This is a genomic window from Gemmatimonadota bacterium (assembly GCA_026702745.1).
GTDB lineage: Bacteria > JAAXHH01 > JAAXHH01 > JAAXHH01 > JAAXHH01 > JAAXHH01.
This window is the reverse complement of the sequence record JAPPBT010000102.1, coordinates 115,344-166,554: the sequence shown is the minus strand read 5'-3', so window position 1 is coordinate 166,554 and position 51,211 is coordinate 115,344. Positions and strand designations below refer to the sequence as shown.

Annotated in this window: 46 protein-coding genes (1 of these 46 running past the window's edge); 20 read left to right on the top strand and 26 right to left on the bottom strand. The window is 61.0% G+C overall.

Translation table 11 applies throughout. The annotated features are described in order from the left end of the window. From OXH56_17010 to OXH56_16985, 6 genes are all read left to right on the top strand, one after another. Nucleotides 1-390: molecular chaperone HtpG (locus tag OXH56_17010; protein ID MCY3557012.1), on the top strand; the 390-nt coding region annotated here is incomplete at its 5' end. A 66-nt stretch (nucleotides 391-456) separates the two neighbouring features. Beyond that, on the top strand, nucleotides 457-2,136 hold the full coding sequence (locus OXH56_17005; GenBank protein ID MCY3557011.1) for a peptide ABC transporter substrate-binding protein: 1,680 nt from the start codon (nucleotides 457-459) through the stop codon (nucleotides 2,134-2,136). Nucleotides 2,137-2,182: 46 nt separating this feature from the next. After that, complete coding sequence (locus tag OXH56_17000; protein MCY3557010.1) at nucleotides 2,183-3,034, top strand: esterase-like activity of phytase family protein; 852 nt, start codon at nucleotides 2,183-2,185, stop codon at nucleotides 3,032-3,034. Nucleotides 3,035-3,076: 42 nt separating this feature from the next. Next, nucleotides 3,077-4,513, top strand: a complete 1,437-nt coding sequence (locus tag OXH56_16995) for a phosphotransferase (GenBank protein MCY3557009.1) — start codon at nucleotides 3,077-3,079, stop codon at nucleotides 4,511-4,513. A 5-nt stretch (nucleotides 4,514-4,518) separates the two neighbouring features. Further along, nucleotides 4,519-5,253, top strand: coding sequence for a nucleotidyltransferase family protein (locus tag OXH56_16990; protein MCY3557008.1), 735 nt, complete (start codon nucleotides 4,519-4,521; stop codon nucleotides 5,251-5,253). Nucleotides 5,254-5,942: 689 nt separating this feature from the next. Continuing rightward, a complete protein-coding gene (locus OXH56_16985; protein MCY3557007.1) occupies nucleotides 5,943-7,337 on the top strand; it encodes a lysine 2,3-aminomutase in 1,395 nt (464 codons plus the stop codon). Between the two features lie 45 nt (nucleotides 7,338-7,382). Here OXH56_16985 and OXH56_16980 read toward each other — a convergent pair whose 3' ends face one another. Then, on the bottom strand, nucleotides 7,383-7,721 hold the full coding sequence (locus tag OXH56_16980) for a type II toxin-antitoxin system HicB family antitoxin (GenBank protein ID MCY3557006.1): 339 nt from the start codon (nucleotides 7,719-7,721) through the stop codon (nucleotides 7,383-7,385). A gap of 169 nt (nucleotides 7,722-7,890) precedes the next feature. Here OXH56_16980 and OXH56_16975 point away from each other — a divergent pair, with 169 nt between their 5' ends. Both OXH56_16975 and OXH56_16970 read left to right on the top strand, forming a co-directional pair. Next, complete coding sequence (locus tag OXH56_16975) at nucleotides 7,891-8,706, top strand: site-specific DNA-methyltransferase (protein ID MCY3557005.1); 816 nt, start codon at nucleotides 7,891-7,893, stop codon at nucleotides 8,704-8,706. Further along, nucleotides 8,640-9,224: a DNA methyltransferase gene (locus OXH56_16970; GenBank protein MCY3557004.1), complete on the top strand. Its 585-nt coding sequence runs from the start codon at nucleotides 8,640-8,642 to the stop codon at nucleotides 9,222-9,224. The genes OXH56_16975 and OXH56_16970 overlap by 67 nt, the downstream gene beginning before the upstream one ends. Here OXH56_16970 and OXH56_16965 read toward each other — a convergent pair. After that, the gene (locus tag OXH56_16965; GenBank protein MCY3557003.1) at nucleotides 9,221-10,099 is read right to left on the bottom strand and encodes an IS1595 family transposase; all 879 of its coding nucleotides are present in this window, start codon (nucleotides 10,097-10,099) and stop codon (nucleotides 9,221-9,223) included. The genes OXH56_16970 and OXH56_16965 overlap by 4 nt on opposite strands. A gap of 292 nt (nucleotides 10,100-10,391) precedes the next feature. On the opposite strand from OXH56_16965, the gene OXH56_16960 reads away from it, so the two are divergent. Further along, nucleotides 10,392-11,015 carry a hypothetical protein gene (locus OXH56_16960; protein MCY3557002.1) on the top strand — a complete coding sequence of 208 codons (624 nt, stop codon included), beginning with the start codon at nucleotides 10,392-10,394 and terminating at the stop codon, nucleotides 11,013-11,015. Between the two features lie 944 nt (nucleotides 11,016-11,959). On the opposite strand, the gene OXH56_16955 is transcribed toward OXH56_16960, so the two are convergent. The 5 genes from OXH56_16955 to OXH56_16935 all read right to left on the bottom strand — a co-directional run bounded on the left by OXH56_16955 (nucleotide 11,960) and on the right by OXH56_16935 (nucleotide 17,513). Further along, a complete protein-coding gene (locus tag OXH56_16955; GenBank protein ID MCY3557001.1) occupies nucleotides 11,960-12,175 on the bottom strand; it encodes a transposase in 216 nt (71 codons plus the stop codon). Nucleotides 12,176-12,609: 434 nt separating this feature from the next. Further along, nucleotides 12,610-14,070: a hypothetical protein gene (locus OXH56_16950; GenBank protein MCY3557000.1), complete on the bottom strand. Its 1,461-nt coding sequence runs from the start codon at nucleotides 14,068-14,070 to the stop codon at nucleotides 12,610-12,612. Nucleotides 14,071-14,171: 101 nt separating this feature from the next. Next, nucleotides 14,172-15,323 carry an aminotransferase class V-fold PLP-dependent enzyme gene (locus OXH56_16945; protein MCY3556999.1) on the bottom strand — a complete coding sequence of 384 codons (1,152 nt, stop codon included), beginning with the start codon at nucleotides 15,321-15,323 and terminating at the stop codon, nucleotides 14,172-14,174. A gap of 18 nt (nucleotides 15,324-15,341) precedes the next feature. Further along, on the bottom strand, nucleotides 15,342-16,520 hold the full coding sequence (locus OXH56_16940; protein ID MCY3556998.1) for an aminotransferase class I/II-fold pyridoxal phosphate-dependent enzyme: 1,179 nt from the start codon (nucleotides 16,518-16,520) through the stop codon (nucleotides 15,342-15,344). A 45-nt stretch (nucleotides 16,521-16,565) separates the two neighbouring features. Continuing rightward, a complete protein-coding gene (locus OXH56_16935; protein MCY3556997.1) occupies nucleotides 16,566-17,513 on the bottom strand; it encodes an ornithine cyclodeaminase family protein in 948 nt (315 codons plus the stop codon). Nucleotides 17,514-17,746: 233 nt separating this feature from the next. Here OXH56_16935 and ugpC point away from each other — a divergent pair, with 233 nt between their 5' ends. Continuing rightward, a complete protein-coding gene (gene ugpC / locus OXH56_16930) occupies nucleotides 17,747-18,847 on the top strand; it encodes a sn-glycerol-3-phosphate ABC transporter ATP-binding protein UgpC (protein ID MCY3556996.1) in 1,101 nt (366 codons plus the stop codon). A gap of 84 nt (nucleotides 18,848-18,931) precedes the next feature. Here the strand turns inward: ugpC and OXH56_16925 are convergent, their stop codons facing one another. The 9 genes from OXH56_16925 to OXH56_16885 form a co-directional block, all read right to left on the bottom strand. Continuing rightward, on the bottom strand, nucleotides 18,932-19,831 hold the full coding sequence (locus OXH56_16925; GenBank protein MCY3556995.1) for a DUF58 domain-containing protein: 900 nt from the start codon (nucleotides 19,829-19,831) through the stop codon (nucleotides 18,932-18,934). 70 nt (nucleotides 19,832-19,901) lie between these two features. Then, a complete protein-coding gene (locus OXH56_16920) occupies nucleotides 19,902-20,906 on the bottom strand; it encodes a MoxR family ATPase (protein ID MCY3556994.1) in 1,005 nt (334 codons plus the stop codon). A 226-nt stretch (nucleotides 20,907-21,132) separates the two neighbouring features. After that, nucleotides 21,133-21,297, bottom strand: coding sequence for a hypothetical protein (locus tag OXH56_16915; GenBank protein ID MCY3556993.1), 165 nt, complete (start codon nucleotides 21,295-21,297; stop codon nucleotides 21,133-21,135). A 336-nt stretch (nucleotides 21,298-21,633) separates the two neighbouring features. After that, a complete protein-coding gene (locus OXH56_16910) occupies nucleotides 21,634-22,779 on the bottom strand; it encodes a PmoA family protein (protein ID MCY3556992.1) in 1,146 nt (381 codons plus the stop codon). Between the two features lie 59 nt (nucleotides 22,780-22,838). Continuing rightward, on the bottom strand, nucleotides 22,839-24,209 hold the full coding sequence (locus tag OXH56_16905; GenBank protein ID MCY3556991.1) for an aminotransferase class III-fold pyridoxal phosphate-dependent enzyme: 1,371 nt from the start codon (nucleotides 24,207-24,209) through the stop codon (nucleotides 22,839-22,841). 13 nt (nucleotides 24,210-24,222) lie between these two features. Next, nucleotides 24,223-25,662 carry a hypothetical protein gene (locus OXH56_16900; GenBank protein ID MCY3556990.1) on the bottom strand — a complete coding sequence of 480 codons (1,440 nt, stop codon included), beginning with the start codon at nucleotides 25,660-25,662 and terminating at the stop codon, nucleotides 24,223-24,225. A gap of 6 nt (nucleotides 25,663-25,668) precedes the next feature. Next, nucleotides 25,669-26,511, bottom strand: a complete 843-nt coding sequence (locus OXH56_16895) for a sugar phosphate isomerase/epimerase (protein MCY3556989.1) — start codon at nucleotides 26,509-26,511, stop codon at nucleotides 25,669-25,671. Beyond that, entirely contained in the window at nucleotides 26,495-27,283 is a 789-nt protein-coding gene (locus tag OXH56_16890) for a phytanoyl-CoA dioxygenase family protein (protein MCY3556988.1), read from the bottom strand. Before OXH56_16890 ends, OXH56_16895 begins: the two co-directional genes overlap by 17 nt. Further along, complete coding sequence (locus OXH56_16885) at nucleotides 27,276-27,572, bottom strand: hypothetical protein (GenBank protein ID MCY3556987.1); 297 nt, start codon at nucleotides 27,570-27,572, stop codon at nucleotides 27,276-27,278. Before OXH56_16885 ends, OXH56_16890 begins: the two co-directional genes overlap by 8 nt. 260 nt (nucleotides 27,573-27,832) lie before the next feature. Here OXH56_16885 and OXH56_16880 point away from each other — a divergent pair, with 260 nt between their 5' ends. Next, nucleotides 27,833-28,546, top strand: coding sequence for a hypothetical protein (locus OXH56_16880; protein MCY3556986.1), 714 nt, complete (start codon nucleotides 27,833-27,835; stop codon nucleotides 28,544-28,546). Between the two features lie 3 nt (nucleotides 28,547-28,549). On the opposite strand, the gene OXH56_16875 is transcribed toward OXH56_16880, so the two are convergent. Then, nucleotides 28,550-29,308: a hypothetical protein gene (locus tag OXH56_16875; GenBank protein ID MCY3556985.1), complete on the bottom strand. Its 759-nt coding sequence runs from the start codon at nucleotides 29,306-29,308 to the stop codon at nucleotides 28,550-28,552. Nucleotides 29,309-29,578: 270 nt separating this feature from the next. Between OXH56_16875 and OXH56_16870 the strand changes: the two genes are divergently transcribed. From OXH56_16870 to OXH56_16855, 4 genes are read left to right on the top strand one after another with little or no spacing between them, the layout of a single operon-like run. After that, nucleotides 29,579-30,265, top strand: coding sequence for a hypothetical protein (locus OXH56_16870; GenBank protein MCY3556984.1), 687 nt, complete (start codon nucleotides 29,579-29,581; stop codon nucleotides 30,263-30,265). 42 nt (nucleotides 30,266-30,307) lie between these two features. Continuing rightward, the gene (locus tag OXH56_16865) at nucleotides 30,308-31,795 is read left to right on the top strand and encodes a hypothetical protein (protein MCY3556983.1); all 1,488 of its coding nucleotides are present in this window, start codon (nucleotides 30,308-30,310) and stop codon (nucleotides 31,793-31,795) included. A 14-nt stretch (nucleotides 31,796-31,809) separates the two neighbouring features. Further along, nucleotides 31,810-32,643, top strand: coding sequence for a tetratricopeptide repeat protein (locus OXH56_16860; GenBank protein MCY3556982.1), 834 nt, complete (start codon nucleotides 31,810-31,812; stop codon nucleotides 32,641-32,643). Nucleotides 32,644-32,678: 35 nt separating this feature from the next. After that, the gene (locus OXH56_16855) at nucleotides 32,679-34,379 is read left to right on the top strand and encodes a GWxTD domain-containing protein (GenBank protein MCY3556981.1); all 1,701 of its coding nucleotides are present in this window, start codon (nucleotides 32,679-32,681) and stop codon (nucleotides 34,377-34,379) included. Between the two features lie 86 nt (nucleotides 34,380-34,465). Here OXH56_16855 and OXH56_16850 read toward each other — a convergent pair whose 3' ends face one another. The 8 genes from OXH56_16850 to nifS are packed head-to-tail and all read right to left on the bottom strand — an operon-like array spanning nucleotide 34,466 to nucleotide 42,082. Continuing rightward, nucleotides 34,466-35,497 (bottom strand): carbohydrate kinase family protein, encoded by a 1,032-nt coding sequence (locus OXH56_16850; protein MCY3556980.1) that lies wholly within the window; start codon nucleotides 35,495-35,497, stop codon nucleotides 34,466-34,468. Between the two features lie 12 nt (nucleotides 35,498-35,509). Continuing rightward, nucleotides 35,510-36,547, bottom strand: a complete 1,038-nt coding sequence (gene waaF, locus OXH56_16845; GenBank protein MCY3556979.1) for a lipopolysaccharide heptosyltransferase II — start codon at nucleotides 36,545-36,547, stop codon at nucleotides 35,510-35,512. A gap of 53 nt (nucleotides 36,548-36,600) precedes the next feature. After that, on the bottom strand, nucleotides 36,601-37,269 hold the full coding sequence (locus OXH56_16840) for a hypothetical protein (GenBank protein ID MCY3556978.1): 669 nt from the start codon (nucleotides 37,267-37,269) through the stop codon (nucleotides 36,601-36,603). Between the two features lie 15 nt (nucleotides 37,270-37,284). After that, nucleotides 37,285-38,190 carry a lysophospholipid acyltransferase family protein gene (locus OXH56_16835; GenBank protein MCY3556977.1) on the bottom strand — a complete coding sequence of 302 codons (906 nt, stop codon included), beginning with the start codon at nucleotides 38,188-38,190 and terminating at the stop codon, nucleotides 37,285-37,287. Between the two features lie 55 nt (nucleotides 38,191-38,245). After that, the gene (locus tag OXH56_16830) at nucleotides 38,246-39,259 is read right to left on the bottom strand and encodes a peptidase MA family metallohydrolase (protein ID MCY3556976.1); all 1,014 of its coding nucleotides are present in this window, start codon (nucleotides 39,257-39,259) and stop codon (nucleotides 38,246-38,248) included. Nucleotides 39,260-39,266: 7 nt separating this feature from the next. Next, nucleotides 39,267-40,520, bottom strand: a complete 1,254-nt coding sequence (gene mnmA / locus OXH56_16825; protein ID MCY3556975.1) for a tRNA 2-thiouridine(34) synthase MnmA — start codon at nucleotides 40,518-40,520, stop codon at nucleotides 39,267-39,269. Nucleotides 40,521-40,524: 4 nt separating this feature from the next. Then, nucleotides 40,525-40,908 carry an iron-sulfur cluster assembly scaffold protein gene (locus tag OXH56_16820; protein MCY3556974.1) on the bottom strand — a complete coding sequence of 128 codons (384 nt, stop codon included), beginning with the start codon at nucleotides 40,906-40,908 and terminating at the stop codon, nucleotides 40,525-40,527. Between the two features lie 10 nt (nucleotides 40,909-40,918). After that, entirely contained in the window at nucleotides 40,919-42,082 is a 1,164-nt protein-coding gene (gene nifS, locus OXH56_16815) for a cysteine desulfurase NifS (GenBank protein MCY3556973.1), read from the bottom strand. 319 nt (nucleotides 42,083-42,401) lie between these two features. On the opposite strand from nifS, the gene OXH56_16810 reads away from it, so the two are divergent. The 5 genes from OXH56_16810 to OXH56_16790 all read left to right on the top strand — a co-directional run bounded on the left by OXH56_16810 (nucleotide 42,402) and on the right by OXH56_16790 (nucleotide 50,115). Further along, a complete protein-coding gene (locus tag OXH56_16810; GenBank protein MCY3556972.1) occupies nucleotides 42,402-43,031 on the top strand; it encodes a hypothetical protein in 630 nt (209 codons plus the stop codon). A gap of 11 nt (nucleotides 43,032-43,042) precedes the next feature. Continuing rightward, entirely contained in the window at nucleotides 43,043-43,687 is a 645-nt protein-coding gene (locus OXH56_16805) for a hypothetical protein (protein MCY3556971.1), read from the top strand. A 78-nt stretch (nucleotides 43,688-43,765) separates the two neighbouring features. Further along, on the top strand, nucleotides 43,766-46,393 hold the full coding sequence (locus OXH56_16800; GenBank protein ID MCY3556970.1) for a tetratricopeptide repeat protein: 2,628 nt from the start codon (nucleotides 43,766-43,768) through the stop codon (nucleotides 46,391-46,393). A gap of 36 nt (nucleotides 46,394-46,429) precedes the next feature. Continuing rightward, nucleotides 46,430-48,823: a GWxTD domain-containing protein gene (locus tag OXH56_16795; GenBank protein ID MCY3556969.1), complete on the top strand. Its 2,394-nt coding sequence runs from the start codon at nucleotides 46,430-46,432 to the stop codon at nucleotides 48,821-48,823. Nucleotides 48,824-48,921: 98 nt separating this feature from the next. Further along, nucleotides 48,922-50,115, top strand: a complete 1,194-nt coding sequence (locus OXH56_16790; GenBank protein ID MCY3556968.1) for an ATP-binding protein — start codon at nucleotides 48,922-48,924, stop codon at nucleotides 50,113-50,115. On the opposite strand, the gene OXH56_16785 is transcribed toward OXH56_16790, so the two are convergent. Next, on the bottom strand, nucleotides 50,066-51,211 hold the 3' portion of the coding sequence (locus OXH56_16785; protein MCY3556967.1) for a sulfatase-like hydrolase/transferase. Its footprint extends 423 nt past the window's final position; 1,146 of the gene's 1,569 nt are visible here — the last part of the coding sequence; its start codon lies beyond the right edge, outside the window; it ends in the stop codon at nucleotides 50,066-50,068. The genes OXH56_16790 and OXH56_16785 overlap by 50 nt on opposite strands.

The following is a 51,211-nucleotide window of genomic DNA, read 5'->3' as shown; positions in this document are numbered from 1 at the left end:
AACAAGACCATCAAGGCCCAGATCGATTCCTTGAAGGGCAAGATCCCGGAGGTACAGGACATCCGGCTGTCCACGCGCCTCAAGGACAGCGCCTCCTGCCTGGTGGCCGACGAGGGCGCCATGAGCGCCCACATGGAACGGCTCATGCAACGCATGGGCGAGGGCGGCGGCCAGAGCTCCAAACGCATCCTGGAACTCAACGCCGGACATCCCGTGGTCCAGGGCCTGCAGAAGCTCCACGACAGCGACGGCGAAGACGCACGCGTCGAATCCATCGGCCGCCTGCTGTACGAGCAGGCCGTGGTGGCCGAGGGATCCAAGCTCGACGATCCCGTGGGGTTCGCGAGCCGGATCAACGACCTGCTGGTCAAGGAACTGATCCGGATCTAGGGCGCACCAGGAACCTGAATTCAGGCCGTCTCACAATCAGCCACATCGACCGGTTAGCACACCACTATGCGATATTTGGTTCTCCTGGCATCGATGCTCGCGATGGTCTCCTGCGGCGAAAGTGAACGCGGCGGGGAACAGCCGGGGACCGCCACGGAAGGTGGCCGCGTCAACTCGATCGGCGTGGTCCTCCCGGACGACGCCGTGGACGCCTCCCGCCAGGTGCTGCGGTCCATGAGTCCGGAGCCCAAGAGCCTGGACCCCAGCATCGAACCTTACGACACCGAGCAGACGATCCTGCCCTTCGAAGCCTTGCTGTTCAAGGACGAGCACTGGAACCCGATCCCGGGCGCCGCGCACAGCTGGGGCTCGGATGACGGGATAGTCTGGACCTTCAATCTCAGGTCCGGGATGCGCTGGAGCGACGGTTCACCGCTGACGGCCCACGACTTCGTGTATTCCTACCGCCGGATGCTCGATCCCGAATCCACCAACATCTACGCCTTCTTCTATTACGACATCAAAAACGCCGAAGCGATCGTCAAGGGGGAGAACAAGGATCTTGAGTCCCTGGGCATCCGGGCCGTGGACGATACGACCCTGGTCATCGAGACGGAGAAGCGGGCCCCCTACCTGCCCCATATCGTTTCTTTCGGCGACGCCATGCCGGTGCCGAAGCGGCTCGTGGACAAATACGGCCGCAAGTGGACCGAACCGCAGAACATCATCACGAATTCCGGCTTCATGGTCACGGAGTGGGTCAACGGCAGCCACATGACGCTTGTTCCCAATCCTTACTACAACGGCCCTCACAAGCCCTTCCTTGAGAAGGTGATACACCCTTTTCGCAACGCGGCCGCAGCCACCATCCTTCCCTACGAGAGCGACGAGGTCGACATGGAGAATGTTGATGTGAACGACCTTGAACGCATCGAGCGTGATCCCGATCTGAAGCAGGATCTCGTGCGCTTTCACGGACTGAATACCTGGTATCTCTTCTTCAGGACGCAGTTGCCGCCCTTCGACGACATTCGCGTCCGGGAAGCCTTTACGCGGGTGATGGACCGCGACAATATCTGCAACATCATCCTACGGGGAGGGGCCGTGCCGGCCTATTCCATGATCCCGCCCGGCTTCAGGGAATTCGAGGGCGATACGCACGCCGCGGTGCAGGGCTTCGATCCCGAACGGGCACGGCAACTGATGCGCGAGGCCGGATATCCGGGTGGACAGGGATTCCCCCGCCAGGAGCTGTGGCTCAGGGCCCCCACGCCCTCCGACCGCCTGATCGGCGTGGCGATACAGAGCATGCTGAAAGAGCATCTCGGCGTCGACGTGGACATCCGGACGGCCGACCTGCACACCTACATGGACCATCTGTACGAGTGGAACATGAACCTCGGGCTGATCGCCTTCGGCGCCGATTTCCTCGACCCCCGCAACATACTGGACATGATCTGGCACTCCCAGCCCCGGGGCCACGGCCGGCAGGATTGGCACAATCCCGACTTCGACCGCCTCGTGGATGCGGCCGCGGCCGAACTGAATCCGGAGATCCGGCAAGGCCTGTACCGTGAAGCCTCGGCCGTCCACGTGGCGGACTATCCCGGCGCTTTCCTCTATCACAAGATGGGCCTGCAGCTCCGGAAACCCTGGCTGAAGGGCTATGCCGTAAACGACGACGGCACCGTGGGTTCATTCCGCTGGCACAAGTTATACATCGCCGAGGTGGAAGATGGGGAGTAGGGGTTTTCGCCTCCTGCTCGCGCCACTCGCCCTATGCGCTTCGGCCTTGTTTTGGACTCCCGGGCCGGCCGCAGCCCAGGAAAACCCGATTATCCTGGAAGCCATCAGCGTCCTCCCCGTGGAAGGACCCGAATCCAACCAGCCATCGGGGCTCTTCGTCCATAACGACACGCTGTACACCGTTTCCGACAAGCACGACGACACCATTTTCCGGATCGAGCTCCGGGAGGATGTCGCGGTATTCGTACCGCATATCCGGTTCGACGCGCCCAAACCCTTCGGAGTGTTCAGGCTGGACCTGGAGGGCATCACCCGCGATGACGACGGAACCTTCTATCTCGCCAGCGAAGGGGCGTTCGCCATTCTGAAGGTCGATGCGGACGGGAAGAAGGTGTCCTGGGTCACCACGAGTCTCAGGAAAGTGGGTGCTTCGGCGGGGCTCTTCCAGACGCGCGGCGGGTATCTCGAGGGCATTACGCTGATGGCCCGAGACCGGTTTCTGGTCACGGCGGAGCGGGAGCCCAGCGGCCTGATCGAAGTCGACATGGCCCCCGTGCAGCGGATCGTGGAGATCGCCAATCATGGATCGACGGAAAGTTACACGGGCCTGCACCGGGAACTCGAAAACGTATACATCCTGCAGCGAAGCACCGCGACCATTCGGAAGACCATCCGGTATCTGGACGTGGACAGTCCCTCGACGATTTGGTCCTTCGCCCATATCGTCAACGACCCGGAATACCTCTATCAGCACGAACAGTTCGGCGCAAAAACGGCGGAGGGGCTCGCCATGGACCGCGACCGGGTCTACGTCATCCTCGACAACAACAACGACGCGCGCCGGATGTATCCCACCGATCACAGACCCTTGCTCCTGATTATGAAGCGGCCCGGGTGAAATCCCGCCGGTTGCGCTTGCCCGGTAAAGGAAACGGCGGTCATGAATCGTGATGCCCAGGACAGACTGGCCAGTCTCTTCCGCCGCACGTTCGGCCGCGCGCCGGCGCGCATTGCCGCCCTGGGCGCGGACGGCTCGAGGCGGCGATACTACCGGCTGGCGGACGAAGGACGCACCGTCGTCGGCGCGGCAAATACCGACTGGCGCGAGAACGTCGCCTTCCTTGCGCTGTCCCGCCACTTCCGCCGCCACAGCCTGCCCGTGCCCGAGATCTACGCCGAGGACCTGGAACAGGGCGTTTACCTGCAGCAGGACCTTGGGGATGAAACCCTGTTCGACCGGGTGGCCGCCGCCCGCGCGGAGGAAGGCGCTTTCTCTGATCAAATGGTTGCGACGTACAGGCAGGTACTCGACGATCTGCCCCATTTCCAGGTCACCGCGGCGGCGGACCTGGACTTCTCGGTCTGCTACCCCAGGAGCCGGTTCGACGCCCAGTCCATCCGGTGGGACCTGAATTATTTCAAGTACCACTTCCTCAAACTCGTACCTGTCGATTTCGACGAGCAGGCTCTCGAAAATGATTTCGAGCGGTTCACGGCCTTCCTCCTGGAAGCGGATACCCGTTACTTCCTCTACCGCGACTTCCAGTCCCGCAACATCATGTGGCATGAGGGCCGCCCGCACTACATCGACTACCAGGGCGGGCGGCAGGGCGCGCTACAGTACGACGTGGCGTCTCTCCTGCAGGATGCAAAAGCCGACATCCCGTGGAAGATCCGGGACGAACTCCTGGATTACTATGTCACAGCGGCCGGCGAGTACGCCCCCCTTCGCCGGGATGCGTTCCTGGCGTACTATTACGGTTACGCCCTGGTCCGTCTCATGCAGGCGCTGGGCGCTTACGGGTACCGCGGCCTGTACGAAGGCAAGTCCCACTTCCTCACCAGCATCTCCCACGGCGTCCGTAACCTCGAGGGGCTGTTGGCGCGGGCCGACCTCCCGGTCAACCTGCCTGAACTGGACCGGGCCTGGTCGCGCATCGTCGACGATCCGGCGCTTCGGCTAATGGGCGAGGATTCCGAAAAAGGACTGACCGTCCACCTCTGGAGTTTTTCCTATCACCTCGGCCTGCCCCGGGATCCGAGCGGAAACGGCGGCGGGTTCGTCTTCGACTGCCGGATCGTGAAGAATCCCGGCCGCATTCCGGAATACGCGGACCTGACGGGAAAGGACGCGCCGGTGGCGGCCTTCCTGGACGAGCTCGAGGAGGCGCGGTCCTTCCTGGGGGATGCGCAGACCATGGTCGAGCGGGCGGTCGAACACCACCTTCGCCGCGGGTTCACGGACCTGACCGTCGCCTTCGGGTGCACGGGCGGCCAGCACCGCTCGGTATACTTCGCGGAGCGGCTGGCGGCCCACCTGGCGGACCGGCAGGGGGTCGTGGTCCGGCTGAGGCACCGGGAGCAGGAGGATTCGTGAAGGCCATGATCCTTGCGGCGGGCCTGGGCACCCGGCTGCGGCCTCTCACCGACACCCGGCCCAAAGCCCTGGTAGAGGTGGCCGGCAGACCCATGCTATACTGGGTGATCGCGCGGCTTGCCCGCCATGGTTTCACCGACATCATCATCAATGCCCACCATTTCGCGGAACAGATCGAGGCCTTCGCGGCCGCGTACGATGATCCCGGCGTTTCGCTGACCGTTTCCGTGGAGGAGGAGATCATGGACACGGGCGGCGGTGTGCGCAAGGCCGCGTGGTTCTTCGACCGCGAGGAGCCGTTTCTGGTGCACAACGTGGACGTGCTGACCGATCTGGATCTCAGGTGCCTGGCGGATGCCCATTCAGCGTCGGGCGCCCTGGTCACCCTGACCGTGAAGGGAAGGAAGAGTTCTCGTCACCTGCTTTTTGACGAGGCGGGACGGCTATGTGGTTGGCGTTCGGGAATCACGGGAGAGACGCGCAAGGTTCGAACGATGGCGGATCCCGTCACCCCCCTGCCCTTCATGGGCGTCTACGTCATGTCACCGGCAGCGCTGAGCAAGATGACCGATTCCGGCCCCTTTTCGATCATCGACTTCTTTCTGGATCTGGCGCGCACGGGCGAGACCGTTCAGGCCTTTCGGGCTGAAGAAGCCCGGTGGGCGGATCTCGGCAGCGTGGACCGCATCGCGTCGGCGGAGCGGCTGTTCGGGACGGACTGGTTCGCGGACTTCAGTTAGAACGTTCTCCAGGAAAGCACCGGTGCGCAACGTCCAGGCTTGCGCCATCGCTCGAAAAGACTTGAAGCGCGGTGCGCCTTCGGTTACCTTGAAACTGTACCTATCTTCCTCTAAACACGCCCTCACCCAAAGGAGGTTTTTTAGTGGACGTATCGTCCTCCCGCGGCGCGAGGCAGTGTCTGCGTAGCCTGCTCTATCGCGGTTGTTGCCCCCGCCGAAAATTGTCTCCCACATAACCGGCGACAGCGGGTAATTGCGCGACAAAGACTTATCCCTTGGGATTCGCGCTCATAGAACGTCTCTAGTTGAGCGTCTCTAGTTGAGCGTCTCCGATAGTTCTCGCGGAACGGCTTTCTCTCTATTCACGGTCCGGACGGCCTTCTTGTTCGTACCACCCGGGGCGATGGCGGTTCGTGGATGCACGGGCATCCCTGCTTGAAGCCGCCTGGATTCCAATCCAGTCGCAGCCTTTCTCTCCGCCCCGCGCGGATCGAACTTCAGGGGCCGAGCCGCCCTTCGTGGGTCCGACGCCCTATGTGAGTCCGCGACGTCACACATGGGTCCGCGCCGCAATGAACGGATCCGACGCCCGACCCGTCGCTACCAGAGAGCGAGTCGAGTTGCGAGGAGCATGCGGGGTGGTTCCGATTTCCAGGCGCCGGATCTCAGTTATCAGTAAGGAAGGTACAATGATCAGAAGCATGAACGGCAAGACCCCCAGGTTTCGGATATACGATCTCAGGAACTACAGGAAAATACCGCAGATCGACAGACTCCCGGACGACCTGAAGTTCGAAATGGAAGTCGTGGCGCGGGTTCTGCCGTTCCGGACCAATTCCCACGTGGTGGAGCACCTGATCCAATGGGAGAATATCCCCGACGATCCCATGTACCAGCTCACTTTCCCGCAGCGGGAAATGCTGTCGCCGGACCACTTCGACGAGGTGGCGGCCCTGGTGAAAAAAGAGGCGAGTGAAGCGGAAATGGAGCGGACCGTGAACCGGATCCGATGGAATCTGAATCCACAGCCCGCGGGTCAACTCGAGCACAACGTCCCCAGGGAGGACAACGAGAAACTGGACGGCATGCAGCACAAGTACCGGGAAACGGTCCTGTTCTTCCCGTCCCAGGGCCAGACCTGCCACGCCTACTGTACCTTCTGCTTCCGCTGGCCCCAGTTCGTGGGCATCGATGAACTGAAGTTCGCCAGCCGCGAGGTCGAAAGCCTCATCAGGTACCTCGAAGACAATCCCCAGGTCACCGACGTGCTTTTCACGGGCGGCGATCCCATGGTCATGCGGGCAAAGAACCTTAGCGTGTATATCGATGCGTTGCTGAAGGCTGATCTCCCCAATCTGCACACGATCCGGATCGGGACGAAATCGCTGGCCTACTGGCCCCACAAGTACCTCACGGACCCGGATGCGGACGACGTCATGGCGCTGTTCGAACGGGTCACCCGCGCCGGCAAGCACCTGGCGGTCATGGCCCACAGCAGCCATCCCGCCGAACTCCAGCCCGACGTGGTGTCAAAGGCGGTCAGCCGGATTCGCGGTACAGGAGCGAAAGTGTACACGCAGTCGCCCATCCTGAGGAATATCAACGACGACCCGGACACGTGGGCGGCCATGTGGCGCAGGCAGGTGGACCTGGGGATGGTGCCGTACTACATGTTCATGGTGCGGGACACCGGCGTGCAGCATTTCTTCGCCGTGCCGATGGTACGGTCCTGGGAGATCTTCCAGAACGCCTATCAGCAGGTAAGCGGAATCTGCCGGACCGTGCGCGGACCCAGCATGTCGGCCCATCCCGGCAAGGTCCACGTACTGGGCATCAGCGAGGTCCACGGGGAGAAGATCATCGCCCTCCGGTTCCTGCAGGGACGCAATCCCGACTGGGTCCTGCGGCCGTTTTTCGCCAGGTACGACGAAGAAGCCATCTGGCTGGACGACCTCGAGCCGGCCTTCGGCGAAGAGACGTTCTTTTTCGAGAAGGAGCTGGCGCAGTTGTGCGAGGAGGACCAGCCCTCCGGCCAGTGGGATGAAATGGAATCGCTGGTGCTGGAAGGCGTGGGGTGGGAATGACGTGCGGTACAGGTTATGGTGCGGTACCCGACGAACTTTCAGGAATCAGTGTTTTCGAACAACAGCCTCTGACAGCTTTTCACCAGCCCACTGATTAATACTCACGCCGTCGACATCGGCCGCCTCGGCTACCGCTGCGTGGATTTCAGGATCAATACGCAATAAGAGTTTCCCGGAATAAGGTTTGTTCGGAGTCTCGCCCCGTTCGTCACAGCTTTCCAGGTAGAACTCAACCGCCTTTTCAAAAGCCTCGCGAACTTCACCGACGCTTTCTCCGTGAAACGTGATGATATCTCGAATACCAGCCACGCGGCCTACGAAACACCCATCCTCGTCGCTGTATTCGATACGTGCTGGATATCCCCTGTAGCGCATCGGTTTCATGGTCGACTTCCGCCTTTGGGAGAGGATTTTTCGCTGACGTCTGTTCATGCTAAACGATATCACATTTTAATATCATTAGCGAGAACTTTCGACAGCAATAACCGTTCCACGCACTAATAAGATTTCGCAATTATAAGTTTTGTACTTATTCCTTGACGACACTACACGCATGTTGCTACTTGACACCCAGCAGGCGATCCGTACATTCCCACGTATCAACAAACACGCGGGAAATGGGGCTTGTCTGGTTCGCTACCCGACAGGCCCCTGTCTATCGAAAGGGGACGATATGGGAACGCCCAACTGGGTCAATCAGACCATGTGGACCGGGGATAATTTGCCTATCATGCGCGGCATGAATTCCGAGTCGGTCGATCTTATCTACCTCGATCCGCCGTTCAATTCCAAACACGATTATTCTGCTCCCATCGGCAGTAAGGCGGCCGGCGCGGCTTTCAAGGACACGTGGAGTTTGAACGACATAGACGTGGCATGGCTTAACCTGCTTGAGACTAAGCATTCTCAACTAAATCGTGTTATTCATGCCGCCATGTCTAACAGTGATAAGTCCTATCTGATCTACATGGCCGTGCGTTTGCTCGAAATGCATCGAGTATTGAAAGAAACAGGCACAATTTACCTGCATTGCGATCCCACCATGTCCCACTATTTGAAGTTACTCATGGATAGTATTTTCGGGAAGAAAAACTTCCGTAACGAAATCGTGTGGGCGTACAAACGTTGGCCGTCCAAGCAACGGAATTTTCAGAGGATGCACGATGTAGTCCTTCGGTATTCAAAAACCGATGATGTCGTGTGGAATCAGTTGTTCGATCCCCTAAGTGAAGAAACCAAGAAGCGAATCAAGGGGGGGATAAGATCGTTACTTTTTTCGATGAAGAATCGGGCAAGAAAAGAATCCGTGCTACTGGGGAGAAATCAAAAGGCGTTCCCATGCGTGATATTTGGGAGATCAAGCAAATAGTCGGCCCAACAAAAGAACGGACGGGCTATCCTACTCAAAAGCCGCTTGCGTTGCTTACTCGCATTATACAGGCCAGTAGCAACGAAGGGGACGTTGTGTTGGATCCGTTTTGCGGATGTGCTACGGCGTGCGTAGCGGCCAACAATCTACAACGGGAATGGGTTGGTATAGACTTGTCTTCAAAAGCCTACGACCTGGTTAAACAACGCATAGAGGACGGGGGGGGGTTGTTCTATTCCCTAAATCAACGCCTTGACGTGCCCAAACGGACGGATACGGGTAAACTGCCCAAGTACAATTGCAAAGCCAACAGGGAGCGTTTATATGGCGTTCAGGGCGGGGATTGTGCGGGGTGTGAAACACATTTTGAACCCCGACACTTGGACGTAGATCATATTATCGCCCGTTCAGTCGGTGGTACGGATCATATCGACAACCTGCAATTGCTTTGCCACAATTGCAATACGATCAAGGGCAATAGGGGCATGGAATACCTGATTACAAAACTTGCCAGTTAGGCAAACGCCGTATTCATGAACGTATCCCACGGCTTTGCGTCTTCACGATGGTTGAACTTCCAGCTGGCTTCGGCCACATACTGATTCATGAAGCGGGGCGTGTAGTGATGATGAGTACCATACCACGCCCGTTTCAACAGGCTCCAAAAGCCTTCAATCGTGTTGGTATTCACGCCGTCATGCGAATATTCGATACTGTGATTGATCACTTCATGGGGCATGTAGTTGTGGATCACGTTGTACGCCGGATACTCGTCCGTGTACAGTATGCTTTCGCCCATGTTGACCGCGTTTTTCAGGAAGTTCAATATGCCGTTTCCTGTCAGGTCATCCGCTACTTTGGCAATGACCTTGCCGTCGCGCTCGACCGCGCCGATCACGGGCGTTTTCTTGGTGCCGCGTCCTCGCTTGTTCGGCTTATCGTCCGATTTCTTGTTCGACTTCTTGGGCTTGCCGCCTATGTACGTTTCATCGGCCTCGATGATGCCGGACAGCAGGGGTGCATGATCGGATGCCATAGCCGCCCGGATGCGCTTTTGCATGAACAGGGCGGTAGGCTGGGTCAGGTGCAAGTCCCTTGCCAGTTGCGGACTGGATACGCTCTTTTTCGCATTGACCATAATGGCGATAGCGGCGAACCACTTGGGCAGGGGCACTTGCGTACCCTGCATGAACGTACCGCTTAACACGTTAAAGGACGATTTGCAGTCATGGCAATTCCAACGACCGACACGGCTTTTCAGGTTGGAACGGCGGACGTTTTCAACCGATCCGCACAGGGGGCAGAAGGGTCCGTTTTTGAACCTTATGGCCTCGATATGGTCGATACAGGCCTGTTGCGTCGGGAATCGGGATGTTACTTCAAAGATGTCCATGATGTATCTCCTTAGGGTATCAGGGTTTGTGTCCTTATCTACCCATCAATATACATCATGGCGTGTTGCCTGTCAAGTACAAAACTTATAATTGCGTAAGATTTAAGCTGTACACCTGCCGAAGTCCCCGTATATTTGTGTTTTCAACTTCTCCATGCAACCACCCAATCCGGGTGGATTGCTAAATACAACAGCCAAATGGCGAATAGGCAAGGACCCTCTTTGCATAGAGAGTTGACACTGCCCGGGGCCAATTCAGGTTGCCGGCAGACTCTCCCAATGGAGGCCTGTCATGCTCCGCATTCTCAAGAAAACCCTCAAAATTGTAGCTATCGGTTTCGGAGGATTGATTGCGTTGTCCGTTCTGGTTGCCCTTTGTTCCAACCCGGAATCCGAAAAGTCGGCGGAGACGGACGCCCCACCGAAGGTCGAGTCAGTTAAAACCGAGGAAGACATTACGACAGACAGGTACGCGGGGTGGATTTCCGAGCATGGACGGGAACGGGCGGGAGAAATGATGGACGAGGAAATAGACGCATCATTTGAAGCGAACGACGGACGTGTTGAACTTCTGATAAACGCCAAGTCAAAAGCCATGCTCCAAGACCATGAACGGTCACAGCGGCAAAAGGCGGAGCGAGAGGCCGCAATCCAAGAGAAGGTTGACGCGCAATTCAGCTCGTGGGACGGCAGTCATAGAGTGCTGGTTGAGGCCGTCAAAAAGACGCTGAACGATCCAGGAAGTTTCGAGCATCTGGAAACAAAGACCATGCGGGGAACGAATTGGCCGGATACGTTCATCGTCCGCATGGAATACACAGCTAAAAATGCCTTCGGGGGGCGTCTGCGGAAGTTCGTACTCGTCGAAGTGACGGGCGAGAGCGGGAGGATCGTTCAGGTATTGGACGAGGGGTAAACACAAGAACCCCGGTTGACCAGTACGGCCAACCGGGATTGCTCACGAACGTATGTCGACCTATCTTCTAGGCCGACGGCGGCAATGCGGTTTCACCTTGACCGGTTTTCGAGCTGGACAGGATGTTTTCCGCTTTGTACATTTCGCCACGCCGTCCACCTCCCTTGGTGGCGGTTATGCTGTGCCGCCGCGTGCAACGGCGGCACAGCGGGTTACAGTGTGACGGGTCAGGGCTAGTACAGTCTGACCCGTCGCGGCATACGGACGACGGTCCGCACCGTGCAGGTACGCGTGACCCTTACACGAGTGGGGATCCGTATCGTCCGTGTCTGAATCCGGCGGATTCTTGACACTATACGGCCCTCCATAGTAATCAGGGTCGCAAAAAAAATGTTGACTGTGAGGGGAAGCGGGGTTATATAGAGGTATACCTCACGGCTGTCTGCGGCCCTGCAGGTTAATTCTATCAGCGTCTCGGTGCTCACCACACCGGGACGCTTTTTTTGCTTCCACTTTGAATAGTATGGTTGTTAACCCTGTTTTGTCAAGATGTTTTAAACCTGCCTCGACGTACGTTTAGATAAACCTACAACATATAGAACCCTACCCGAACAGCGCGTACATAAATGTATCCCACGGTCGGCCGTCTCTGCGGTGGTCGTACTTCCCATGCGCCTCGGCAACGTACAACAGCGTATACCCCTGCGCGTAATGGCGATGGCTTCCGAACCACGCCCGTTTGAACAGCGACCAAAAGCCTTCAATCGTGTTCGTATGGATCGGGCTGTTCACGTACTCTCGGTGATGATTGGTAACAAATGCGGCAGGATTTCGAGAACGGCGCGCTACGGCTTGTATACGTAGGTGACGAGGAACTGTGCCTTTGGGCCCGTAACTGACCGGATGAAGTTCAACACGCACTTGCCCAACAGGTCGTCGCCAGCCTAGGCGACCTCGTTGTCGTCTCGCTCGGCCGCGCCGACGATCGGCGTTCTGTCGGTGCCGCTCGATCCGCCCTTCCCCGTGAGTTTCGACGACTCGTGGCCGCACTTGTTCTTCTTCCGGGGATTCCCACCCAGCCACATCTCGTCCGCTTCGATGACTCCCGCCAGCAGTTCGGCCTGATCGGAGGCTATAGCCGCCCGGATGCGTTGTTGCATGTACTACGCGGTCGATTGCGTCAATTCGAGATCCCGGGCGAGTTGATAACTGGATAGGCTTTTCTTGATTTTGACGATATGGGCGATGGTGAGAAACCACTTTTGCAGGGGTATGTGCGTCACTTGTATGACCGTACCGGAAAGCACGTTAAACGACTTCTTGCAATCGTGGCAGTTCCAACGACCGAAAAGGTTGTTTCCTTCTTACGCCGGACGTTTTCGACCGAACTGCACAATGGGCAGTAGGCCCCGCCACGGAAGCGGATGGCCTCGAAATGGTCGGTACAGGCTTGTTGATCAGGGAAGCGTCTAAAAACTTCGAAGAGAATCACAGTGTAACTCCTTACGGGAAAGGGTTTATCTCTTTATCTACCCTCAATGCACACCGTTTATTCCCGCCCGCCAAGCCTAAAACTCATTATCGCAGCGTTCCGTCAGTCCCCCAGCCCCGCATGCCGGCACACGATTTCCACGGCCTTGACCAGGGTCTTCGCGCCGAGGATCGCGTATTCCTCGATCAGGTTCCCCTCCTGGTCGAGGGTTCCTAAACCGGGGCCGAGGAACATCTTCCCGCTGTAGATCGTGGCCGGTTCGACGCCCATGTGCTCCTGGGCGAGCACGATGGGATTGGTGTTGGCCCAAAGGTCTTCGAGGTTGAAGATCGGGATGCCGAAGGCGCCGTCTTTCCACGTGCGTTCGTAGTTGAGCTCGGTGCCGCCCAGTTGATAGGTCTTCGTGAAGATCAGGTCGTCGCGGAAGCGCGCGGGCTTCATCTGCGCGAATTCCTCCACGATGATTTCGTGGAACCGGTCTATGGGGTCGGTGACCAGGCGGGGCCGGTCGCGCAGGACCTTCAGGTAGGCGGTCAGGCCCACCAGGGTGTCCCGGCCCGGATCGCTGAAGGTATAGACCGCCTTTCCGTGGGAGGACAGCTCGCCGTAGCGCTGGCCGCCGAGGCCCATGCCCTTGCGGATCGGGTTGATGATCTCCTCTTTGCCGATCAATAGTCCCGACGCGGGCGCGCGGCCCGGCTTGTCCATGCTGTAGGTGATGATGTCGCAGCCGATGTCCCGCGGGTCCATGCCGACGATGGGAATCGAGCCGCCGGTGTCGACAATGTATGGAACGTCGTAGTCCCGGGCCACATCGGCGAGTTTCTTCAATAAGACCGGCGCGCCTTTCTCGTCCTGCGCACCGAGCCCGTAGCTGGGCGTGTCGTATCCCACCGTGGCGATGCCCGTGAGCAGCGAAGCGTTTCGCTCGGCGGCTTTCTTCACGTTTTCGATGGTACCGTCCACGTCGACCGCGGTGAGCAGCGAGGTGGGATTGTACCGGATTCCGTGGGGATCGTACTTCGCGCCGGCCATGCGGATGTAAAGGGTCTCGAGGTTCGCCAGGCTCTTGTTCTCGATGCCCAGCTCGCCGCCGGCGATGGTCCGGTCCACGAGGAGGTTCTTGTACCGCGGCGGGAAGGCCCGGCCGTATCCGCCGATCCATTCGTAGTCCTCTCCGTAGGGCATGAGTACTCGACCGCGGTAAATGTCGCCGTGGCGCATGGAGGGTGGCGCGCACAGGGTCTCGAGCGTGAGCCGCAGCAGCGATTCGCAGGTATTGGCGGCCACCGCGTCGTACTCGTCGCCATAGACGTCCTTGACGACTTCACGGAGTTCGTCTTCGATCACCCGGACCGGGTAGGTCTTGCCGCCCCGGTTGGCTTCCACGATCGCGTCGAGTACGTAGTCGGGCAGGTTGCCCGGCCTGGCCGAGCTGCCAGCGTACAGGCCGATGTCCTGCTTCAGCTTCAGCGTGCCGATTTCCTCGCCGTAGCGTCGTGCCTCCTCGACGATTCCGGGGAAGCTGTCGTAGATCGACTGGTACCACTGGAACTTGTACATGGTTGGTCTTTTTCGGATCGAGGCTCGCCCTGACTGGCCGATTGTGGACGAGCCGGAATGCGCTTCCGATGTCGGTACCCGCGCTTGGACAGTCGGCGGAGTCAGGGCATGCCGGAGATCACATCAAGCGCCCGTTCCACGTCGGCCATCCGGTTGTACAGGTGGGGCGAGAAGCGGATCACGGGGCCGCGCAGGGCGACCATGACACCGGACTGCTTCAGGTGCCGTGCCACGTCGTCCATCCGGCGGCCGGGGAAGCGGGCGGTGACGATGGCCGACCGTTCGTTCGGATCCCGGGGAGAGGTGACCTCGGCGCCGATCGCGGCCAGGCCGTCGATAAGGTGGTCGGCCAGCACCTGGTTGTGGGCGAAGATCCGATCGATACCCGTGTCCACGAGGAACTCGATCGATTTCGCGAACCCGCCGGCCAACCCGTAAGCCATGGTGCTGAACTCGAATCGGGAAGCGTCCTCCGGGTAGTCGGGCGGATCGGTACGGATATCCCAGATATCCTTCTGACTCCTAAAGCCCACCAGGCCGGGCTCGAGACGCGTGGCCAGGTGCGGTGCGAGGTACATGACGGCCACGCCGAAGGGTCCGCACAGCCACTTGTACGCGCCGGCGGCCACGGCGTCCACGCCCATCCCGGGTGCGTCGATGGGCACCGCCCCGGCCGATTGCGTGGCATCCACGACCAGCAGGGCGCCGTGACGGTGTGCGATTTCCGCGAAGGCGCCCAGGTCCCAGCGCTGGCCACTGCGGAACTCCACGTGGGACAGGGCCACCACCGCAGTATTGTCGTCCACGAGGTCCCTGACGCGATCAGGATCTACGGTATCTCCCCGCGCGTGGGCCAGCCGGATCTCGCAGCCCGTGTGGTTGGCGACGCGCCGCCAGGGGTAGACCGAGGCGGGGAAGGAAACGTCGGTGCTGACGACGTTGGACTCCGGTCCGGGCATGACCGCCCAGGCGAGGGAACTCAGGAGTTCCGTGGTGCTGGAACCGGCGGCGATGTCCGCCGGGGACGCGTTAAACAGGCGGGCCGCCTGCCGGTGTAGTTCGTCGAAGACCGTGGCTTCGGCTTCTTCGTCGAAGTGGTTGCTGCCGTGTTCGGCGACGTCCCGGTACCAATCGGTGATCGCCGCGGCCGCCGGACGGTACATGGGCGTCACGTTAGCCGCGTTGATGTACGTGCAGGTCTGCGCTACAGGGAACTCGTCGACCGGTACCAGCGGATCGAGGGACGATGGCATGGCGGGCCCTCCCCGTGGTCAGCCGGCGGCCGCACCGCGCTCGTTCTCGGATCCGGCGGCCTCTTCCTCGGCGACCTGGCGGAGCAGGCTCGAGATACGGCGCAGCCCCTCGTTCAGGTAGTCGGGCGGCAGGCCGTAGCTGATGCGGAGATGGTTGGGCACGCCGAAGTAGTCTCCGGGCCCGATGAGTACGGACTTCTCCTGGATCAGCCGGTTCACGAGCGTCGCGGAGTCGGTCTTCAGGTTGTACCGGACGAAGGAAATGGCCGTCGCCTGGGGCGGCACGAGACTCAGGATGTCCGCGTTGTCGCCAATCCAGGTCTGGTAGTTGTCCCATCCACGCCGTATATATCCCCGCGTCCGCTCGAAAATGGCCTTCCGCACGTCCGGGCGCAGCGCCAGCGGCGCGAGGAAGTGGTTGGACAGCTTGGCCGTGCTCAGCGTCAGGTACTCGTGGCGCATCCAGAGCTTTTTGATCAGGTCTTGGGGACCGACGAGCCAGCCGATCCGCAGGCCGGGCATGGCGAAGGACTTGGACATGCTGCCCGCCGAGATGACCCGGTCGTACTTGCCGTAGAAGGTGGGCGAGACTTCCTCGCGTTCCCGTTCGGACCCGGCGTAGATCTCGTCCGCGAGCAGGTAGGCGCCACTGCCTTCGGCCACACGGACGACGGCATCCATTTCGGCTTCCGTCAGGATCTGTCCGGACGGGTTGTTCGGATTGCAGATGGAGATCAGTTTGGTTTCGTCCGAGACGGCGGCTTCAAGGCTGTCCGTATCGAGCGCCCAGTCGCGGTCGGGATCGAGGCGGAACGTGCGCCGGACGGCGCCCAGGTTGTGCGCGAGTCCCCAGCTCTGTAGGTAGCAGGGCACCTGGACCGCCACCTCGCCGCCACCTTCCAGCAACGTCTGGAACGTTATGAAATTGGCCTCGATGCACCCGATGGTCACCAGGACGTTCTCGGCGGTCGCGCCGGGGTAGTACTGGGCGATGGCCTCCCTCAGTTCCGGCGAGCCATTCGCGTATCCGTAGCCCAGCTCGGTATCCAGCATACGGTCCAGAATGCCCGGATCGTGTTCGATCAGTTCTCTGACTCTAACTGGGTGTGCGCCGCTCTCGGACAGGTTGTACTCCACGACCTGCTCCCAGTCCGACATGATGCGTTCCAGTTCGAAAGGCTGGAAGGCCGCTGCCATGTGATTGCTCCTTGGTTCGTTGCGCTGGTCAGCCTACCCGCACTGCTACTTTACGGCGTGATAGACGGCTTTGGATATCTGGATGTCCTGCACGGCGACACCCGTCGAATCGGCGATCGAGATCTGATCGTCGGAAGTGCGGCCCAGGGACGGATCCTGGATCACGTTTCCGAGCTCGACCACCTTGTCCTCGGTAATGGCGCCCGCCTTCATCGCCTGCGCGATCTCGCCGCGCAGCCTGCATTGCGGAATGCTGTCCGCCACGACCACGTCGGCCTTCGCGAGGACGCCCGGATCGAGTTCGATCTTGTCCGGCGTGTCGGAACCCATGGCGGTGATGTGCGTACCTGGACGCACCTGGTCGGCGGTAAGCAGCGGTGACAGGGACGGCGTGGACATGATGATGAGGTTGCTCGTCGCCGCCACGGCGCCGGCGTCGTCCGTGATCTCTACGGTGTAACCCTGGGCTTCCATTTCGTTCTTGTAGGCGGCCTTGCTCTCGGCGGAACGGCCCCAGGCGATCAAGTCCGTGCAGTCGACGACGCCCTTGAGGTACTCGACCTGCATGCGCGCCTGGAGACCTGTGCCGAATACGCCGATGCGGCTCACGTTCTTTGGCGCGAGGGCCCTGGCCACGACTGGCCCCATGGCGGCCGTGCGCACGTTGGTGAGGTAGCCCTGGTCGAGCAGAAAGGCCACGGGCTGGCCCGTCCGCTGGTTGAAGATCAGCATCATGCCCTGGACGCGGGGCAGACCGACCGTCGGGTTGTCGTTGAACCCGGAGGCCAGCTTGATGACGTAGTAGTCGTCGTCATTGATCGCGCCGTACTTGATGTGCACGTTGCCGGGAGGATCCTCGAAGTGCATCTCGCCGACCGGCGGCACCTGCACCTTCCCCTGCGAATAGGCGACGAAACCGTCTTCTATATCCTGAATGACATCGATGCCCTCTACGGCTTCCTTGATGCGGTCCAGCTCGACGATGAGCGGCATGGTAAGACTCCTCCCGGCAGTCCGGTTATCTGGGGTTTGCGCACGGCGCAACAGCAAGTGGATTGATTCTAAAAATGAGCAGACAAAATAACATTTTAACGGGGCAAAGTCAAATAAAACCGCGCGGATACCGGAGTCTGGCAGCCAGGGATATTGTATTGACAAAAACCCCGGCGTGTCACACAATACGGGAGTCTCACCGACCAGCCGGAGAGTCCCTTAAGGAGTGCTTCATGGCGGATGTAGTCCTGAAGAACGTGGACAAGCAGTTCGATAAGAACACCGTGGTCCGTAACGTAAACCTGGAGATCAGGGACAGGGAGTTCGTGGTCCTCGTCGGCCCCTCGGGCTGTGGCAAGTCCACCACGCTCCGCATGATCGCCGGACTGGAGGAAGTGACTTCCGGCGAGATCCACATCGACGGGAAACGGGTGAACGACGTCCCGCCGAAGGACCGGGACATCGCCATGGTGTTCCAGAACTACGCGCTGTACCCCCACATGACGGTCTACGAGAACATGGCCTTCGGGCTCAAGCTGCGCAAGTATCCCCGCGCCGAGATCGAAGCGCGGGTCAACGAGACCGCCGGCATCCTGGGCATCGGCCATCTCCTCGCCCGCAAGCCGAAGGCGCTGTCGGGCGGCGAGCGTCAGCGCGTGGCCGTGGGCCGCGCCATCGTGCGCAAGCCCAAGGTGTTCCTCTTTGACGAGCCCCTCTCGAATCTGGACGCCAAGCTGCGCGTGCAGATGCGGACGGAGATCAGCAAGCTCCACAACAGCCTCGAAGCGACCATCGTCTACGTTACCCACGACCAGGTCGAAGCCATGACCATGGGCGACCGGATCGCCGTAATGAAAGACGGCGAGGTGCAGCAGGTCGCCGCGCCTCTCGAGCTTTACGAGAAACCGGCGAACCGGTTCGTCGCGGGCTTCATCGGCAGTCCGGGCATGAACTTCCTGGAGGGCAGGGTCGTATTCGACAACGGGCACGCGGCCTTCGACGAAGGCAGCCTCCGGCTTCCCGTTCCGGACGGGATGCAGGAGGCCCTGGCGCCCTGGCGGGACCGGGAGGTCACTTTCGGCATCCGTCCGGAGGACATCACTTCCGTGGATGCGAACAAGGACTGGAAGGATGCCCGTCAGATCAAGGCGACCGTCGAGGTGGTGGAACCCATGGGAAGCGAGACTTTTCTCTACATGACGACCGGCCGGTATCCGTTCATCGCCAGGGTGGACGCCTTCGTAGACCCCGCCATAAATACGGAACTGCCGCTCCTGGTGAACATGGCCAGGGCCCACTTCTTCTCACGGGAAGACGAAGTGGCGATCGTCTGACCGGCGTGCGACGGGCGCGGACTTCAACCTTGGAGGGCGCGGGTCAGCCCAGGTGGGCGCGGGTGTCAACCCGGGTGGGAGCTGTCAGCCCAGGTGGGCGCGTTTGGCGAGGAAGGTCAGCAAGGCCTGGTCGAATGGCGTGCCGGTATCTAGGCTGAGGTAGTCCGCGGCGTTCTCCCGGCAGACGCGGGTGTACAGTTCGTCCTGTTCCTTAAGGTCCCCCAGGTAGGCTTCACGGATCACGTGCGGGTGGGTATACACCTCTTCCCCGGTCTCCATGTCGCGGAAACGGGCGGGATGGCGGAATTCGAAATCCTTCTCGGCGGGATCCAGCAGGCGAAACACGATCACTTCATGTTTTCGATGGCGGAAATGCCGGATGCTGTCGACGATGTCCCCGGGTTCGTCGAACAGATCGGATATGATGATGATCAGCCCACGCCGCTTGATCCGTTCCGCCAGGGAGTGAAAAGTCGCCCGGCTTCGCGTTCCGGATCCGGACACCGCGGCGTGCAGCCGCTGCAGAATGATGTGCAGGTGGTTGCGGACCGATCGCGGGGGAACGTATTGCCTGATCCGCTCGTCGTACAGCACCAGGCCCACGGAGTCCTGCTGGCTCAGCATGAGGTAGGTGAGCGCGGCCGCCAGGTATCTCCCGTACTCCAGCTTGCTGATCCCCGTAGACACGAATTCCATCGACGCGCTGACGTCCAGGAAGATATAGGACTTCAGATTGGTTTCTTCTTCGTATTCCTTGATGTAGAACCGGTCTGACTTGGCGAAGACCTTCCAGTCGATGTGCTTGATGGGATCTCCCGGCATGTACTGCCGGTGTTCCGCGTATTCGACGCTGAACCCGTGGTAGGGACTGCTGTGCAGCCCGGCGATGAACCCTTCCACGACCAGCCGCGCCTTGAGATCCAGCCGGGCAAGCCGGGACACGGTCATCGGATCGAGGTATTTGCGGTATTCGGTCGAGTTCATGGTGTGCGGTCGAGCAGGCTGCCGAGCGTGCTGTCAAGCCTGCAGAAGGATCAGGCGCCCTTCGTCAGGATCAGGCGCTTTTGGTTTCATCCATCAGTTGCGTGATGATGTCATCGGCGGTGACCCCGTCTGCGTCGGCGTTGAAATTGGTCACGATGCGGTGCCTCAGCACGGGCAGCGCCAGGGCGCGCACGTCTTCCGGCGTGGGCGTATAGTTTCCCATAAGCACCGACCGGGCCTTTGCGCCCAGGATCAGATACTGGGAAGCCCGTGGTCCGGCGCCCCAACTGACCCTGTCGCGGATGAAAGGCGGGGCGTCCGGTTCGTTCGGACGGGTCATGCGCGCCAGTGAGACGGCGTACTCGACCACATGGTCCGCCACGGGCACTCTACGAATCAGCTGCTGCAGTTTCTTCACGTCGGTCCCCGTCAGGATATGTCCCGGCTCGGCTTCCTGAACGCTCGTCGTGCTCCGGGCGATTTCGATCTCTTCAGTCCGGGACGGATAATCCATGTAAATACTGAACATGAAGCGGTCCAACTGGGCCTCGGGCAGCGGATAGGTGCCTTCCTGCTCGATGGGGTTTTGCGTCGCCAGGACGAAAAACGGTTCGTCGAGCTTCATAGACTCGCCCGCGGCCGTCACTTCGTGTTCCTGCATCGCCTGCAGAAGGGCCGCCTGGGTCTTGGGCGGCGTACGGTTGACCTCGTCGGCCAGGATCACGTTCGCGAAAATCGGTCCGCGGATGAACTTGAACTCCCGGTGACCGGTCGTCCGGTCTTCTTCCAGGATTTCTGTTCCCGTGATGTCGGACGGCATCAGGTCCGGCGTGAACTGTATACGGCTGAACTTGAGATCGAGCGTCCTGGAAAGCGTGTTGATCAGCAGCGTCTTGGCCAGCCCCGGAACGCCGATCAGCAGGGCGTGGCCGTTAGCAAGGAGGACGGTCAGCAGTTGTTGGATCACGTCCTGCTGACCAATGATGACCTTGGCAATCTCTGTCCGTATATTTTCGCCCGCTTCTTTGAGTTCCTCTACAATTTTCAGATCGTCGTGCTGCTGTTCTTCACTCATAGGTCCATCCCTCGAAAAACGAATCCGTTTCTATCGCCGCGCGAAATAAGTATCCAATGTCCATATCCAGTGTCCGGCCCAATCCCACAGCCCTCGGAGTCCAGGCCTGTAAGCGCACCGATGCTGTGAAGATACGGCCTGTCAAGATACAGGAAGATTGGAAGTGCTTTCAAGGAGTTTAAGCGGCAGGCGGGGTCTCCTTTTGTGCTGTCCAGATCGACTCGAACTACAACTTCGCCAGTACTTTGACCAGGAGGTCCTTGATCTCCGCCACGTCCGTTTCAATCCGTTCCAGTCGCTGTTCCACGGCGTCGAGTCGCTGTTCCACGGCGTTGAGTCGCTGTTCCACGGCGTCGAGTCGCTGTTCCACGGCGTCGAGTCGCTGTTCCACGGCGTCGAACCTCCGGTCTACAGCTTCGAACCTCCGGTCAACGCACTCGTTCAGTGTGCTGATCTTCCTCGTTACTTCTATAGCAAAGAAGTTGAATTTGTTGACCACGTCTTGCTCAAACTTATTGGACCTTTCGGTCGTGTTTTGCTCAAAGGCCTCAAACCTCTTGTTTAAATCACCGTGAGTCAACATGGACGCCTCCTGTGTGCGCTATTCTAATGGGGTCAAGAACGTGCCTCTCACAGGATTAGTCGGCGCCATGGTGGAATTCTCGTGCACAGCAGAAGTTTTTGAGTCTTCAGATACCGAGCTGGGATCACCGAATCTGGTGTCCCGTCAAGCCTCAGGCTGATCCCACTTCGCACGCGGTCCGTCCACGTAATCCAGGAAACGGTCCGCGATGGCCGCTTCGTGCGTATCGCCGGTGTGTATGATGACGCGCCACCGGAAGGTTGTTTCCGTATCCGCTTCGCAGTGGTGGTCGTCCCAGACCATCCAGCAGTTCGCGGCGAACAGGCCATAGCCTCTCACGTGCCAGGCCGTGGGATAGCGGAGGTTGTCCGGGTGGTCGAACACGGCGAAGCCTGCGGTCTGCCTGGTCGACCCGGTCTCGCCGGTCGGTCTGGTCTCGCCCGTCTCGTCACCTACCGGGCCGCAGTAGCCCATCCAATGTGCCCGACGGGACCAGCAACCGGTCTCGTCGTCCGCGCCGTAGGCGTTGCGCATCCGGCCGTCGCCCGACGCGTTCATGGTGGGATTGACGCGGATGCTGAGGAACCCGCCCTCCTTCGTGGACCCGATCGTCACGGGACCGTGGTCGGTGATGAGCGTGAAGAGCACATCCAGTATCACGGCGTCGCGGCCGGTGTCGAAGAGACGGTACCACCGACGGTCGGACATGAGGGGCCGGTCTGCCTCGTACCAGGTGTTGCCCGTGGCGATCGTGAGCGAAAGGGGTCCCCGGTGGATGGACATTTCATCCTGGGCGGTACGCCCGAACCCGGGCCGGTCGAATTCACCCCAGCAATCCACGCCGTTGATGGCGCCCTGCATCAGGGTGAGTCCCCGCTGCCATGGGTGCTCCCCTTCGCTGTAAGCCGGCATGGGCTCCCTCAGCATGTTGACGCCGCCCGGCGTGAGGATGGGATTGATGAAGGGTTTGGGATACCCGGCACCGTGGTGGAAGGTCATGAACGGCGCACCGCCCAGTGACACTTCCACCCGGTCTTCACGGCATGCATGTTCGATGCCGCAGCGGGGCGCCTGGTCATCGACAGCGGTCGCATTCCAGGTTGCCACCTCGCCTGACTCCATGGACGGCAGGATAGCGTGATATATGGCGGACAGGGGATCCCGTTCGGCCAGAAGATTCGAACCGCCGCTCCCGGTCAGACGAAGCACCTGCGCGTCACATCCGTCAGGGGCCGGGATGGCAGCCAGTTGTGCCGCTCTGGACCGCGGTGAAGTCAGGGTGAGTTCCATGTGACCAATCGCTCCTGGTTTAGTTGATGAGATAAACCGTCTTGCACGCACTGGCTATATTACTTGAGTGTCGCGATCACGCGCTCGCGGACCAGGGCCCGTATGACGTCTCCGAAGGCGTCCAGCGTCAACGCGATATCCTCTTCGGTGTGGGCGGATGAGGTGACGCCTCCCGTGTAGGAGACCAGGTCGATGCCACGCGCGAGCAGCATCTTCTGGAAGGCGGAGACCACCGGAGCGGGGATCCCTTTAAGGACGTTCACGTCGTGGGAGACCAGTCTTTCACGGTCGGAGGTGCCACTTCCCGGAAAGGCCTCCAGGTATACGTGGAAGATGGACGCGTCGCCGTAGACGTAACCGGCCACGCCTTCCTCGCTGAGCATACCGTCCATGCCCTGGCGCAACTGCTCGGCCAGCCGGTTTGCCCGCTCCTGGGGCAGGCCGGTGGCTACGCGCTTCAAAGTGGCGATGCCGGCGGCGGTGGAGACCGGGTTGGCGTTGAAGGTCCCCAGGTGATGCACCCGTTCGTATCGGTCCCGGTGGGCGTCGCCGGTGTAGTCGAACACTTCCATGATTTCGGCGCGGCCCGCGAGCACACCACCGGGCATGCCGCCGGCCACGATCTTGCCGTGGAAGCTCAGGTCCGGCGTGATCCCGGCGTATTCCTGGTAGCCGCCCGGCGCGTAGCGGAATCCCGTAATGACCTCGTCGTAGACCAGGAGTACGCCGTGGTCCCGGGTCAGATCGCGAAGCCCCTCGTTGAAGGCCACGGTCAGGGGGCCGGTACCCCAGGACGCACCGGACGGCTCCAGCATTACGGCGGCGATGTCCCGGTCTTTCTCCAGCACTTCGGCGACGCGGCCTAAGTCCGCCGGAATGACTTCGATCGTATCGAGGACGGCCGGAGGGATGCCCGCCGAGACGGGTTCGTCGAAGGGGATCATGGCCCCTTTGCCCACACCGTCGTGCCATCCGCTGAAGTGTCCCTCGAAGCGCAGCACCCTGGTCTTGCCGGTGAAGGCTCGGGCAACGCGGAGCGCGAGCATGCTGCCCTCGGATCCCGAGTTCACGAAGCGCATGCGTTCCGCGCAGGGGACCAGCTTCTGGATCAGTTCGGCCCATTCCAGCTGCATCGGATGGTCGTTGCCGAAATGAAAACCCAGATCGAGGGCGTCGCCCATGGCCCGGCACACTTCCGGCGGCGCGTGCCCCAGCAGCAGGGCAGCGTTGCCCATGCCATAGTCGATGTATTCCCGGCCGTCCTCGTCCCACTTTCGTGAGCCTGCCGCACGGGAAATGTACAGCGGCAAGGGATGGCCTCTGCGCAGGTCGTGACCCACCCCGCCGGCCAGCGATTCCAGCGCACGCGCATACAGTTCCTCGGCCCTGGGGCGAGGCTTCCTGTGCGCTTCGAGCGATACATCACCCATGTGCAGTCCTCGCTTAACGCAAGCCTTCAATCAATGCCAGCGTGGCGTCGACGACCCGCCGCTCCGAATCGGGTTGGATGGCCGCGGGCATGCTGTAGGCCTGGAACAGCAAGTCGGGGACGCCGTACCAGCGCTTATGGATGTCCCAGCCGCCCGCCGGGAAATCCTCCGCCCTGGGCAGGTAGCATACGCATCCGTTGGTGTAGCCCATGGCCAGGGTCTGGGGGAACGGCGACCCGGCCTTGATCGCCAGTCCGGTTTCGAAAAAGGTCTCCGTGCTGTTCGCGGCCAGTACGATATCGTTGATCCGTATGGCCTGGACCACGACGTCGATCGAGGCGCCGCCGGTTTCGACGGCTTCGACGAGCCGGTCGCTCCAGTCCGTGAATCTCGTGGTTACGAGAAACTCCCATACCTCGCCGCCCCGTGCGCGGACTTTGGCCCTCGCCTCGTGGCATTCCGCCCTGATGGCCCGGGCCTCGTCGAGCGGCGGCAGGTCGATGAACCCGAGCGAAAGGGTTTGGTCCGCGGCGGCCAGGCACGTGCACGTCTCGCCGGTTACCGGTTCCCACGGCCAGACGGAAATGCGGGACAGCGATCCCATCTGCCGGCGCTCCCCGCGCTTCCGGTGGGTGTGGATGGCCGCGGCGGTCTTGACGACCTCAGCGCCCAGCGTGGCCCCGATGCGGTCTTTCTCGTCCCTGCAGTCGGCCTCCATGCTCAGGCCGCCCCGCGGCATGATGTTCCCGCCGCATCCCTGGAGAAAGAGCGAGAGTCCCCCCATAGCGTGCTCGACCACGTTCCTGGCCGCGCCCGGGAAATCCGGCGAAGACACCATGGACCGGGGTCCGACGGTCACCGGGTGGCAGCCGTAGGAAAACAACGTGGCGATGGGACGGCCTTCCAGGTCGTCCACGCGCACGACCCCCACGGCCGTGTCGGTAGGATGACCGGGTACTTCGCCGAGGAAGATCTCGCCGTCCGGATCGGTCTCCCGGCGGTATACCCCGATGCGGCAATCACCCCGCCCCGCGCCGATGCGTGCCGGGACCTTCCGTTCGTCGGCCTCCCGCGCCGCCTCTGTGATCCAACTGCACAGATCCTCCTGGTACTGGGACTGCAGCGCGATCTGTCCGGGTTCATCGGGGAACCACTCCGGCATGGCGGGCGAACTGTGGGTATGATTGAGATTGACCATGACGTGGGAGGAGGCGGTTCCCACTGCTTCGGCGATGCGCTCCCGCAGGGCGTTCACCACGGGCAGATCCATCCAACCCGTGTCCGTCGCGACGATCACGACCCTGGCCCTTCCGTCTGATAGGACCAGCGCCGTGGCCGTCAGATCGCTTCCGATCGACTGGACGAGTCCTTCCCGCGAACTGAAGCCGAAGGTCCGGATACCCAGTGGAGGGTTGATCACGCGCCGGGCGGCGCCGGCGTAGAGGTCGGGCATGTCGCGTTACACCGGCACGTGCGGCTGCATAAAGTCTTTCGTGAAGATGGTCTCCGTCAGGCAGTCGACCCGGTTGCAGTCGAACCACGTCATGTAAACAAATTCGATGGACAGGCAGCCCCGGTAGGCCAGTCCTTCGAGCCTTCTGGCGATGTCCACGAAATCGATGGTGTTCTCGTCGAGCCGGGACTGCAGTTTCCCGGGCCGCGCCGCACGGATGTGGAAATGATCGGTTCGGGCGAGAAGCGGGTGGATCCTTTCCTCGGGAATGTACTGCATGACGAAGTGCGAATAATCCAGGGTAACGGTGGCCTCCGGCGCTCGCTCCAGCAGGGCCAGCGCCCGTTCCGGCGTGTCGACGACGGATTGGACATGGGGTTCGAAGCGGACCGTGATGTCCCGTTCGCCGGCCAGATCGGTCAGGTCGTTCATGGCTTCGACGGCCGTATCGAGATTCTCCTCGAAGGCACGGCCCGGGTGGTGCGTACCCGGGCTGATCGTGAATCCCGGTATGCCGACGGCCTCGCAGAAGCGGATGATCCCCTCGAAGGAAGTCCTGTTCCGCTTCCGCACCGCTGGGTCCGGGGCGTTGAAGGACCGTTCGTCGAGGGATGCGCCGAACTGCGGAAAGAAATCGACGGCTTCGAGTTCGTATTTCGCCAGCAGTCGGTTGAGGCGGTTCGCGTGGCCCAGCGGGTCCGCACCCACTTCGTCCGGCTCCAGGCTGCATCGCCCCCGGTCGTGGAACCCGGCGATGTCCACGCCCTTGAAGCCGATGGCCCGGGCCAGCGCCAGCGTGCCCTCCAGGTCGAGGTACTCGAAGGAATGGTTGCTAACGGTCAGTCGCATCGGCAACTCCCAGCAGGTTGTTCCAGCATTTCCAACGTATCTGGCGCTCCTTGTAGTGATCGCTTTGTCCGACGCCGATGGGGTTGCCGAAAGACAGAACGTTCTTGGGATCGTCCCGTTTCCCGCCCCAGGCGGTGGGCACGTTCATGGCATCGGGATCGTGGTTCCAGGTCGGCGCACGGTTGTCCCGCACCCGCCTGAACAGGAACTTGATCATGTGGCGTTTGATGGATGTCCGATTGGCCGCGGTGCCGTGCCAGAGGTCATAGTGGGTCAGGGCGAAGGTCCCGGCCCTGACGACCATCGGCACCTGCCCGTGGATGTTGGTATAGGTGGCCATGCGGTCCGTAGGCGCGTTTCGGAACTGCGTGCCCGGGACGATGATCGTGGGTCCCATCTCCGAAGTGATGTCGGTAGGATAGAACAGCCCGAGGAGCCGGTCGATCCGGTTGTCCCGGCTATTGGTGCTGTCCTGGTGCCAGGACATGTGGCCGGTGTGCGGCTGCTTGCAGTGCCAGTGGCGATGGCCCTGCACCTCGTAGTCCTCGCCGAGCAGGCTGACGAGGGCGCCTTTCACCGCGGGATGCTCGACCGCCTGCCAGAGCTCGGGCACCTCCTCCGCGATGGCGTCGCCGGGATTGTGGTCCAGTTCGTCCAGCCGGCCGGCGATGCGCTCGTTGAGTCCCTCGGGAAGATCGAGTTCGAGCAGGTGATAGCCGTTCACGAGAAAGCCGACCATCTCCATATCCGTGAGCAGATGGGACTTATCCATCCCGGACCTCCTCCAGTTTCTGCAAGATGAACTCGTATCCCACGACGTCCAGGTCCCGGTCGTCGATAGGCGCCTGGAGATGGGGAAACTGCACGATATGCCACCCGTCGACGAGCGCGTCGTGCACGGTGTTGTAGGGCCAGTCGGGGACGTCCGCCGTGATCTCCGCCCGGTAGTCCTTGACGGGTTCAATGGGGGTACACCCCAGGATCTCGGAGAAAACGCTGGGCGTCCGCGCATGGAGGTACAGCAGCCGCTGCCTTACGCTCGAGTCGGAAGTTGAAGACATGTTGGCCTGGACAGTAAAAACAGCCGATCGGGTCAAGGGGGTGCTCGACGAAGTAAAATGACGAATCCGGACGCCGTGTCCAAGGGAATAATGCGGCCGGTTAATCGTTTGACAACGTATGCAGCAACCGGTACCGTTGGTTAAGACTCCCCGAACATTTTCATATAAAACAGACATGAGTACCCGGTCTCGATTCGATCTTCCATTTTTCGAAACCTGGTCCTCAGGCATCTAGTACGTGGTTATATTGGAGGCATGCCATGACACGCGCTACTACCGTACTGACTTTTCTGGCATTGTCGGCGTTCGCCTGCGGCGGAACCGACAACGCGCCTGAAGATGCCGCTCCCGAAACTACTGAAATGGCGGGTGGTCCATACCTTACTCATGATGAGTTTGTAAATCTGTTAAAAGAAGAGATTATGAGTGGTAAATTCGATGCCGGCGGTATAGTTGGGAGATCCGCTACCGTACCACCTGAAAGCGGAATAGAGAACGAAGGAACAGTTTGGTTGGAAGTACGGACCGTCAATGCCGTAATCGATACGGCCTGGGTGATTGCGTCGTCAGGATTCCCGGAGGTGGACGAGTTCGCGTTGAATCAAGTACTGAAGAGACCTCAGACACCGAAGATAGGCTGGGGAGATCCACCGTTAATGATGCATTTTACCGTAAAAGTTCCTGATGACAGTGACGGACAGAAAGAGTCATCCACCGAATTCGATACAGCGGAATTGGGCACCTTTTCTTTTCTGGTTACGATTCCGCCAGACTGTGACCTCAAGCACGAAGGAGATGTTCGGGCGGTGTTTCATGTGGTAGAATCGTTGACTGATACAGCATGGGTTGTCGAATCATCGGGATATCCGGAAGTAGATGAGTTTGCGATTGAATATATGATGAAGATACGTCACCCTAAGGACATGGTAGATGACTTGCTAAATGCGATGGTATTCGTAAGGCATCAGCCGTAGAATTCAACCATCCCCACCCCTTCCCGCCGCCCAGGTGGCGAAGTATTCGGGTGCCCAGCGCCTGGCTACGTGGAAATCGTGACGCTGACCGGCCGCAAGCGGAGGCGCCGTCTCCGCGTCGATCCAGGCCTCGATGCCGGCCAGTCCAGGGAACTCCAGGATCCAGGCGTAATCTCCGTGGTCGCTGGTGCCCAACAGCCGGAAGACCTCGCCGTGGATGAGGCCGTGGTCCCGGCTCACCTTCCGCATACGCCGCCACCTCTCTTCGTCGTGCTCATCGGAAACTCGCTGATCCCCGATCTCGTCGGATTCCGCGCCCCGGTACCGGCCGCCGAAAGCCAGCAGGACGATCGACGAATGATCGGCCGAAAGGGCCGGAATGATGTGCGGATCGGTGCCGGGGGTCACCGGCGGTTCGGCCTTGCGCGGCAGCCAGTTAAGGCACTCCGGTTGCCAGCGGCGGGCAAGGGTATAGTTGTAGTAACCGTAGCGTCCGTATGGCGGTTCCGCCTCGGCCGACATCCAGACCTCCGCGCCAGCGAGATCCGGAAACTCGATGGTCCAGAACCGCTCCCAGCTCACACGGGGCCCCAGCAGCCGGTATCCGTGGATGCCGATCAGGCCGTGACGGTCGGCAACCGACAGCATCAGGTCGACGTGCCGGCGCTCGTAGTCAGTCCGCCGGGCTTCGTCCAGCTGGTACCATTCCGGCAGACGACCCCCTCGAAAGAGAACGACTACGTTTTCGTCCCGCTCGGTCATGAAATCCCCCTTTCGGATTGGGTTGAAGTAGTGATCTGCGTAAATGCCCAACATGCAAATCCCGGAAACAACACACGCATCGGATTAGCACGGGACGACTGAAGCAGACGATGCCGGTATGACTGAAAATACAACCAGTACACCATAATACAAAGATCGTCGTGATGCAGGTCAGGCTCAACCCGACCTTGACACCAGCATAATTCACCGCTTCTTTTTTTGATGTAGATAGTTGCGATTTAAAATGGTTTCATAATCAGTAAAGCCGCAATGAACCGTTTTTCTCGGCATATAGCCCGGCGACTTCTGCAAGCGCTGGCAAAGCTTGAATTCGAAGACCTGATTCCTCACCGGTTGAAACGCCTGTCGCGGCGTTTCCTCGGTGTCGGATTCGTCTTGGCGGCCATGGTTCATCTGATCGTCAGTGGGACGGTTTACTGGTACAGGTTCCTGGAACCTACGGTCGAAGAACTGATAGAGCTGACGCCCTATCCTCCTTTCCTGGTCGAAGTACTCATCGAGGACACCCTCGTTACGGACGAGGTGGAAGTCGATAGCGAGGAACCGGACGAGGCGGCCAGTGATCCGCAAGAAGAGATCCTGGGGGCGGCCGGGGAAGAAGGCGCCGGGACGGAAGGCGGTGGGACGGAAGGCACCGAAGGCACGGTAGAATCCAGCGATGAAGCCATAAGCGAGGACGGTCCGGCACCCCTGGCCGTAGAAACGCCGCCGCCGGTGCTGGAGAGCGAGATGACGGAGATGGAAGAGGTCATCCCCGTCGAGGCACCTTCGCTTGCGGTGGACCGCGAAAGGTTGGAACCGGAAGCGTTCGTTTCAGCGGAAATTCCCCCGCCGACCGAGGTGCCCCTGCCAGCCGAAGCGCCCCCGCCGTCAGAGATAGACGAGTTGTCGGAGATGGAAGAGATCACGCCCATCGAGTTGCCGCCGCCCGTCTAGGAGAGCGCGATCGCGGAGGCGGAAGAAACCCCGACATTCGAAATGCCTGAACCCTTCGAAGAGATCGCGATTTCGGAACCCCACGAGATCACCTCTTTCGAAGTCCCTCCTCCGGTGGAGGACTTGGCCTTGTCGGAGGCCCACGAGGCCACGACGTTCGATGTCCCCGTGCCTGTTGATGATCTGGCCATATCGGAGGTCCACGAGGTCACGACGTTCGAACTGCCCGTTCCTATCGAAGAACTGGCAGTTTCGGAAGCGCACGAAATTACGACGTTCAACCTTCCCGTTCCCATTGAGGACCTGGCGATATCAGAACCCCACGAGGTCACTTCTTTCACCCTTCCGACGCCGATCGAAGATGTTGCGATATTGGAAGTTCACGAAGTCACAACCTTCAATCTGCCTACTCCGGTCGAGGTCAGTGAGATCTCCGAGGCTCACGAGGTCACGACCTTCAACCTTCCCACGCCCTTCGAGGAGGTTGCGTTGTCGGAAGCCCACGAGATCACTACCTTCAACCTCCCGTCGCCGATGGAGGTCGGCGATGTTTCCGAGGCCCACGAGGTCACGACCTTCAACTTGCCCTCACCAGTGGAGGCCAGCGTGATATCGGAGGTCCACGCGATCACTACGTTCGATCTTCCCTCACCGGTGGAAGCTTCCGAGATCTCAGGTACGCACGTGGTGAGGACCTTCGAACTGCCCACCCCGGTGGAAACTGCCGGCCTGTCCGGTACCCAACCAGTTACCACGTTTGCCCTCCCCTCACCGGTAGCAGCCACCGGGTTGACCGGTACCCACGCGATCGCGACGCCGGTGCCCCTGGGAAACGATGGTACGCTGGCCGGAGGAGGTATGGGTGAGTCGACGGGCAAAGGCGTATCCGGCGGCAGTTCCAGGGGGGGCGACACGGAAGGAATAGCCGAGTCAGGCGGAGAAGGAGATTCCAGACGCCTTGGGGCGGTAGACGGCGCTGACTCGGGCAGAAACAGCGGTTCCAATCGAGGCAGTGGTGCAGGTTCGGGCGGCGCAGGCTCAAGTGGCGACGGTTCCAGTGGCGACGGCTCAAAGGGCTCAGGCGACAGCGGGGACGGGTCCACGGGCTTCGCCGGTTCCAGCGAAGGTGAAGGATCCGGCAACGACGGCTCCCGCGGCGGCGCGATGGCCGAGTTAATTGGAGCGGTCGGCTCAGGGGGCGGCGCTGAAGGCGACGTGAGCGGTGCTTCCTCCGGTTTTCTGCGCTTCGATACGCCGCCTGTACCCCGGCGCGTGGACATCAGCATTTCCCGAAGTGAAATACCCGGTAACCTCCGGCATATCAGTGACAGTCTTGTGAGGTTCGAGCTGCTGATCAGCGAGGTGGGCGAAGTCAGTGAAGCGAAGATCGTCGAATCGACGGGCTACGACGAAATCGATGCATTACTGCTCGCGAAGATATACACATCCTGGTATCATCCAGCCACACTGAGAGGCAAGGCGGTCAAGGCCTGGATCGTCGTAGGTTATGGTTACCGGGTAGGCAAGTAGATATGGAGATCTTTATGTCAAAAGCCATCCACTTTACAGGTACACGACTGATCCTGGCCGGTGTGCTGTCCGTGGCGGTTACTTCTTTTGCGCCGCAGGTCAGACCGATATCTCCGGACGCAATGACGCTGTACGCAAAACCTTCAAACGCAATGCCTCAAAACCTGCCTTTGCTGGAAGAGGGCAAACGGCTTTACGCGCTGGACCGGTTCACTGAAGCCCTTCCTTTACTGGTTCAAGCGGTAAAGCAGGATGGGAAATCGGCCCGTGCCCAGTACTGGCTCGGCATGACCCTCTACGCCCTGAACCGGAACGACGGAGCGCTCGAGGCATTCAAGCAGGTGGTGCGCAGAGACCGGTTCTGGGCGCCTGGACACATGGGCCTGGGACGCGCAATCATGCGCGTGCCCAATCGTAGACTCGACGCACGGAAGGCGATGCGCGAGGCCATAAAGCTGGATCCGGGAAACGCGGAGTACCAGTACGCCCTGGGGATGACGTACATGGACCAGGGTGAAGAAAGCTGGCTCATCGGCAGCCACCAGGACGGTCGCGACTTTTTCCAGCGGGCCGTCGAATTGGATCCCCTGCATCCGGATGCCCATTTTCAGCTCGGGCGCTGCTACGAGGAATTGAAGTTTTCGGACCAGGGAAAGCAGGTAAGGGACCGGTACGACGACTATGTCAAGGCGCTTGATGCGTATCTTACGCAATACCAGGTCAACCCGGAACATCCCGAAGCCCTGCAGCGATTCGCGGGCGTCTGCCACCGTTTCGAATACTACGAACGCGGCGCTGAGCAGCTCAGGAAGCTTGCCGGAGAGATGGAGGCATATCGTCCGACCTGATCCAGACGCTTTTAACTCAGTTCGAATCGCTTTCCATGAGTACGAAAAAACAATACGACCTGCTGCAGCGATCGCTAGAGACGTACATCAAGTCGCTGGAACCCGATGAGCAGGTGGTGTACAGAGACCTGGTCCACGTGGCCACTGCAGATGAGCTGGAAGCATGGCGTCGAGCGGAGGGCGAGGAGCGGGAAGACCGCTGGACGGAATTCTGGAACGCACGGGACTCGAATCCCGCCACCATAGAGAACGAACGCCTGGTAGAACATTACAAGCGGGTCATGTACGCGCGGATACACTTCTCAAACACGCAGTTCCCATACGACCGTAGAGGAGAGATCTACGTCCGGTTCGGCGAACCCGACGACCGTCAGCGGTTCCTGTTCCGCGCATACGAGGACCCCAGAAACCTGTATCCGCCAACGGGTAAACCGGAAGTGGACGGGATACGCGAACGGAACTGGCAGTTCGGCTGTCGGTTGAGAGTCGACCCGGGTCAGGTGGACGTATTACTGGATCAGGATGTGGCGCAACGCGTGGGATTTGGTACAGAGTCTCTGATGACGGCGAACAACCTGTACCCCAATGAAAACATGAACTCAAATGGCGCGCCGCTTAAAGCACCCGAGCAGGTCAACTACGAAACCGCCGTGATTCAGCGAAGAAGCATGGGATCCACGTACAGGGCGGAGAGCTGGGTATATGTTGCGCACAATATGGAACTGTTCTTCGTCGATCCGACGGGAGGAGGCCGGTTCGACTATCCCGAGCGGAAGCTGCAGATCGACGCGGGTTCCTTGGCCACTAAGGCCTTGGGGGAGATGCGCAGAGAGGCAACGCTCCACCCGAGGAAGGTCGCCGACCTTTTGGTTGAACAGACTCCCGAGGTATACGAACACGATTTTGCCGGCGAACCGCTGGACTACGCCTTCGATGTCGTCACCTTTCGTGGAGACGGGATACGGACGGAAGTCGAACTGTCCTACAGCATCCCGGTCTGGCAGTTCGGGGACACGGGTGATGGAAGAGGTCCGGTGACCTATCTCAATAACCAGGCAACGTTGCGCAACGCCGAATCCGGTCCGGTTTTCAACCAGCGGTTCCGCTTCGGTCCCATAGAACGGCCCACGCGAAGGCTGAGTCCGGACCAGGCCAGGGTTTCCACCTACACGCTAGCCGTCGATTTAAGGGCGCCCCAGGGTGCGTTCACGGCGTGGGTGGACATGCGGGACGAAGTCTCCCAGCGGGTCGGCGTCTACAGTAAAGAGGTGATTGTCCGCGATTACCGGGGTGGCGCACTGATGATCAGCGATCTGAAGCTGTCCACCGGGATCACCCGGACCGACCGGACCGGTCCCTTCGTGCGCAACGGTCTGAATATCGTGCCTCATCCTCTGCGCGTCTACAGACGCGGCCAACTCGTCTACGTGTACTACGAGGTATACAACCTGAGTATCGACGACGAATCGGGCAGGACTTCCTACGAGACGCAATACGAGATCGTACCCGAGGGCACGCCCTCCCTGCCCTTTCGGCCAGCCCGTCAGCTGGAGGACATGCAGACAGTCCTGCTGACTTTCGAAGGCGAAGGTTCGTCCAGGGAGGAGGCCGAATTCACGGCAATGGATACCACCAACCTGACACCAGGCGTATATGTCCTCTCGGTGACGTTCGTGGACCGCCATGCAGGCCATAGCGTGTCCGAATCAGCCCGCTTCCTTGTCACGGACGATTAATCGCCCACCGGCCAGACTCCGGTACCCACCGGCCAGACTCCGGTACCCACCGGCCAGACCCCGGTTCCCAAAGGAACTATGTCCCGTCAGGCGCGGAGACCGGAGAACGTGCCGGTCTCCGGCAATCCCGCCACGGTACAGTTCACGCTTGCGACTCGATTCGCGAGGCGGGTCGCACCGACCGGGTCTTTCGTTGCCGTGAATTCGACGACGAAACCGGCGGCGAAGGCGTCGCCGCAGCCGGTGGTGTCGACCACGTCACCGGCCGGCTCCGAGGGAATGACTAAGGCTTCGGATTCCCGGTTTTTCCGGTACACGGTGACCGGACCGAGTGGCCCCCGGGTGATGACGCACACCGAGGGACCGAGCGCTGTCACGGACCGTCCGAAGGCGATGAAATCATCCTCCGAATCCAGCGGACCGCCTAGCCCGCCTGGTCTGCCTGGCCCGCCTGATCCGTTTGATCCGCCTGATCCGCCTGGTCCGTTTGATCCGCCCATCGCTTCCACCGGTCCGCCTGCCTGTTCACCTGCGACGGTCACGCCGGCCAGCAGACGGGCCTCCACTTCGTTCATCTGAACGACGTCGAACATTTCAATCCATCGGTGCCAGTTCTCGGGCGCCCGTCTACGCCTGTAGCCCTCCGCGTCGATGGCCAGACACAGGTTGTGCACGTCCAGATACAGCAACCCGGCGGCCTTTTCCCGCACGGCCGCCATGGTTTCCAGGCTGATATCGTCGCCCACGATGAAATTCACCAGCAGGGCGTCGAGGTCCAGAAACGGTTCGATTTGTTCGAAGGGAATAGGGTCGATATGGTTCGTAAGTTGTTCGACTTTTTCCATGGACTCGTCGTAACGAATCCGGTTCCGGCTGGTACCCGACCGTGAGACACGGACGCCGAGGTCGCTGACGGCGGGGCGCGGGTCCAGAATGGTGCGCATGGCGTCGTAACAATCCGCGCCGATGCGGCTGATGGGATACAGTGCGTCGCCTTCGCCCACGAGGTCGTCCATTACGGTGGTGTTGTACAATATGCCGCCCAGGTCCTGGATCCGGCGGCCGCCGGCCATGAAGATGGTGTCGTGGTTGATGAGGCCGATGATGCCAATACGCATGTTGTTTCCAGCTCAGTCTGTTACGGGTGGTCCGGGTTTCCCGAGTTGTATGGCCACGGCTTCGATTACCCGCTCCACGGTGATGCCGCGCATGCAGTCGTGGGTTCCGATGGGACACCGGTTCCCGCCATGAGCACTGCATGGCCGGCAGTCCAGAGGGGTCTCGACGACCTGGTGCCCCGGTCCGTGAGGGACGAAGCCAAATGCGGGTACCGTGGGGCCGAAAAGGGCCACGACGGGCGTATCCATGGCGGCGGCCACGTGGCCCATCCCCGTATCGTTTGACACCACGGCGGCGCAACGGGCGGCGAGCGCCGCCGACTGCAACAGGGTCAACGCGCCGGCCGCGTTCAATGGGTCGACACCGGACTCGGCGGCGATTTCGTCGCAAAGCGGACGGTCCCCGGAACTGCCGAAGAGCACGGAACGGTATCCGTATTCTCGGGCGAGCCGGCGGATCAGCGCGGCGTATCGGCCGGGAAGCCATCGCTTGGTCGCCCAGACCGAACCGGGGCTGATGCCGCACAGTGGTTCGGACGGTGCGACGTCGGTTTGCCGCATCAGGGCATCCACCCGCCTCCGGTCCGCGTCATCCGGGTACAGGGCCGGGCGAATACCTTCCGCATCGACCTCCCACGAATCCAGCAGTGAGAGGTTTCGGTCGACTTCATGACCGGAACGGTAGGCGACCCGGTCGGTCAGGAGCAGCCTGCCCGCGCTTCGATCGAAGCCCACCCGTACGGATATGCCCGACAGGAAACCCAGCATTGCGCTTCTGAAGGATCGGTGAGGGATCAACGCCGTATCGTAGGCCGCGCCGCGCAGCTTGCGGGCGAGGCGGAGCAGTTCCAGGGGTCCTTTTTGCGCGCCGTGCTTGTCGTAGATGACGATATCGTCGATGTGGGGATTGTTCCGAAGCAGGTTCGCCGTCTCGGGCCGCACGACGACCCCGACACGGCCGGCACCCAGCCGCGTCCTGGCCGCTTCGAACAACGGGGTGGACAAAACGAGGTCGCCCACGAATGCGGTTTGTATGACAAGTATGCTCAACCCGCTTAGGATGCCTCGTCGGAACGCGGACTCAAGGGGTCCGCGCGGTTATTCTACTTCAGCGAATTCAGGAAGGCCTGGAACTCGCCATCCGCGCTGAGGACCGTCTTTTCCGGTCCGGTGAGCTTGACGAACACGTTTCCTTCCGGTGCCTCGATTATGGCCCCGAGCATCCTGTAGCCCGGTTTTTTCACGGCGCCGGACTGGAACATGGGGCCCATGGAGGCGAGGTACGTCCCCGCCAGGGACACCGTGGTCACGGCCAGGCCGTTGATGGTCGACTTCCGCTGGGCCAGTGACGGCTGCCCGCCCGTATCCGACTCGAACTGGTCCCGCCAACGCTGCAGGTTCAGGTCGACGCTGCCTCCCTGCCCGCGGCCGAAATAGAACACGGCGCACTCGCCCGGTTCGTCGTCCTCGGCGGACTTCGGGATCAGATAAGTCGCCATGCGCATCGTGCGGGGTGGCTGCACCTCCCAACGCGGCGGTACGGTCCAGACGACCCCCGCGGCAGCGCCCGTTGTCGTCTGCTCCTGGGCGTTCACCGGAACCGGGGCAGTGGCGTCCGGGCTTTCCGATACGGCAGGCGCCGCCACCAGCGGCGGAGGATCGGCCGGCGGTTCCGGCGACCGTGTTGCGGACTCTTCTCCACCGTTTCCGCAGGCCGCGGCGATACCGAAAAGCATTACGGCGCAAATGGTGATGACGGGGTAGCGTGGCATGGAAAGGGGTCTCCTTTACTTTACGAAATTTGAATCGTCGGGCGCCGGGGTCTTCCACCGCCGGTGTACCCAGAACCAGTGATCGGGATAATCCATGATGTACCGGGCCAACACGTCGGTGTAGGCCTGGGTAATCCGTGCGATATCGGCCGGTTCGTCACCGGTCGGAATCGCTTCGATCGGGGTTTCGAAACAGACACGGTGCCGTTCCGGGCCGGATCGAATGATGAAACACGGCACGATGGGCGCGCCCGTGCGCAACGAAAATAGCGCCGGTCCCTGGTAGGTGGACGCCCTCCGGCCCAGAAAATCGACGAACACCCCGCCGGCCCCCGCGTCCTGGTCCGCGAGCAGCCCGATACACTCGTTGCGCCGAAGCGCCCTGAATACGGCGGCCGGCGCTTTGTCCATCGTGGCTACTGCCATGCCCAATCGCTCGCGTCCCGCGTGCACCAGGCGGTCGACAGCTGGATTGTGCAGCTTCTTCGCGACGACGGTAATGGGATAACCGAGCATGGCGACCGTCGCGCCAAGCAATTCCCAGTAACCGAAATGGCCGGTAATCAGAATGACCCCGCGGCCCCCTTTGCGGGCTTGGACGATATGGTCTTCTCCCGAGACCGCGAGCCGGTCCCGCAGATCCGCCGTCCTCCCCGCGAGCAGGCGGGCGTGCTCCACGGCGGTCCGGCCCAACTGGCGGTAGACGGATCGGGACAGAGCCCTGAGCGCCTCGGAATCCCTGGTCATCCCGAAGACCCGGACCATGTGCTCCATGACCAGCTTCTTCCTCATGCCGGTCACGTGAAAGACCAGTGCGCCCAGTACATCGCCCACCTGCGAAGCGCGGGCAGGCGCAAGCCGCCTGGTCAGCGACATCAACACCCGAAGTCCCGCGTATTCGAGCCGGTGCGACAACTTCATTCGAATCGTGCTCTCATCCGCACCCTGTCATTCATTCGGATCCCTTCGCGCACGCTCATTCGTCCCGCTCCCTGGACATGACCCACTCTTCGTTCTTCCTTCGCCAGTCGTCTTCGTCCGTGCGCCAGTCGCCGACTTCCTCGCTTGCCCAGCGGCGCAGCGTAGCCCTCCTCCGCCTTCGGATCTGCAGGAACGCGAGCAGGCAAAGCACGCCGAACAGGGGCGCGATCACGAGGGACAGGCTTTCGCCGAGTAACATGCGCCAGCCGTAGTTGCGTTCCATGAACGCCAGCCAGTCCCGTTCGAACTCCACGACACTCATGCCGAAGGTCTCGAAACTGGCCCGGTCGATGGAGCCGGTCCGCCTCAGGCTGTCGAACAGTGTGTGCAGTCCCGCTTCACCGTACATCCTGAGTATATACTGCACGGCGAGGGCGCTTTGCTGATAGGCCAGGTGGGCCCGATGTTCAGGGAACCTGTTCACGCCCTGGATGGCGCTCAGGGGGACCAGGTTACCCGACACGACGGCGACCACCAGGGATGCCCGATCCCAGAACCCCCAATCCCGCGCCATGTGCATCGCGAATCCCTCGTCCAGCCAGCGGGGGATATCCGCGCCGCGAAGTGCGCTGTGCAGCATCACGTGGGCCAGTTCGTGCACCACGAGTTCTTCGGAACCGTCATACGTACCGGTAATCCGGGGCGACCTGAGTACCACGAGCCTGCGGTGCGGCACGGCGTAGCCCGCGCCCCATTCGGGTATGGCGCCGGGCGTATAGGTCAGGAAGGCTTCCTGCGTGGGGGCGATATGAATGTGGATGGTATCGGCGGAAGGCAGGCCCAGTGTGGCGCGCAGATCAGGCGACGCCTCGCGCACGATGTCCAACACGTGATCCACGAAGGGCGCGTCGGCGGGTTCGAAGGTCACTCGAACGCCATGGTCGGTCCTTACGGATTCTTCCGCGCCTGCCCCGGGGCCCGGCAGCAGCACGAGCACGCTGCAGGCCCATCCAAGGCACCAGGAACGAAGATAGCTGGAAACCCGCACAGGCACCCTATCGAAGCGCATAACGACCTCATTCGCGTATAATGCCGCCTCCCAGGACGGTCTCGCCGTCATAGAAGACGACGGACTGTCCCGGCGTGACCGCCCGCTGGGGATACTCGAAGTCGACCCGCACGACGCCGGGTTCGCTGGGCGTGATGACGGCGGGCGTCGCTTCCTGCCGGTACCGGATCTTGGCCTGGCCGCGTACCTCGCCAGCCGGGGCATCCGCAGTATGCCAGTTGACCCCGTCCGCGATGAGCCGGTCGCTGAGGAGATCCTCGTCGTCGCCCACCACGATCGTATTCGTTTCGGGCAGGATGTCGACCACGTACACCGGACGTCCCGCGGCCAGGCCCAGTCCCTTGCGCTGCCCGATCGTGTAGAGGGGATGCCCCCGGTGTTCACCCAGGACATGGCCGTCCGTGTCCACGATCGGTCCCGGCCGTATGGGGTCCTCAATGGCCAGCAGTCCTTCGTCCATTTTCACGGGGTGATTCGTCGTCCATTCCCTGAGGAACCTCTCATGGCCCCGGTCCTGGATGAAGCAGATCTCGTAGCTGTCCTTTTTACCGGCCACCCGCGGCGCGAATCGTTCGGCGATTTCCCGCGTCTGCGCCTTCGTGAGCATGCCGACGGGGAAGGTGGTCCGGACCAGCTCGTCCTGGGTCATCTCCCACAGGGCATAGGACTGGTCCTTGTTTCGATCGATGCCCCGCTTCAGGACCAAGCGGCCGGCCTGGCCGGCTCGGTCCGCATCGCCCGCCTGCCCCGCCTCGTTCGCCGTTTCATCCAGTGCCACGCGGGCGTAGTGGCCGGTCGCCACGTAATCGGCGCCGAGTTCGCGTGCCCGGTCGAGCAGCACGCCGAACTTGACCCGGCTGTTGCAGGCCACGCAGGGATTGGGCGTACGCCCCTGCACGTACTCGGAGACGAAATTCGAGATGACGCCCTGCTCGAACTCCTCGCGGAAATCCACCACGTAGTAGGGGATGCCGAGTTTTCCGGCCACGACCCGCGCGTCGTTGCGGTCCTCGACCGTGCAGCAGCCGTGTTCGAACTGCGCATTGCCGCCCACGCGGTCGTAGTCCCACAGGTGCATCGTGACGCCGATGACCTCGCAGCCCGCTTCCTTGAGCATCGCGGCCGCCACCGAGCTGTCTACGCCGCCGCTCATGGCCACGACGACTTTCGCCCCCGCCGGCGGCAGCCGGTTGACGAAGGGATCGAAAGTAGAAGCGGTGGCGTCTCCGCCGCGGATGGTGGTATGGGAAATTGTCGTCATTGATTCAGTCTTTCCGGACCGTGCCGTAACGGGACCGGTAATCCTCGATCGCCGCCCGCACGCCGTCCGCGGCCATGGCGGAGCAGTGCATCTTGGTTGGCGGAAGACCGCCCAGGGCATCCGCGATCGTATGGTTTTCGATGGACGCGGCCTCTTCGGTCGTCCTTCCGATCACCCATTCGGTGACCATGCTGCTCGCCGCGATAGACGCCGCGCAGCCGAAGGTCCTGAACTTCGCGTCCGTGACGGTCCCGTCCGCGATCCGTAAGTAAAGTGCGATGGTATTCCCGCTGATGGGGTTTCCGGCGTTGCCCACGCCGTCCGCATCGGCAAGATCCCCCACGTTGCGGGGTGAGTGAAAGTGGTCCATTACAGTGGATGAGTACATGAAACGCGCCTCAACCGGGTACCTGCGCGGCGGAAACCTCGCGGAGGCGGGCTACGATGCCGGGCAGCCTGTCCATGACGCTGTCCACGTCCCCCATCGAATTGTCTCGCCCGAAGCTGAACCGGACCGAACCGAGGGCGGTGCGCGGGTCCCTGCCCAGCGCCAGCAGCACGTGGGACGGTTCTATGGCGCCCGATGTGCAGGCCGAACCGGTGGACACGGCGATGCCCGCGAGATCAAGGCTCATGATCAGCGATTCGCCTTCCGCGCCGGGGAAGGACACGTTCGACGTGCCGGGCAGGCGCTGTTCCGGATGCCCGTTCACCCGCACGCCCTCGATCTCGACCCGGATGCGCGCTTCCAGGACATCGCGCATTTCGGACAGGTGACGGTACTCGCTTTCCCGCTCCTCGGCGGCCAGTTCGGCGGCCTTGCCCAGGCCCACAATGCCCACGGTGTTCTCCGTGCCGGACCGCACGTCATTTTCATGATGGCCGCCGTGGGCCGTGGGTTCGATCTCGACGCCCTTCCGGATGTAGATGGCCCCTACGCCCTTGGGTCCGTAGATCTTGTGGCCCGAAAGCGAAAGGAGGTCCGCGCGCATCGCTTCCACGTCGACCGTCAGTTTGCCGGCGGACTGCACTGCGTCCGTATGGAAGCACACGCCGCGAGTCCGGGTGATCCTGCCTATTTCACCCACGGGCTGGACCGTGCCGATCTCGTTGTTCGCGTGCATGATACTGACCAGGATCGTCTGGCTGGTAAGGGCGTCCTCCACCTGACCGGGATCGACCCGGCCGTATTCGTCCACGGGAAGGTAGGTTACATCAAAACCCTCCCGCTCGAGAAAAGCGCAGCTGTTCAGCACGGCCGAATGTTCGATGTTCGTCGTGATCAGATGACGTCCGTAAGCCCTGCGTGCGTAGGCGGCGCCCTTGATCGCCAGGTTGTCGGACTCGGTGCCGCCGCTGGTGAAGTAGATCTCGCCGGGCCTTGCGTTCACCAGGCCGGCCACCCGGGCCCGCGCCTCTTCCACGGCCGCGCGGGCATCCTGTCCGTACCGGTGGATGCTCGATGCGTTGCCGAACCGATCCCTGAAGAAGGGTTCCATGGCATCGAAGACTTCGGACCGGACCGGCGTGGTCGCGTTATGATCCAGGTAAATGCTCGCCATGAGGAGCGCGGTCTCCGGGAAAGGGGTGAAATCCTGCCCCGTTCATCAAAAAATCAATACGATCTGAAAACGGCCTCTTCCGTCGCGTCAACGGTCTTTGAAATTAGAGATAATCCATTGAAATGTCAAGTGCCATCGGGGTTTCGCGGCGCTCGCGCAGCCGGTGGATATTCGCCGTAGCCGCTTGACTTTTCGTTCGGGAATCCGTAGTTTTCATGTGACTTGAAATGGTATGCGCGAGCACGCTTTCAAGACGTTTGCCGGGGGTACAGGTACAAACTTGCCCGGAGCGGATGGACGTACCAGGGAGGAACGGCACATGCATGTACTGAAAACAGCGGCTGGACTGGTGGCGATCGTCCTTTTGGCGGGATGCACCCACAGCATCCAGTTGAATCCCAACATCGGCCCTTCGGCCAATATCGCCCGGCCCGTGGACTTGCACGTCGGAGTGTATGTTCCTCCGGACGTCAGCCAGTTCGTCATCGATGACAGATCAGATCTCGACAAATACATCTTTGAAATCGGTGAGTCCCTTGAGTCGGTCATCACGAAATCAGCGAACCGCGTTTTCTCGCGGGTAACGATACTGGATGCGCAGCCCACGGGCGCAGTGATCGAGGAAAGCGCACTCGATCTCGTCATGATTCCCAGGGTGACCGCGGCCATGGTAACGCTGAACAAGGAAGAAGGTCCGTTTCAGGACGACGCCCGGGGAAACACGGCGATCACGGTCGAACTGATGTTCTATGACGCGGAGATGATCCAGTACACATCCGTCATGGCTTCCGGCATCGGAATCGCTTCCGAGAGAATCGGGTTCTTTAGCAGAGGCCAGAGAGAATATGCCGCATCGGTCGAAAGTGCCATTGTAAACCTGAGCAACGACATGGTCCGTCAGATGCACGGCAACTACGATATCCGAAAGATGGGCGACGAGCAGGAATAGCAATGGCAGGGATGTCCCGCAGAGACCGCTGGATTTACGGCTTGCATACCTGGTGGGGCCGATATCGCAACGCGGCGTTCAACCTTTCCGATATCCGCAACCGGCCGGTACGGCTATTGATCTGCCTCCCTTCGAGTCCCGAAGAAGCCCGTAGAGCGGCCGAGGTTATCCCCGAACTGGTTGCGTGTCTGGACGCAAAGGTCGTTTTCGTGGTCGGCGAACCGCGATCCGTCGAGTTCTGCGACCCGGCGGATGGACGCATCACCGTGGTGCCGCTGGACCGGAGCGCCCGATGGTGGTTCGGCCTGCCCTCCTTCGGGATCGTCGACCGGTTGTCGGAAGCGGAACTCAACCTGGCCGTCGATCTGAATCCATGCGCGGAACTGCTGCCCGCCGTACTTTGCCAGAGAATCGGTGCGAGGATTCGCCTGTGCCTGGACGATCCGCAACGGGGGCGCGTGTTCAACGTGCGGGTCCTCCTTGCGGAAAACCATGACGAGGACGGAAACGGCGCCGAACCGGGAAACATTGCGGATCCGGCCCGGTCCGACCCGACGTCTGCCGGGACCGATAGATCTTCCGATGACTCACCGTATGCGCGCATGCTGCGTGTCGTTCAGGCCGTCGCCCGCCCCGCGTCTCATCCCCGGATTTAACTTGACACCAGGCCCTTTGGCCGGGATATTGAAGCAGGTCTGGACAAGCCTTCCGAATCCCGTGCGACCGGGAACGGCTTGTCATCCAACCAAATCGATCCCCCAGCTGATCTTATGTCCGTCCTGTCCCCTAGACCGCTCCTTTGTCGTACCCTGGCCAGGTTCCTGCTGACCTGCTGCCTGGTGAGTTCCATCGCGGACGCGGCGGCATCGAACGCGCGTCCCGAACCCGGGCTTGCCGATCCGGCCGGTCCGGCCATGCCGGCCATGCAGACCGCATCGCTGGATGCCCTGCTGGCGGAAGGCATATCCCTCTTCGATCAGCGGAAATTCGAGGAAGCGAAAACGATCTTCGAGAAGGCGGTCCGCCTCAAGTCCAGGTCCGGGGAAGCCCGGTACTGGCTGGGCGTCAGCCATTATGAACTCGGGGAATACCGGGAAGCGGCGAAACAACTGCGAATCGCCGTACGGCACGACCGGAAGAACCCGGATGCGCACCTCGCCCTGGGCCGGACATACATGCGCATGAAGAACCGCATGGTCGACGCGCGAAAGAGCCTCAAGCAGGCCCTCCGGTACGATCCGGAACACTCCGAAGTGCACTACTACCTGGGCGTCTCGTACATGGCGCAGAGCGAGAGAGATCCCGCGGCTCCGCTCTACGTGATGCAGGCCCGAAAATCCTTCGGCAGGGCGGCGGCGGCGAATCCCCTGCACCCGGATGCCTTCTACCGACTGGGGCTGTCCTACGAAAACCCCTCTCGCGATTACCAAAGGGCACTGGCCCTCTTCTACCGGCAGTTGATGGTAAAACCGGATCACCGGGATGCGCTCTACCACCTGGAGCGATGCAGTTACATGCTCAAAAGGTTCGAGGAAGGCATCGACCTTCTGACGCAGGTGGTCGAAGTCCACGGGAACGCCGTACCGGACTACGTGCATACGTTGATCAACAAGCTAAGGGCTACGTCGCTGCAGTCCCAGAGCCGTTACGCCGAAGCGGACCAGGCCTACGAAGCATTCCTGGCCGGCGCGGCGCCGGAGGAACGCGTGCACTACATGGATTTGGCCTACGTGACATCCGAAGACGAATTCCGGCAGTACCTGGCGCTGGAAACGGAAGACGCGAAAGCGGAGTTCAGACGCAGGTTCTGGGCGACGCGCGATCCGAAGCCGGCCACCGCCGTGAACGAGCGGCTCGTGGAACACTATCGGCGGGTCATGCACGCGCGGGAGCATTTCTCCCGGGGCCAGCAACCATGGGATCGCCGCGGCGGGATCTACATACGATACGGCGAACCGGACGATCTGCAGCATTTCATTATGCAGACCGGCGAGAACGCCATGAAGAACTACCAGCCGACCGGCGACGCCCGTATCGATGCGATCCGGGAGCGCAACTTCATATTGCGGTACCGCCTGAAGGTCGATAACTCCGGCACGACGTGGAGCGACCCGTCAACGCGCGGCACCCGCGATCCCGATGCGGGGGACTATCTGCCCGAGTTGGAAGCACTCCAGGATGCCTACTCAAATACCCTTTTGTCTGCGGTAACGGGAAAGGAAGCCGCCAACACAGCCTCCTTTCCGGCCATCTCCGACAAGGCACAATCACTGGGCTTCCTCGCCGAAAGCTGGGTATACCTCGAGCACGACCTGGAGCTGTTCTTCGTCGACCAGGTCGGGGTCGGCAAATTTGACTATCCATTGCAGGTGCACGAGACGAACATCGCCGAATCCGTCGTCCAGGACAAGTATCATCCCAGGCGTATCGTGGCCGCGCTGATGGAGAAGACTCCAGAGTCCTACGAGTTCGACTACGGCGGCGGACTGCTTCGGTTCATGTACGACATCGTGTCCTACAAGGGTAAGGACGGCCTGGCCGAAGTGGAAACCGCTTACATGGTCCCGGCCGAACAACTGGAAACGGTGAAGGACGGGCAGGGATTGCACACCTGGCTGGATGGTCACATGGTGTTTCATGATGACGACTACAACCGTGTAGCCCAGACATCCAGGCGTATCGGTCCCATCGACCGGCCACTCGTATCGGTATCAGGGAGCGAACCGGGTATCGAACTTCATATGGGCATGATGGAGATGGAAGCGCCGCCCGGCAGCTTCCACGCTGCCATAGAGGTTCAGGACGAGACCACCCGGCGCATCGGCATTTACGAACAGGACTATGCCGTGCCCGATTACGCCGGAGACGCTTTGGTGTTGAGCGATATCAAGCTGGCCGTGTCCATTGCGCCGGCCGATTCAACCCACAGTTCCTTCGTACGCAACGGACTTGAAATCGTACCCAATCCGGCACGTATGTACCAGCGCACCGACCCCGTTCACTTCTACTACGAGATCTACAACCTCGTCCTGGACGAATCCGGTCGATCCTCGTACCAGGTGGAACTGGAAGTGAAGGACATGGACCGGCCGAGGAACCTCTTCTGGCGTGTGCTGAAGGGCATTGACCGGCTGATACGGCGTACGGACAGCGAACAGTCCGTGCTCATGGTATTCGAAAACGAAGGAAATCGTTCGGACGAGTACAGTTACACTTCCATCGATACCGGGAACACACCCACCGGCGCCTACGAGATGACGGTTCGCGTCACCGACCTGCATTCCGGAGAAACCGCCACGCGGCAGAAAGTCTTCGTCGTGACCAATGACCGGGTCGCGGAATTCAGGCCAGACACGGATTAACTTCCCGCTTACGCCCGCGCTGAAGGACGGCGCAACATGTCGAACCTGAGCATACTACCCGCACTTGCAGTCCTGCTGTTGCACTTCAGCTGGCCGCCGCCCGCCGCCGCCCAGGAAGCGGAACCCGCCGCCCAGGAAGCGGAGTCCCTCCTGGACCAGGCCAGGGCGATGTACGACCAGGGCGAATACCGGAGGGCGGAATCCGCGCTGAGAAGTCTGCTCGAACGGCAGCCCGGTTCGCCTGCGGCCTTCCTGTGGCTGAGTCGCGCGCTGGACCGGCAGGGAAGGTATGACGAGGCCGAGCGCGCCGCAAAGGAAGCGCTGAAGACTGACAGCGCATCCCCGGCAACTCTCATACAACTGGCACGGGTCTACATCCTCAAAGACAAGAAAAAGGACGCGCGGGAGGTCCTGGACGAGGCCGAGAAACTGGCGCCGGACACCGCGGACATTTACTACTACCGTGGCCGCACGTACGGGAAGATCCGGATGGCGCTGTTCAGGCCCCGTGCGGCCGAAAGGGAATACAAGATCCAGGACGCGTCCTACAGGCGCGCCATCGCGTTGGACCCGAGACATCCCGATGCCTTCTTTCAACTGGGATACGTCATCGAGGAGATCCAGGACGATCCGGAATCCGCGATGGACTGGTACTTCAAGCAGGCAACCGTTAATCCGGCGCACGACGATGCGATTAATCGCCTGGCCTCGTGCTCCATTGAATCAGGGGAGTACCAGAAGGGATACGCACAGCTGCAGCAGATCGCCGCGGCACAGGATTCGGCGGTCATTCCCCTGATCGACGGACTGGCGGCACAACTCGAAGCGTTCCATTACCATTCCATGGACCAGCACGAACGCGCATACCGGGCCATGAGGCGATACGTCGCGGTCCTGTCGGAAATCAACCCGGATCGAGTCGCTCTGTACAAGGATCTCACCATCGTAGCCTCCTCGAAGGAAGCCGATGCGTTTCTCGAAGCAACGGAAGAGGAAAGGATGGCGTTGTGGCGAACTTACTGGACGGCCCGAGACCCCGATCCCACGACGCGGATCAACGAACGGCTGGTGGAACATTACCGGCGTTTGATCTTCTCCATGCTGCATTTTTCAACGGGCAAGGACCCTTGGGACCGCCGCGGCGAGATCTATGTCCGGTACGGTCATCCGGACGACCGTCAGCAGTTCATCCTGAAATCCGGGGAGGACGTGGTCAACGCGATTTTCCCGACGGGGCTTCGGGCCGTGGACATGATCCGCGAGACCAGCCGGCAGCGATTCGATATGCAAGTCAGCACCGGAGCGCCGATCCAGGATTTCGGCGAATTCAGCGCACGGGCCGGGCGCGTGACAAAATCGGTCGCATTCCCAACGGAAAGTTGGGTCTACGTCCCCTTCGGTCTGGAGATCTTCTTTACGGATCAGAGGAACTCGAAGGTGTTCGACTACCCGCTTGAGGTGATTGATCTTCCCGGCCAGTCGACCAACTTCGGCACGACGGACCGACTCGCGTACAGCTTCTTGAATACGCCAAGGAAACAGGCCGAAGAACTCATCCGGAAAGTACCCGAAGCCCACCGGCACGACTACGGCGGAGAGCCGCTCTCGTTCGTTTACCAGTTGGCCTCTTTCAAGGGCGCCGGCGACCGGGCCGACGTGGAAGTGGCCTACAGCCTTCCCGCGGCCCAACTGGGCAACGTGGAAGACGGGCTCGGGGAAAGGACCTGGCTGTCCGGCCGAATCGCCCTTCAGGACATGGACTTCAACTACGTACAGGCTATGCCCTTCAGGATGGGACCGCTTCGCCGTCCCGCATCTGAGCACGACAATCTGCAGCTTTCTACGGGCGCTTTCCGCTTCAGTGCGCGGCCCGGGGCGTACCGGTCCGCGGTTTCCCTGCGGGATTCGCTGTCGCAGAAGTACGGGATCTTTACCGCGCCGCTCCAGATTTCGGATTACAGTGCGGACCGGATACAGCTGAGCGATGTAAAGCTCGCCGCATCCATCGTGCCCACCGACGCGGCAGGACTGCTCGTCCGCAACGGCCTGTTCATCACGCCCCACCCCGCACGCCTCTATTCCAGTGCGACGCCGGTGTTCATCTACTACGAGATCTACAACCTGGAGCGGGATGCCGAAGGCCGGACGGGCTTCCGTACGGAGCTGGAGATAGCCGCCAGGGAACCCCAGCGCAATGTCGTCCTCAGATTCCTCACCGCCCTGGGACGCATGGTCAGCCAACGGTCCGACGACCAGACGGCCTATGTGACCTTCGAAGACAGCGGCACGTCGCCGGACGATTTCAAATACACCTCGATCGAAACGGCGGACCTGGATCCCGGGACCTATACCATGACGCTGACCGTCACGGATCTCCATACCGGACAGCAGGACACGAAGACGGTCGATTTCATCGTGGTGCAGGGCTAGGGGCTACAACCCCGGTTTCTCCGCGTCTTCAGCGGGCGGCAACCATATTCCATGAAAATCCACCTTGACATGCTCGATTATCATGGTATATTCATCGTATGGTACCCCGACCCGACCTCTTGACGTCGATCTCGACAGCCCTCTCGCGCAGTCCCGTCGCCCTGCTTCTGGGGCCTCGGCAGTGCGGAAAAACGACCCTGGCCCGGCAACTGGTGCCATATGACCACCTGAACTACTTCGACCTCGAAGACCCGGCAAGTCTGGCGAGGCTGGATGAGCCTATGACGGCGCTCGATCCGCTCGAGGGTCTCGTGGTCATCGACGAGATACAACGTCGGCAAGAGTTGTTCCCAATTCTGCGCGTACTGGTCGACCGTACGCCATCGCCAGCACGGTTCCTGATCCTGGGCAGCGCTTCTTCGGACCTGATGCGTCACGCGTCGGAATCGCTGGCCGGTCGCGTGGAACGCATCACGATGCGGGGATTCAGCTTATCCGAGGTAGAAGTCGCCCACCAGCGGAAGCACTGGCTGCGCGGGGGATTTCCGAGGTCGTACCTCGCCGCGACGGAGGTGGATAGCGCCGTTTGGCGCAGGGAATTCATGCAAACGGTGGTCGAAAGAGACGTGCCGCAACTCGGTCTGCGTCTGCCGGCCGCCACGCTGTTTCGGTTCTGGACCATGCTGGCCCACTATCATGGCCAGGTATGGAACGCGGCCGAATCGGCAAGGTCACTCGGTGTCGCCGAAACCACGACCCGCCGCTATCTCGACGTGCTTGAAGGACTGTTCATGGTCAGGCGGCTGAATCCATGGTTCGCCAACCTGAAGAAGCGGCAGGTCAGGTCGCCCAGAATATACGTCCGGGACAGCGGTCTGCTTCATGCGCTTCTGGGCATACGATCGGAAAGGGACCTGATGTCGCATCCGAAGTCCGGGGCTTCGTGGGAAGGGTACGTCGTCGAGGAGGTTCTGTCTGCCTTCAAGCCTGATGAGGCCTGTTTCTGGGCGACCCACAATGGCGCCGAACTGGACCTTTATCTGATCAGGGACGGCCTGAGGATCGGCGTGGAGTGCAAACGGCAGGACGCGCCGCGCGTGACCCGTTCCATGCGTGTTGCACTGGAGGATCTGGCCCTGGATCATCTGTACGTCGTCTATCCCGGTTGCAAGACCTATGCAATCGGAAGGGACATAACCGTAACGCCCCTTTCACATATCAAAGGCTCCGGGCTCTTCACACCTACAACCCCGGCTTCTCCGCATCCTCCGCGGGCGGCCCCTGGAGATTGACGTTCTCCCCGGTGGGCCACCGCACATTGTAGTGCGCGGAGCGGTCCCGCTTGTATCCGGCGTGCCAGTAGTTGCTGGCCGCCAGCCATTCCAGCAGGTCTTCCTTCATCTTCGCCTTGATCCCCGCATAAGCATCGTCGTCCCACCTGTTCCACAGTTCGCCGGGATCGGCTTCCAGGTCGTACAGCTCGCCCTCCTCCTGGCCGATGTAATATACCATCTTGTGGACCGGGCTGCGCATCATGATCTGGTAGTTGTCCTCGCAGAAGACGTAGTCACGCGGAACGACCTCTCCATCCGGGTCGGCGTAGGGCAGGAGAGAGCGCCCTTCCAGGTAGGTGGGGACCGGCACGCCGGCCGCCTCGAGGATGGTGGGACCCAGGTCCATGAGGGAGACCAGGTCGCTTACGTGGTCGCCCCGGCGCCGGCGGTCCGGGTAGCGGATGATGAGCGGAATATGGGTGATGGTGTCGTACATCAGCCACTTGTAGGCCAGGGCGTGGTCGCCCAGGTTCTCGCCGTGGTCCGAGCAGAAGATGACCAGGGTGTTTTCCAGGTAGCCCCGTTCCTCCAGGGCGACCAGGATCTCTCCCATCTTTTCGTCCACCGTGGTCACCTTGGCGTAGTAGTGCCGGCGCATGCGGTCGATGCGTTCGTCGTTGGCCAGGTACATGTTGATGCCGGATTCGTGACCGGCCGTGGAGAACATCTTCTTCAGCGCTTCCTGCTGGGGCGGCTTTTCCTCCAGTTCGTTATCCCTGGTTACCGTCATGGGTATCTCGACATCGTCGTACAGGCTCAGGTGACGAGGGAGCGGATCCCAGGGCTCGTGGGGACCCGTAAATCCGATTTCGAGGAAGAAGGGCTTGTCGCCGCGGTGGCTGCGGATCCAGTTGAGCGCCGAGTTTCCGATGAAGACGTCGCTGTGGAAGCGCTCCTCCTCGTGCCAGGGCACGCCCTGCAGTCTGGTCCACCAGTCGGGGTCGGTCAGGTGACGGTCGTTGGGCCGCTCCACGCCGTGGAAGGTCATGTACCGGCCCCAGTCGTCGTCCGCGCCGCCGCCGGCCAGGCTCATCCCGGTTGGATTCTCGACGAC

Coding starts and splice junctions, on each gene's coding strand:
- OXH56_16890 (MCY3556988.1), bottom strand. CDS start 27,283: ATGGATAAGTCCCATCTGCTCACGGATATGGAGATGGTCGGCTTTCTC.
- OXH56_17005 (MCY3557011.1), top strand. CDS start 457: ATGCGATATTTGGTTCTCCTGGCATCGATGCTCGCGATGGTCTCCTGC.
- OXH56_16850 (MCY3556980.1), bottom strand. CDS start 35,497: ATGCGTATTGGCATCATCGGCCTCATCAACCACGACACCATCTTCATG.
- OXH56_16980 (MCY3557006.1), bottom strand. CDS start 7,721: ATGAAACCGATGCGCTACAGGGGATATCCAGCACGTATCGAATACAGC.
- nifS (MCY3556973.1), bottom strand. CDS start 42,082: ATGGCGAGCATTTACCTGGATCATAACGCGACCACGCCGGTCCGGTCC.
- OXH56_16870 (MCY3556984.1), top strand. CDS start 29,579: ATGAACCGTTTTTCTCGGCATATAGCCCGGCGACTTCTGCAAGCGCTG.
- OXH56_16875 (MCY3556985.1), bottom strand. CDS start 29,308: ATGACCGAGCGGGACGAAAACGTAGTCGTTCTCTTTCGAGGGGGTCGT.
- OXH56_16820 (MCY3556974.1), bottom strand. CDS start 40,908: ATGTACTCATCCACTGTAATGGACCACTTTCACTCACCCCGCAACGTG.
- OXH56_16865 (MCY3556983.1), top strand. CDS start 30,308: ATGCCTGAACCCTTCGAAGAGATCGCGATTTCGGAACCCCACGAGATC.
- OXH56_16965 (MCY3557003.1), bottom strand. CDS start 10,099: ATGGACATCTTTGAAGTAACATCCCGATTCCCGACGCAACAGGCCTGT.
- OXH56_16805 (MCY3556971.1), top strand. CDS start 43,043: ATGTCCCGCAGAGACCGCTGGATTTACGGCTTGCATACCTGGTGGGGC.
- OXH56_16895 (MCY3556989.1), bottom strand. CDS start 26,511: ATGCGACTGACCGTTAGCAACCATTCCTTCGAGTACCTCGACCTGGAG.
- OXH56_16975 (MCY3557005.1), top strand. CDS start 7,891: ATGTTGCTACTTGACACCCAGCAGGCGATCCGTACATTCCCACGTATC.
- OXH56_16860 (MCY3556982.1), top strand. CDS start 31,810: ATGTCAAAAGCCATCCACTTTACAGGTACACGACTGATCCTGGCCGGT.
- OXH56_16960 (MCY3557002.1), top strand. CDS start 10,392: ATGCTCCGCATTCTCAAGAAAACCCTCAAAATTGTAGCTATCGGTTTC.
- OXH56_16920 (MCY3556994.1), bottom strand. CDS start 20,906: ATGAGTGAAGAACAGCAGCACGACGATCTGAAAATTGTAGAGGAACTC.
- OXH56_16855 (MCY3556981.1), top strand. CDS start 32,679: ATGAGTACGAAAAAACAATACGACCTGCTGCAGCGATCGCTAGAGACG.
- OXH56_16950 (MCY3557000.1), bottom strand. CDS start 14,070: ATGTACAAGTTCCAGTGGTACCAGTCGATCTACGACAGCTTCCCCGGA.
- OXH56_16935 (MCY3556997.1), bottom strand. CDS start 17,513: ATGCCGCTCATCGTCGAGCTGGACCGCATCAAGGAAGCCGTAGAGGGC.
- OXH56_16990 (MCY3557008.1), top strand. CDS start 4,519: ATGATCCTTGCGGCGGGCCTGGGCACCCGGCTGCGGCCTCTCACCGAC.
- OXH56_16830 (MCY3556976.1), bottom strand. CDS start 39,259: ATGCGCTTCGATAGGGTGCCTGTGCGGGTTTCCAGCTATCTTCGTTCC.
- OXH56_16995 (MCY3557009.1), top strand. CDS start 3,077: ATGAATCGTGATGCCCAGGACAGACTGGCCAGTCTCTTCCGCCGCACG.
- OXH56_16945 (MCY3556999.1), bottom strand. CDS start 15,323: ATGCCATCGTCCCTCGATCCGCTGGTACCGGTCGACGAGTTCCCTGTA.
- OXH56_16795 (MCY3556969.1), top strand. CDS start 46,430: ATGTCGAACCTGAGCATACTACCCGCACTTGCAGTCCTGCTGTTGCAC.
- OXH56_16790 (MCY3556968.1), top strand. CDS start 48,922: ATGGTACCCCGACCCGACCTCTTGACGTCGATCTCGACAGCCCTCTCG.
- mnmA (MCY3556975.1), bottom strand. CDS start 40,520: ATGACGACAATTTCCCATACCACCATCCGCGGCGGAGACGCCACCGCT.
- OXH56_16910 (MCY3556992.1), bottom strand. CDS start 22,779: ATGGAACTCACCCTGACTTCACCGCGGTCCAGAGCGGCACAACTGGCT.
- OXH56_16925 (MCY3556995.1), bottom strand. CDS start 19,831: ATGAACTCGACCGAATACCGCAAATACCTCGATCCGATGACCGTGTCC.
- OXH56_16940 (MCY3556998.1), bottom strand. CDS start 16,520: ATGGCAGCGGCCTTCCAGCCTTTCGAACTGGAACGCATCATGTCGGAC.
- OXH56_16900 (MCY3556990.1), bottom strand. CDS start 25,662: ATGCCCGACCTCTACGCCGGCGCCGCCCGGCGCGTGATCAACCCTCCA.
- OXH56_16905 (MCY3556991.1), bottom strand. CDS start 24,209: ATGGGTGATGTATCGCTCGAAGCGCACAGGAAGCCTCGCCCCAGGGCC.
- ugpC (MCY3556996.1), top strand. CDS start 17,747: ATGGCGGATGTAGTCCTGAAGAACGTGGACAAGCAGTTCGATAAGAAC.
- OXH56_16810 (MCY3556972.1), top strand. CDS start 42,402: ATGCATGTACTGAAAACAGCGGCTGGACTGGTGGCGATCGTCCTTTTG.
- OXH56_16885 (MCY3556987.1), bottom strand. CDS start 27,572: ATGTCTTCAACTTCCGACTCGAGCGTAAGGCAGCGGCTGCTGTACCTC.
- OXH56_16835 (MCY3556977.1), bottom strand. CDS start 38,190: ATGAAGTTGTCGCACCGGCTCGAATACGCGGGACTTCGGGTGTTGATG.
- OXH56_16840 (MCY3556978.1), bottom strand. CDS start 37,269: ATGCCACGCTACCCCGTCATCACCATTTGCGCCGTAATGCTTTTCGGT.
- OXH56_16985 (MCY3557007.1), top strand. CDS start 5,943: ATGATCAGAAGCATGAACGGCAAGACCCCCAGGTTTCGGATATACGAT.
- OXH56_16955 (MCY3557001.1), bottom strand. CDS start 12,175: ATGCAACAACGCATCCGGGCGGCTATAGCCTCCGATCAGGCCGAACTG.
- OXH56_16880 (MCY3556986.1), top strand. CDS start 27,833: ATGACACGCGCTACTACCGTACTGACTTTTCTGGCATTGTCGGCGTTC.